48 protein-coding genes, 1 tRNA gene and 3 pseudogenes (1 of these 52 running past the window's edge) are annotated in these 57671 nt (G+C 68.8%); 26 read left to right on the top strand and 26 right to left on the bottom strand.

The features are described from left to right. Positions 1-213: 213 nt before the first annotated feature. Positions 214-474: pseudogene (locus tag A5700_RS27325) on the bottom strand (arginine--tRNA ligase); the annotation flags it as partial. 115 nt (positions 475-589) lie between these two features. Between A5700_RS27325 and A5700_RS00975 the strand changes: the two are divergent. Beyond that, a tRNA-Arg gene (locus A5700_RS00975) sits at positions 590-662 on the top strand. Between the two features lie 62 nt (positions 663-724). Here the strand turns inward: A5700_RS00975 and A5700_RS00980 are convergent. The 4 genes from A5700_RS00980 to A5700_RS25825 form a co-directional block, all read right to left on the bottom strand. Continuing rightward, positions 725-1234 carry a site-specific integrase gene (locus A5700_RS00980; protein WP_231973759.1) on the bottom strand — a complete coding sequence of 170 codons (510 nt, stop codon included), beginning with the start codon at positions 1232-1234 and terminating at the stop codon, positions 725-727. Between the two features lie 374 nt (positions 1235-1608). Further along, positions 1609-2154, bottom strand: a complete 546-nt coding sequence (locus A5700_RS00985; RefSeq protein WP_068068845.1) for a hypothetical protein — start codon at positions 2152-2154, stop codon at positions 1609-1611. Between the two features lie 18 nt (positions 2155-2172). Next, complete coding sequence (locus tag A5700_RS24845) at positions 2173-2901, bottom strand: hypothetical protein (protein ID WP_082960427.1); 729 nt, start codon at positions 2899-2901, stop codon at positions 2173-2175. Continuing rightward, on the bottom strand, positions 2901-3515 hold the full coding sequence (locus A5700_RS25825; RefSeq protein ID WP_156671012.1) for a Pycsar system effector family protein: 615 nt from the start codon (positions 3513-3515) through the stop codon (positions 2901-2903). The genes A5700_RS24845 and A5700_RS25825 overlap by 1 nt, the downstream gene beginning before the upstream one ends. A gap of 867 nt (positions 3516-4382) precedes the next feature. On the opposite strand from A5700_RS25825, the gene A5700_RS25830 reads away from it, so the two are divergent. After that, positions 4383-4649 carry a hypothetical protein gene (locus A5700_RS25830; RefSeq protein ID WP_156671013.1) on the top strand — a complete coding sequence of 89 codons (267 nt, stop codon included), beginning with the start codon at positions 4383-4385 and terminating at the stop codon, positions 4647-4649. Between the two features lie 161 nt (positions 4650-4810). Here the strand turns inward: A5700_RS25830 and A5700_RS00990 are convergent, their stop codons facing one another. Continuing rightward, positions 4811-6577, bottom strand: coding sequence for a GNAT family N-acetyltransferase (locus A5700_RS00990; RefSeq protein WP_068068848.1), 1767 nt, complete (start codon positions 6575-6577; stop codon positions 4811-4813). Positions 6578-6657: 80 nt separating this feature from the next. On the opposite strand from A5700_RS00990, the gene A5700_RS00995 reads away from it, so the two are divergent. The 5 genes from A5700_RS00995 (at position 6658) to A5700_RS01015 (ending at position 10419) form a co-directional block, all read left to right on the top strand. Further along, positions 6658-7437 (top strand): alpha/beta fold hydrolase, encoded by a 780-nt coding sequence (locus A5700_RS00995; RefSeq protein ID WP_068068851.1) that lies wholly within the window; start codon positions 6658-6660, stop codon positions 7435-7437. A gap of 302 nt (positions 7438-7739) precedes the next feature. Continuing rightward, a complete protein-coding gene (locus A5700_RS01000; protein ID WP_068068853.1) occupies positions 7740-8495 on the top strand; it encodes a S9 family peptidase in 756 nt (251 codons plus the stop codon). Then, a complete protein-coding gene (locus A5700_RS01005; RefSeq protein WP_068068856.1) occupies positions 8492-9172 on the top strand; it encodes a Type 1 glutamine amidotransferase-like domain-containing protein in 681 nt (226 codons plus the stop codon). The genes A5700_RS01000 and A5700_RS01005 overlap by 4 nt, the downstream gene beginning before the upstream one ends. 42 nt (positions 9173-9214) lie before the next feature. Further along, positions 9215-9904: a glycoside hydrolase gene (locus tag A5700_RS01010; RefSeq protein ID WP_068068857.1), complete on the top strand. Its 690-nt coding sequence runs from the start codon at positions 9215-9217 to the stop codon at positions 9902-9904. A 206-nt stretch (positions 9905-10110) separates the two neighbouring features. Then, entirely contained in the window at positions 10111-10419 is a 309-nt protein-coding gene (locus A5700_RS01015; RefSeq protein WP_068068860.1) for a DUF732 domain-containing protein, read from the top strand. Positions 10420-10438: 19 nt separating this feature from the next. On the opposite strand, the gene A5700_RS01020 is transcribed toward A5700_RS01015, so the two are convergent. Together A5700_RS01020 and A5700_RS01025 are read right to left on the bottom strand one after the other, a co-directional pair. Then, positions 10439-10897: a hypothetical protein gene (locus tag A5700_RS01020; RefSeq protein WP_156671016.1), complete on the bottom strand. Its 459-nt coding sequence runs from the start codon at positions 10895-10897 to the stop codon at positions 10439-10441. Between the two features lie 112 nt (positions 10898-11009). Next, positions 11010-11567: an NUDIX hydrolase gene (locus tag A5700_RS01025; RefSeq protein WP_068068863.1), complete on the bottom strand. Its 558-nt coding sequence runs from the start codon at positions 11565-11567 to the stop codon at positions 11010-11012. Positions 11568-11591: 24 nt separating this feature from the next. On the opposite strand from A5700_RS01025, the gene A5700_RS01030 reads away from it, so the two are divergent. Continuing rightward, positions 11592-11963 carry a nuclear transport factor 2 family protein gene (locus A5700_RS01030; RefSeq protein WP_068068865.1) on the top strand — a complete coding sequence of 124 codons (372 nt, stop codon included), beginning with the start codon at positions 11592-11594 and terminating at the stop codon, positions 11961-11963. Between the two features lie 6 nt (positions 11964-11969). Here the strand turns inward: A5700_RS01030 and A5700_RS01040 are convergent. The 4 genes and pseudogenes from A5700_RS01040 to A5700_RS01055 all read right to left on the bottom strand — a co-directional run bounded on the left by A5700_RS01040 (position 11970) and on the right by A5700_RS01055 (position 17347). Continuing rightward, positions 11970-12955, bottom strand: a pseudogene (locus A5700_RS01040) (sensor domain-containing protein). After that, positions 12952-13737 (bottom strand): hypothetical protein, encoded by a 786-nt coding sequence (locus A5700_RS26450; RefSeq protein ID WP_068204359.1) that lies wholly within the window; start codon positions 13735-13737, stop codon positions 12952-12954. The pseudogene A5700_RS01040 and the gene A5700_RS26450 overlap by 4 nt, the downstream one beginning before the upstream one ends. A 2-nt stretch (positions 13738-13739) precedes the next feature. Then, positions 13740-16217, bottom strand: coding sequence for a hypothetical protein (locus A5700_RS25840; protein ID WP_068204362.1), 2478 nt, complete (start codon positions 16215-16217; stop codon positions 13740-13742). A 134-nt stretch (positions 16218-16351) separates the two neighbouring features. Then, on the bottom strand, positions 16352-17347 hold the full coding sequence (locus A5700_RS01055; RefSeq protein ID WP_068068880.1) for a hypothetical protein: 996 nt from the start codon (positions 17345-17347) through the stop codon (positions 16352-16354). Positions 17348-17531: 184 nt separating this feature from the next. Between A5700_RS01055 and A5700_RS01060 the strand changes: the two genes are divergently transcribed. Continuing rightward, entirely contained in the window at positions 17532-19271 is a 1740-nt protein-coding gene (locus tag A5700_RS01060; protein WP_068068986.1) for an NAD-binding protein, read from the top strand. A gap of 963 nt (positions 19272-20234) precedes the next feature. On the opposite strand, the pseudogene A5700_RS27330 reads toward A5700_RS01060, so the two are convergent. Together A5700_RS27330 and A5700_RS01070 are read right to left on the bottom strand one after the other, a co-directional pair. Further along, positions 20235-21095: pseudogene (locus tag A5700_RS27330) on the bottom strand (tetratricopeptide repeat protein); the annotation flags it as partial. A 55-nt stretch (positions 21096-21150) separates the two neighbouring features. Beyond that, entirely contained in the window at positions 21151-22029 is an 879-nt protein-coding gene (locus A5700_RS01070) for an LLM class flavin-dependent oxidoreductase (RefSeq protein WP_068068883.1), read from the bottom strand. A gap of 69 nt (positions 22030-22098) precedes the next feature. On the opposite strand from A5700_RS01070, the gene A5700_RS01075 reads away from it, so the two are divergent. Both A5700_RS01075 and A5700_RS01080 read left to right on the top strand, forming a co-directional pair. After that, positions 22099-22512: a VOC family protein gene (locus A5700_RS01075; RefSeq protein WP_068068886.1), complete on the top strand. Its 414-nt coding sequence runs from the start codon at positions 22099-22101 to the stop codon at positions 22510-22512. Positions 22513-22583: 71 nt separating this feature from the next. Further along, on the top strand, positions 22584-22982 hold the full coding sequence (locus A5700_RS01080) for a VOC family protein (RefSeq protein ID WP_068068889.1): 399 nt from the start codon (positions 22584-22586) through the stop codon (positions 22980-22982). Here the strand turns inward: A5700_RS01080 and A5700_RS01085 are convergent. The 4 genes from A5700_RS01085 to A5700_RS01100 all read right to left on the bottom strand — a co-directional run bounded on the left by A5700_RS01085 (position 22979) and on the right by A5700_RS01100 (position 26953). Further along, complete coding sequence (locus A5700_RS01085) at positions 22979-23464, bottom strand: RrF2 family transcriptional regulator (protein ID WP_068204365.1); 486 nt, start codon at positions 23462-23464, stop codon at positions 22979-22981. The genes A5700_RS01080 and A5700_RS01085 overlap by 4 nt on opposite strands. A 45-nt stretch (positions 23465-23509) precedes the next feature. Beyond that, positions 23510-25351 (bottom strand): adenylyl-sulfate kinase, encoded by a 1842-nt coding sequence (gene cysC, locus A5700_RS01090; protein ID WP_068068896.1) that lies wholly within the window; start codon positions 25349-25351, stop codon positions 23510-23512. Further along, positions 25351-26280, bottom strand: coding sequence for a sulfate adenylyltransferase subunit CysD (gene cysD, locus A5700_RS01095; RefSeq protein WP_068068899.1), 930 nt, complete (start codon positions 26278-26280; stop codon positions 25351-25353). Before cysD ends, cysC begins: the two co-directional genes overlap by 1 nt. Before the next feature lie 181 nt (positions 26281-26461). Beyond that, entirely contained in the window at positions 26462-26953 is a 492-nt protein-coding gene (locus tag A5700_RS01100; RefSeq protein WP_068068901.1) for a carbonic anhydrase, read from the bottom strand. 196 nt (positions 26954-27149) lie between these two features. Here A5700_RS01100 and A5700_RS01105 point away from each other — a divergent pair, with 196 nt between their 5' ends. The 4 genes from A5700_RS01105 to A5700_RS01120 are packed head-to-tail and all read left to right on the top strand — an operon-like array spanning position 27150 to position 32551. Then, complete coding sequence (locus A5700_RS01105; RefSeq protein WP_068068904.1) at positions 27150-28127, top strand: ABC transporter permease; 978 nt, start codon at positions 27150-27152, stop codon at positions 28125-28127. Then, the gene (locus A5700_RS01110) at positions 28124-29056 is read left to right on the top strand and encodes an ABC transporter permease (RefSeq protein ID WP_068068906.1); all 933 of its coding nucleotides are present in this window, start codon (positions 28124-28126) and stop codon (positions 29054-29056) included. The genes A5700_RS01105 and A5700_RS01110 overlap by 4 nt, the downstream gene beginning before the upstream one ends. Further along, positions 29053-30891 carry an ABC transporter ATP-binding protein gene (locus A5700_RS01115; protein ID WP_068068909.1) on the top strand — a complete coding sequence of 613 codons (1839 nt, stop codon included), beginning with the start codon at positions 29053-29055 and terminating at the stop codon, positions 30889-30891. The genes A5700_RS01110 and A5700_RS01115 overlap by 4 nt, the downstream gene beginning before the upstream one ends. Before the next feature lie 25 nt (positions 30892-30916). Further along, entirely contained in the window at positions 30917-32551 is a 1635-nt protein-coding gene (locus tag A5700_RS01120; protein ID WP_068068989.1) for an ABC transporter family substrate-binding protein, read from the top strand. Here A5700_RS01120 and A5700_RS01125 read toward each other — a convergent pair. The 3 genes from A5700_RS01125 to A5700_RS01135 all read right to left on the bottom strand — a co-directional run bounded on the left by A5700_RS01125 (position 32538) and on the right by A5700_RS01135 (position 37648). Then, complete coding sequence (locus A5700_RS01125) at positions 32538-33782, bottom strand: alpha/beta hydrolase (protein WP_068068911.1); 1245 nt, start codon at positions 33780-33782, stop codon at positions 32538-32540. The genes A5700_RS01120 and A5700_RS01125 overlap by 14 nt on opposite strands. 90 nt (positions 33783-33872) lie before the next feature. Beyond that, a complete protein-coding gene (locus A5700_RS01130) occupies positions 33873-36500 on the bottom strand; it encodes an ATP-binding protein (protein WP_068068914.1) in 2628 nt (875 codons plus the stop codon). After that, positions 36497-37648, bottom strand: coding sequence for an exonuclease SbcCD subunit D (locus A5700_RS01135; RefSeq protein ID WP_068068917.1), 1152 nt, complete (start codon positions 37646-37648; stop codon positions 36497-36499). The genes A5700_RS01130 and A5700_RS01135 overlap by 4 nt, the downstream gene beginning before the upstream one ends. A gap of 520 nt (positions 37649-38168) precedes the next feature. Between A5700_RS01135 and A5700_RS24855 the strand changes: the two genes are divergently transcribed. Both A5700_RS24855 and A5700_RS01145 read left to right on the top strand, forming a co-directional pair. Further along, a complete protein-coding gene (locus tag A5700_RS24855) occupies positions 38169-39662 on the top strand; it encodes a hypothetical protein (protein WP_369828198.1) in 1494 nt (497 codons plus the stop codon). A 1203-nt stretch (positions 39663-40865) separates the two neighbouring features. Beyond that, positions 40866-41372: a histidine phosphatase family protein gene (locus tag A5700_RS01145; RefSeq protein ID WP_068068923.1), complete on the top strand. Its 507-nt coding sequence runs from the start codon at positions 40866-40868 to the stop codon at positions 41370-41372. Position 41373: 1 nt separating this feature from the next. Here the strand turns inward: A5700_RS01145 and A5700_RS01150 are convergent, their stop codons facing one another. Both A5700_RS01150 and A5700_RS01155 read right to left on the bottom strand, forming a co-directional pair. Further along, a complete protein-coding gene (locus A5700_RS01150; RefSeq protein WP_369828199.1) occupies positions 41374-41946 on the bottom strand; it encodes a DUF3558 domain-containing protein in 573 nt (190 codons plus the stop codon). Beyond that, entirely contained in the window at positions 41943-42500 is a 558-nt protein-coding gene (locus A5700_RS01155) for a DUF3558 domain-containing protein (RefSeq protein ID WP_068068993.1), read from the bottom strand. The genes A5700_RS01150 and A5700_RS01155 overlap by 4 nt, the downstream gene beginning before the upstream one ends. A gap of 180 nt (positions 42501-42680) precedes the next feature. Here A5700_RS01155 and A5700_RS01160 point away from each other — a divergent pair, with 180 nt between their 5' ends. The 5 genes from A5700_RS01160 (at position 42681) to A5700_RS01180 (ending at position 50422) form a co-directional block, all read left to right on the top strand. Then, positions 42681-44435, top strand: a complete 1755-nt coding sequence (locus A5700_RS01160; RefSeq protein ID WP_068068925.1) for an ABC transporter ATP-binding protein — start codon at positions 42681-42683, stop codon at positions 44433-44435. After that, the gene (locus tag A5700_RS01165) at positions 44432-46288 is read left to right on the top strand and encodes an ABC transporter ATP-binding protein (RefSeq protein WP_068068928.1); all 1857 of its coding nucleotides are present in this window, start codon (positions 44432-44434) and stop codon (positions 46286-46288) included. Before A5700_RS01160 ends, A5700_RS01165 begins: the two co-directional genes overlap by 4 nt. Before the next feature lie 113 nt (positions 46289-46401). After that, positions 46402-47100: a hypothetical protein gene (locus tag A5700_RS01170; RefSeq protein WP_068068931.1), complete on the top strand. Its 699-nt coding sequence runs from the start codon at positions 46402-46404 to the stop codon at positions 47098-47100. 185 nt (positions 47101-47285) lie between these two features. Continuing rightward, a complete protein-coding gene (locus tag A5700_RS01175; RefSeq protein ID WP_068068936.1) occupies positions 47286-48401 on the top strand; it encodes a BTAD domain-containing putative transcriptional regulator in 1116 nt (371 codons plus the stop codon). 176 nt (positions 48402-48577) lie between these two features. Beyond that, positions 48578-50422: a serine/threonine-protein kinase PknH/PknJ gene (locus A5700_RS01180; protein WP_068068939.1), complete on the top strand. Its 1845-nt coding sequence runs from the start codon at positions 48578-48580 to the stop codon at positions 50420-50422. A gap of 4 nt (positions 50423-50426) precedes the next feature. Here the strand turns inward: A5700_RS01180 and A5700_RS01185 are convergent, their stop codons facing one another. Next, entirely contained in the window at positions 50427-51011 is a 585-nt protein-coding gene (locus A5700_RS01185; RefSeq protein ID WP_068068942.1) for a hypothetical protein, read from the bottom strand. A 243-nt stretch (positions 51012-51254) separates the two neighbouring features. Next, positions 51255-52382, bottom strand: a complete 1128-nt coding sequence (locus A5700_RS01190) for an adenylate cyclase regulatory domain-containing protein (protein WP_068068999.1) — start codon at positions 52380-52382, stop codon at positions 51255-51257. An 87-nt stretch (positions 52383-52469) separates the two neighbouring features. On the opposite strand from A5700_RS01190, the gene A5700_RS01195 reads away from it, so the two are divergent. Then, positions 52470-52970 carry a DNA-deoxyinosine glycosylase gene (locus tag A5700_RS01195; protein ID WP_068068945.1) on the top strand — a complete coding sequence of 167 codons (501 nt, stop codon included), beginning with the start codon at positions 52470-52472 and terminating at the stop codon, positions 52968-52970. A 115-nt stretch (positions 52971-53085) separates the two neighbouring features. Here the strand turns inward: A5700_RS01195 and A5700_RS01200 are convergent, their stop codons facing one another. Next, on the bottom strand, positions 53086-54471 hold the full coding sequence (locus tag A5700_RS01200; RefSeq protein WP_082966208.1) for an amidase: 1386 nt from the start codon (positions 54469-54471) through the stop codon (positions 53086-53088). 111 nt (positions 54472-54582) lie between these two features. Between A5700_RS01200 and A5700_RS01205 the strand changes: the two genes are divergently transcribed. The 3 genes from A5700_RS01205 to A5700_RS01215 form a co-directional block, all read left to right on the top strand. Beyond that, entirely contained in the window at positions 54583-55011 is a 429-nt protein-coding gene (locus A5700_RS01205) for an HIT family protein (RefSeq protein ID WP_068068948.1), read from the top strand. A 10-nt stretch (positions 55012-55021) separates the two neighbouring features. Continuing rightward, the gene (locus A5700_RS01210; RefSeq protein ID WP_068068951.1) at positions 55022-55468 is read left to right on the top strand and encodes a nitroreductase family deazaflavin-dependent oxidoreductase; all 447 of its coding nucleotides are present in this window, start codon (positions 55022-55024) and stop codon (positions 55466-55468) included. A gap of 84 nt (positions 55469-55552) precedes the next feature. Continuing rightward, positions 55553-57671 carry the 5' portion of a diguanylate cyclase domain-containing protein gene (locus A5700_RS01215; RefSeq protein WP_082960431.1) on the top strand. 1859 nt of this gene lie beyond the right edge of the window, so the window shows 2119 of its 3978 coding nt (coding positions 1-2119); it begins with the start codon at positions 55553-55555; its stop codon lies off the right edge, out of view.

Genomic DNA, 57671 nt, shown 5'->3' on the forward strand with positions numbered 1-57671 from the left:
CGCGAGCTGGCCGGCTGGCTCGCCGAAGCGGTGGCGCAGGCCGACGGCGTCGCCGCCGCCGAGGTCGCCGGGCCCGGCTTCATCAACCTGCGCCTCGAGGCGTCGGCGCAGGCCGCGGTGGTCGACAACGTCATCGACGCCGGCGACGGATACGGTCACTCCGCGGCGCTGGCGGGGCACAAGATCAACCTCGAGTTCGTGTCGGCCAACCCCACCGGGCCCGGCGACCTCGGCGGCGGCGACGCCGTCGGCCTGCGCCACCGCTTCGGCGAGCCAGCCGGCCAGCTCGCGCGGGTTGGCGCCGACCTTCTTGCCCACCTGCAGCGCCAGGTTGCTGGCGTAATCGCCGTGCTCGGGGTTGCGCGGGCGCTCCACGGTCACCGCCGGCGGCAGCGCGGAAGCGTCCAGCCCACGCTCGGCGAGCACCGCGGCGGCGGTGTTCCTGAGCAGCTCGGCGAGGTCGGCGGGGGTCACGAGCGTCCATCCTATTGGCTGAGGTGCCGCCGCCCCGAATCCATTGCGGTGACCGGCCCGCCCGCCGGATGCGTTAGTCTGTCTAGGCCCACAGGCGCATCGGGTTCTCGCATGCGCCCCCGTAGCTCAGGGGATAGAGCGTCTGCCTCCGGAGCAGAAGGCCGCAGGTTCGAATCCTGCCGGGGGCACAAGGTGACCAGCACTTTCGCCGGCTCACACGGTGCGCGAAGGCCCGGAACCGGCCTCGGTGTCACGAGGATGTCACAACTGCGCCCAAACTCTGCCCGGCCGCCTTCAGCGCGTCGTCCTGGCTGTGCGTGTACAGACGCGCAGTGGTCGCCGGGTCGCAGTGCCCGAGCCATTCGGCGATGACCGCGATCGGCACGCCCCGCAGATGCATCGCGGTGCCGCAGGAGTGCCGGGCGTCGTGCAGACGGATCGGCCGCACACCCGCCGTCTTGGCCAACTTGCGCCACATCCGGGTCAGCGCGTCCGGCGTGTACGGCTCCCCCGCCTCGTTGACCGCCACGTAGCCGCTGTCGGTGTGATCGACGCCAAGCGCGAGGCGTTCCTGCGCGTAGCGGGCCGACGCGCGCTTGAGGACACCGACCAGGCCGTCGTCGATCGGCAGCGTCCGCCGTGACGCGAGGGTCTTGGGGTCTCCCTCGACAACGTTGCCCGCGCCGGCCTGCACCCGGTTGCGAGCCACGGTGAGCGTGCCGGCGGGTGGCGACGCCGGTGGTGGAGTCCCGCAAGCCATCTAGCGCCCGTCCATCCGCGGTCGGCAGACGCCGTCGCCAGCCCAGCCTCATCAGGTCACGACACACGAGCGCACGCGTGGACGCTGCACGTGCCGGGCAGACGCGGTGATCGACATCGTCAGCGCGTAACGCGCGCCGCGGCGCCCGCGTCGTCGCCGCAGGTCAAGGCCGCAGCCCCCACCCCGAAAAAATGAGGCCCCCGGCCAGCCGACTCCACACCGGGGTAGTCGACATTTTTTTGCGACGCGGATTTTTCGCGCGGACGCTCAACGAGTGCGCGGATTCTCGGTGCCGCATGGGGTGCTCAGGCATGTGAATGCGACTCGTATGCGACAGAACCGGTGCTGCGAGGGATGCACGCCGCCCCCGGGGCCTATGCGAAATCCTTCATCGCCAACGACTCCGGTGCCATCGGTTTGGAAACGAAGGTGCGACCGCCGCTCGACACGGTGACAACTATCCGGTGCGGCTTGTCTTCGATGCTGTCGGCGCCCACCTTCAAATTGCGCGCCCCCTCGTAGCGGGTGAAGAAGATCTGCTCCGCACCCGCCGGAATGTCGCATGGCACTTCAGGCGATCCGATCTGTTCACCCAGGGTGTTGAACGATACGCCGGTCGGGTCCGCACGGATCGCCCAGGCCGCGACGTGAAATTGCGCGCGCCCTGCGTTGACCACCTTCACACCGACAATTAGCGGACCGGGTGAAAACTGCTTTGCCGCAATCTCCAACGACTGCCGGGCGTTGGTCAGGGTGGCGTCGTGCGTGACCCTCATCGTGCCGCCAGCCATAACCATGCCGACGATTGGGGTCAGCTTCGGCCGCGCGCCTTGCATGAGAAATGGGTAGATCTGCCAGGTGAGCGAGGCGACGCCGACACCGAAGCCGAACAGACCGAGAACAAACGCTGCGACGGTCAAACCGTGCCCACCGATAGCCTAAGTGCAATTCTCGTCATACCAGTTTTGCATGTGTGTCATGACGGTGTCCGCAGTGTAGCAACCGTTCGTCCAATCCTGTTTCAGGAAAAGTTGGTTTTCTTCGTTTAGATTGCCCGCGAATCCATTCCCGATGTACATAGGAGGTGCGTATCGCTGATTGCCCTTCGCTGCCAATTTCGCCGCATAATTGACCACATCGCCCATATAGACGACGTCGTTGATGCCACTTCCTTCATAACCAGCCTTAATCATCAAGGCTCGACCCCATTCGGCGCCAATACCCGCCTTGATTTCGACCTTGTCATAACCGGCCTTACGCAACTTGCAGTTCAAAACTTTCATTAAGCTGTTTATTCTACACATGCCGGTGAAAACGTCATCTATGTCTGATTTCCAGGGAGTGTTAATTACTGCCCAAACTCCGTCGCCGACTATGTTGATTTCCTTCGTCTTCGTAACAGAATTAAGCACGGCAACGACCTCAGATATGTATGCCCGATACAATTTCGCAAGTGCAGGACGCTGATAGTATGTGGGCAGCGAGGATGAGTCGCGGAGATCGACAAACACTGCAGAGCAATTGGCATAGAACCCGTTGGTGAATGTCAGCCTCGACCGATCAGGCAACTGGTCAACTTCTTCGTAGTTACCTCTGGGAGTCGCAAGTATCTCGTCGATTCTGCGTAGGCTGCTGTAGAAATTGTATTCTTTGTAGTTACTTTCCATTATTTCGCCCACCCTAATAATGCCGCGAGAAACGCCAATAATACTAGGACGCCAATCAAAGCGATGATGCCCCACTTTGTGCATTCAAATTTGCGATGCGCGACGATCGAGTTGGCGTGCACCTGATTTGCGATGTGGCGCACTAATTCGTGCGGATCAGACGTCAGTGCTTTCAGTACTTCGTGGTACGACGGCGCATCATCCGCAAATCGGCGAGCTATATGGGAGTAGTAGAGCAAGTTGCTGAAGTCCTCTGGTTGTCCCCTAATCTTGCGTCGCGGTATGAGCGCCGCTGCGGCAAAGCCGCCCGCTGCGAAGATGAACACGCTGCAGGACACGGCAAGCACTACGAGGTAGCAAGGAAGGCGGTGCTGGCCCTCCATCTGGTCCTTGATCAAGTTGTAGAGGACACCGCCCGCTACGCCCGCGGCCGTCAGCACGACGCCGGCTTTTGCTTCGCTATGCCTAATCCAGTCGTTAACTAGTGTCAGCGCTTTCCAAGCCTGTTCGGGATCGGGATCAGTCTCAGGCTCCGGGGTGGCCGCGGCCTCCAACTCCTGTCTTAACCACTGGAGCAGGCGGCGGCGAACGCGGCCCCGCACGGGTTGTGTCACCGCTCCTGCTTTCCTCGCACTGTCCTCACTTCAGCCTTACATCCGCGTCAGTATCGAAACCATGCGACACGCCGGGGGCCAGCGTTGCCCGCCGGGTGGCTGCCGTGATGCATAAGCACAGCCATCACCTTGGCCTCACTGATCACACCGGGGATCGAAGGTCACTGTGAGGACGAAGGCTCAGATAACCTGGCAACCTGCGATTTGGGGTGTTCAGTGTCACCACGGTGTCACAACTCGATCGAAACTACCCCGGCGAACGGGTGCGGAAGGCTGCGGTAAGGCATGAACTGTTGTCGCAGGTCAGCCACGATGTCTGTCGTCGGCGCGTGTGGCGTGACGGAAGGCAGCGGGGGCACAAGGTCAAAACTGCCTCTCACCAGCCACTATATGCTCCAGAGACCGCCCTGATGGCAGCACCAACAATCTCTCAACGATCCGCCGTCTTCGCTGGTAGGTCGGATTCATTAGCTGGCCATGCTGCTCAACTCAAGGCTTGCCTAGCGGGTCTGGAGGCGAGTCATCGGAGTTTGATCCGTTGATGCCGCCAGCGGAGGTTCCGTCATCCGGGTCACAACGACATCGTGTTTGGTCCCATATCCGAATCTGCGCCTGGGCCGACGTAGGCGCTTCAGCGAGAACCGAACCGTAAAGGCCGAAATGATGGCCCGTCGCCGCAATAGATAACAGATATATTGCGACCGTCGCCCGGTCTTGACTGCCGAAAAGTCGTTGGTGTTTTTGACCAATGACGCAAAGGCAGGCGGAATGCGCATCGGCCTGCATACGATGAGCACCGAAATCTTGCCTTCAGCGGATGAATGGGCGCCGATCGGAATGCGGCCTTGAACACGACGTGGAGTGGTCATGACAATCAGGAATACGGTCGGATGCCTGCTGACGGCAGCGATCGCCGTCGCTCTCGCATGGGGACCTGCCGGCACGGCGAACGGCACTCCCGGCGATGGGCCGCTCTATCAGAATTGTGTGAACACGCAGATGAAGCCTGTCGGCGGCACGATCGTCGACGTGATGCAAGATTGCTGCAGGCAATATTCGGGCAAATTGGATCCCGCCACTGAGAACTGTGTGTTCCCAGACGGGACTTCGGCTTACGCCCACCCCAATCGCTGACCGGCAACCTCGTCGACAAGTAGCCCCGCGTCTACGGAGCGTGGGTTCGCGACGCCGTCAGGTGGTGCGCGGCTCCGGCGAGGCCCTTGTGGCGCAGTCGCTTTCGAAGGCGTGAGCGTCAGTTCTTTGCCGACCTCGTCGAGCGCACCGAGGACCCGGACTCAGATGGTGCATTTCAACCCGACGTGGGCGGCGTGGTATCCGAGCCGGGAATAGAACGCCCGGGCTCGTTCGCGAGCTCCGTCCGTGGTCACCTGCGCCAGCCGCGCCCCGTGTGCTCGGCCGTAGTTGTGTGCCCACTCGACGAGTGCGGTACCGAGACCCTGTCCGCGTTCGGCTTTGGCGACCCGCAGCCCCTCGATCTGCAGCCGGGTGGCGCCGCCGCGGGAAAGGCCGGGAATGATGGTCAGTTGAACGGTCGCGACGACCACGTCGGAACTGTTCAGGACGACTCCGAGGTAGTTGGATCGGTTGCGAACGACGATGTCGTAGGCCGCCTCGTAGCGTTCGAGTTCGGCGCCTTCGCGATCGTGACCGAACTCATCATCGGAGAGCAGCTCGGCGATCACCCCCACGTGTTGGCGCGTCGCACGTTGCACACGAAACGTGCGGCCTGCCACCCGCAGCAGTCCTCGAACCGAGGACTGCGCCTGTGCCTGTAGGCGCGCCACCAACAGGTCCAGCCACGCCCCCACGTTGGTTCGTGCCTCCGCGGTATCGGGGTAACGGCATCGCAGATGTAGCCCGGACTCGTCCTGAATGAACCAGAGCATGACGTCGTCGGTGTGGATGCTTGCACTCACATACTGGGCGTCGAGTCCCACCGAGTCGATGCGTACGGGAAGCCTGCGTTGGTCCAGCCAGGAAATCGCAAACATGCCGGTTGCGACGGGCATTCCACCCCACGGAGCCAGGACGTCCGCCAGTGGCCAGGAGCCCAGCTGCACAGCTTCTTTGACGGCCGCGGCAGCGGCGTGCGGCTCGGCGCACTCTGACTCCAGGACCGAATTGGTGATGAACCAGCCCACCGAGTCGTGCCATCTGTCCTCAAATCGGCTGTGCACGGGGAAGACCGCGCGCAGTGGCGCCCCGGCCAACTCGCGGGTCACCGCAGTCATGGCGACCACCGCGAGCGCCAACGTCGAGACACCGTCATTGCGTGCCTGCGCGGCGAACGCGGCGCCGTCATCGACATCGAACACGTCACGCACTTCGACGCGTTCCGGATGCGGCCCGGACTCACCCAGCGGCAGCGGAAACCGTGGCATCACCCCGCCGCTGTCGCTGATGATTTGCGCCCACCGCGCGCGCACGCGGTCCGGTGCAACGGGGCGGTCCAACAGTGCTTGCGTGTGCACGACGAATGCCGGCGGTGGCTGCAGGGGCGGCGTACGTCCGATCCGCGCGTCGGCGAGCATCGACAACAGGTCCCGGGCGATCACCAGCATCGACCACATGTCCACGTGGGCGTGATCGGCAGCGATCACCACCGTCGACCCGGCGGCCGTCTCCAACACACACAACCGATGCGAAGGCCGCTGATACGGCGAGCATGTCGCATTGAGAACTATTCGCAGTGCGTCGTTGACCGCCTGGCCCGCAGCGATCTCATGCTCTACCCACTCGCCGGGGCGAACATCGATCTCATGCAGCTGCGGATCGCCGTCCGCCCCGGGTGTGAATGCCGTCCGCAACGTGCCGTGGCGGTCGATCACACCCAGCCACGCTTCGGCCAACGATTGGCGGCTGACCCCCGCGGGCAACCGAATGGACAAAGCCATCCAGGAGCCGGGTCGCGCGCCCGCACCGACGTGTATGCGCTGGTCAAAGGACACCGGCAGCTGACGACCGAGGTCAGACACCGACACGTCGTACCCCCAGAGTCGTCCGAAGGGTAGCCGCAGGTGCGCCACGTTGGTCAGCCGCATGGCGGTACCCTAACGCCCCAGATAGCCTGAATGCTCGGTCAGCGCGGGGCGAGCCGTCGGGTCATGAAAAGAGTTGCGTGATGTCCACTTTCGTGGTTCCCGGAGCAGAGCTTGCCGTGGAACTGAGCGACGAGGGTGGTCATCCGGTAGTTCAACTGCACGGGCTCACCTCCAGCCGGTCTCGTGACCGGGTCCTCAATCTCGATCTCGGCAGGGGGCTCAGCGGGACCCGATTGCTGCGGTATGACGCACGGGGGCATGGCAAGTCGACTGGACGCAAGGTCCCGCAGGATTACCGGTGGGAACGCCTCGCCGAGGATCTCTTGCAACTGCTCGACGAATGGTTTCCCGGCGAACAAGTGCACGGCGTCGGCCCGTCCATGGGAACCGGCACGCTGCTGCACGCCGCCGCCCGAGAGCCGGACCGTTTCGCCGGCCTCACGCTGATGGTGCCGGCCACCGCGTGGGAAACCCGGCCCGCGCAGGCGGCGAATTACCTGGCTGCGGCCCAATTAATCGAAACCGAGGGAGTCGGGGCATTCATCGCGGCGGCGCGTGGAGTGACGCCGCCGCCGACCATGGTTGACGCGCCCGAAACAGTTCCCGATGTGGCCGACGCGCTGCTGCCGTCACTGTTTCGAGGCGCGGCTCTCAGCGACCTGCCCGCTCGCGAAGCGGTCGCACGAATCGATGTGCCGACGACGATTCTGGCCTGGGTCGACGACCCGGCGCACCCGATGTCGACGGCGGAATCGCTTGCCGCACTGATGCCGCGGTCAACGCTCACCGTGGCGCACGTTCCGGCCGATGTGGAAACCTGGCCCCAGATCCTGAGCCAAGACGTCGCCCGCAGAGGCTGACTTGTACGCGGACGCCACGCCAGCTCGAATACGGCTGCGAGTGAGCGCACTGCGCCGCCACCACGTCGGCCCAACGCGGCGCGACGCCTTCCCGGTGGTCATATCCACATCGTTTGTTGCACAACGGATTTAATTCGGCCGAGCTGAGGCGGCCGACGACGATCCGGCACGCACACCCGCGTTGTGGCGAAGGCGTGCGGGTAGATGGCTCGATTCGGCAGCCATTGTTCCCGGCGGGCGCACGAACGCTCGTGCAGGTGTCGACCGCACGACCGTCGGCCCGGGCAGGTTAGATCGTCAGCATGGGCGAACGTGTGACGTTCCAAGGTTCGACTGGCGCGACGCTGGCAGGCGTCGTCGAGGTGCCGGACGTCGAGGTGCGGGGCTGGGGGGTGTTCGCGCACGGCTTCACCCTCGGCAAGGATTCGCCGGCCGCGGCGCGGATCTGCAAGCAGCTGGCCGCCGACGGCGTCGGGATGCTGCGCTTCGACGCCCTTGGGCTCGGTGATTCCGAAGGGGACTGGGGCGACGGCTCGTTCACCGTCAAGGCCGACGACATCACCAAGGCGTGCGAGTTCATGACCAGCCGCGGCTCCCCCGCCGACATCCTGGTCGGGCACTCGTGGGGTGGCGCGGCGGTGCTCGCCGCGGCGGGCCGTTCGCCGGGCGTTCGGTCGGTGGTGACCGTCGCCGCGCCGGTGGACCCCAGTCATGTCGAGAAGCATTACGACGCGGTCGTCGACCGCTGCCTGACGGAGGGCAGCGCCGAGTGGATGGTCGGTGGGCGCACGCTGACCCTCAAGCGGGCGTTCGTCGAAGACGTCCGCGTGGCGCAGCTGCACGACAAGATCCGGGGCTTGCGGTTGCCGCTGCTGATCCTGCACTCGCCCACCGACAACACGGTGGGCATCGAGAACGCGAGTGAGATCTTCCGGTTGGCTCGCCACCCCCGCAGCTTCGTCTCGTTGGAGGGATCGGATCATTTCCTCACCGCTCGCGGCCAAGCCCACCGGGCGGGGCGGATCATCGGCGCCTGGGCCGACGCCTACCTCGGATGACCGTCCCGCCGGGCGGCGCGGCCCCGCGGCAACCGCTCTACCTGCTGGCCGACAGCCAGCTGCTGTTCTGGGCGCAGCGCGATCGGCCGCTCCTCGAGGCGGCGGTCGCCGGCCTGCCGCACGACGCGCCGGTGAGCGCGGCCTACATCGGCGCGTCGAATGGCGATCGCCGCGAGTTCTACGAGATCTTCGAGGCCGCCGTCGACGCCATCGGCGTCACGGACCGCCGGATGATCGACTCGTCGTTCGGCGCGGTGGACCGCGCCTTCCTGGGACGCGCACGGTTGATCGTTCTCGCCGGCGGTGACGTGCGGGCCGGCTGGGACACGTTCGTCGAAACCGGCATGCGCGACGTCCTCCTCGACCGGCACGCCGCCGGGGCGGTCCTGGTCGGGGTCTCGGCCGGCGCCGTCCAGCTCGGGCTCTGCGCCCCGGAACCGGACGGACTCGAACTGCTCCGGCTCGTGCCGATGGTGGTCGACGCCCACGACGAACGAGACGACTGGGCGCGGCTCACGCGCGCGATCCAGGCGTTCGGCGGGACGGGCCTCGGCATCCCCTCCGGTGGCGGCGTCGTCGTGCGCCCCGATGGTGTGGTCGCCGCCCTGCGCCGGCCCGCCCACCAGTTCCGTCGCCAGGGCACGCGCGTCGTGCGCACGCTGCTCCCGGCCGAGTGAAAACGGGCCCGACACGTCTCACCCGACGTTAAGCTCCTGCTCATGGGCACAAAGCTGTTGGCCAACGGGCGGGGACGCTGGCTGGCGGTGGCGGCCTCGCTCGTGTTGTCGGCCGGCATGGTCTACGCCCAGGGCGCAAAGCCGCGCCACATCGAACCACCGGCGGCGGCCCCGTCCAGCGCGACGTCGGTTCCAGCGGCGGCGCCCGCGCCGCCCAACGCGCCGCGGACCGCCACGCCCGAAGAGGCGCAGGCCCTTGCGGCCCTGGCCGGGGCCCCGCCCGCGGGCGGCCAGCAGTTCCAGTTCCCGTTGCCCCACGGCGTCGCGCCCGAGGAGCGGCTGCAGGTCAAGACCATCTGGGCGGCCCGGGCCATCGGCGTGCTCTTCCCGCAGATCACCACCATCTACGGCTACCGGGAGGACCCGTTGCCGTGGCACCCGAAGGGCTTGGCGATCGACGTGATGATCCCGAATCCGCACAGCCCCGAAGGCATCGAGCTGGGCAACCAGATTGCCGGATACGCGCTGGCCAACGCCAAGCGGTGGGGCATCAACCACGTGATCTGGCGCCAGAAGATCTATCCGGGTGTCGGCGCGGGCAACTGGACGGCGGATCTGGGCTCGGAGACCGCCAACCACTACGACCACGTCCACATCGCGACCGACGGCGGCGGTTACCCGACGGGCCACGAGACCTACTACATCGCTTCGATGACACCGTCCCCGGAGTGACTCGCGCAACGCGTTGCGGCGCAACGGCATCGGGCGTGCAGCGGTTGATGCGCCACCGCCGGCCCGCGCCCTGACGCACATTGCTGTGCGCCGACATCGCCGACCGCGTTTCAGTTTGCCAGCCTTTGCACAATCGCCGCGCGCACTCATAGTGCGGGCTGCATAATGATGCCGTTAACCCCTCACCGAACGAAAGAGACAACGAGATGTCCATTTGCCGACTTCCCTTATTAGCGATTCCGGCCGTGGTTGCTGCCGCGCTGACCGTGGGTAGCGGAGTCGCCGCCGCCGACGACGACGGTTACCTGGCCCAACTGAAGAAGATCGGCGTGACGTGGCAGTCGGGCGGCGAAAGCTCGCTGATCTCGCTCGGCCACGCCATCTGCTCGGACCGCGCCGCGGGCAAGACCCCGGACGAGCTGGCCAACGACGTCAAGTCCGGCCTGAACAGCTCCTTCTCCTACGGGGACGCGACCGCGATCGTCAGCGCCGCGGAATCGAATTACTGCCCGTAATCGTCCGGGCTCACCCGGCTCACGCCGCGGCGATCGCGGCCACCGGCATCTCCACGCTGCCCTTGCAGGGGCCGTCGGCGATGTCGGTGTGCCACGTCCCGCGCAACGACCCGTCGGCCTGCGGCGTGTAGAACGCCCACGACCTCGCGGGCGCCCACGCCTTCGGGACGCCCGCACCCATGTAGCAATCCCACTGGAAATCGAAGTGTTCGACCCACCTGGCGCCGTCCCAGACGTAGCGCGAGGGCTGGGGCAGCGTCGGGTTCTTCGGGACGGGACCGTTGGTCGCGGTCGCCACGCAGCGACCTGACGCACAGCTGGTGACGAACAGGTAGTCGGCGCGAAAGGTCGGTTCGGCCTGGGCGGCGGCCACGCTGGTGCCCGACTTGTCGGCCGCGTAGCGCACCAACGAGTACGTCCCGTTCCAGGCGGGTGCGGCCGCCCGGGCCGGCCACCCCAAAGCTATGAGGGAGACAATCGCGGTGCTCAGCGCCGCGACGGCACGTTGACCCGCCCGCCGGTCCACCGGTTCATGGTGACGGGTCGACGACGCGGCCAGGTATCGGCGCGGACACGATCGCGCCGCCGGTTCACGGCCGACGCAGCAAGAACAGCGCGTAGGCGGCGAGGGATTGCGCGTCGACCAGCTCCCCCGAGCGGATCATCCGTTCGACCTCCTCGCGCGTGAACCATGCGCTGCGCATGTCTTGCTCCTCGTGTTCGCGGTTCGCCTCCCCCTCGGCGATCCCGGTGGCCAGGAACACCCAGCCACGCTGGCTGGTCATTCCCGGAGCGACGTCGAGCAGCCCGAGCGCCTCGAACGACGTTGCCGACAATCCCGTTTCCTCGCGCAGCTCGCGCGCGGCCAGCTCCGCCGGCTCCGCGTCGGCGAGATCGGGCGCGGTCCCCTGGGGGAACTCCCAGCGCCGCGCGCCCAGCGGGTAGCGGTACTGCTCGACCAGCCGAAATCGCCGCCCGTCGAAAGGCAGAACCAGCGCGTAGGTCGGCTTGTCGATCACGCCGTAGATACCCGGACTGCCGTCGGGGCGGCGGATGTCGTCCTCCCGCAGCACCATCCACGGGTTCCGGTAGACCTCGCGGCTGGCGAGGCGTTCGATGAAAGTCACGCAGCCAGTATCGCCGCCCATGCGGCCGGTGTAGCGTCGCAAGCCATGCCGTCCCAGGAAGCCATTGCGCAGACCGTTCATCGCTACCTCGACCTCGTCGCCACGGGGACCGCCGACGAGATCGTCGCCCTGTACGCCGCCGACGCCACCGTCGAGGACCCGATCGGCTCGGACCTGCGGCGCGGCCCGGAGTCGATCCGCGAGTTCTACGCCGGATTCCAGGACATGAAGAAAGAGACCGAACTCGCCGAAATCCGGGCTGTGGGAAGCGAAGTCGCATTCTTCTGGCACCTCACGCTCGACGCGGGCGGCACCCGGACCCGCATCTCCCCTATCTCGATCATGGCGTTCGACGAGGACGCCAAGATCACGTCGATGCGGGCGTTCTGGACACCCGCCGACGTCAAGGTGCTCTAGCGCCGCTCAGCTCGGGATGCGGCCCAGGATGCCGGACACGATGGCGGCCGCGTCATCGCCGAGATTGCGGCCGATGACGTCGACGTCGACCACGACGTTCGCCTTGGCCGCCACGGCCCGCAGCGCGGCCGTGTCCTGGCTGCCGACGTCGGTGGACCGGCCGTTTTGCAGCACCGCGCTCAACGGGGTGCGTATCGACGTCACGGGGCCCGCTTCGACGGGGGCCCCGACGGTGTACACGCCGGAGACGCCGCCGTGCGCGTAGGTCAGCGGCTTGCCTGCGCAACCGCGGATGTGGTTGACGGTGCTGGCCACGAACTCTTTGCGGCGGCGGCATTGTCGAACGTCGCCACGAACTCGGACACCCCATGCGGAAAGCCGTTGGTGTGCTGACTGAGGTCCACCCCGTAGATCGCGCGGTACCCGCTATCGCGATAGGAGGCGGTCAAGCCGTTAAACACGGCGTCGGTGCATTCGGGTGGGGCGAAGCTGTCGCCCGGTTGTAGGTCGTGGGTCTGCGTCCAGGTTCTGATCGGGTACATGTCGGGCGCCTTGATGAGGTCGGCGACGTCCTCGGGGGTGAGCACCAGCGACTGCAGACCGGCGGCCGTCACCGACGGCTCGGGCGGCGCTGCGCTCGGCGCCGGCGCGGCAGCCGCGGTGCCGCCGGGGGCCGGCCGCGCGGGTTGGCCACCGTGCCGGTCGCCGAGGGTGGTCCACAGCACGACCGCCACGACCGCCAGGATGGTGAACACGTACGACAGCGTCAGCCCGACCAGTGCGCGGTTGCGGCCGGGCTCGTCGCGTCGGCGGATGTCGCGCAGTGCGAAATGGCCCAGCACCGCGCCGACCGGCGCCAGCAGGAACGCGAACACCACCGACAGGGTGGCCAGGGTGTTGACCTCGGGCGCCGGTGGCGGCGGCGCAGCGGGTGGGGGCGCGTGCGGGTCGAAGGGATTTGGCCAGCCGGGGCCGGGCCAGTTGGCCGTCATGAGAACGGGTCGAAGTCGTGGTCGTCGCGCGGTGTCGCCGCCGGCGGCGGTGCGGGGCCGGCGGCCGGTTGCGCGAAGGCCGTCGGAGGCGGAAACCCTGGTATTGCAAGCGGTTTCGGTTTGGTGGCGCCGCCGAAGTAGGCGTTCGACGGGGGCAGTGCCAGCAGGACCGCGGCCGCGACGGCGAGGATGACCGTCACGACGGCGCCCACCTGGAGCAGCTGGGCGAACCACGCGACGGAGCGTGCCGGGTCGAACGCGAGGACGGCCGCCGCCGCTCCGACGGCGACGCCGCAGACGACCCAGCTGGCGACCCGCGCCCAGCGGCGGCCGCGCTCGTCGAGCACGCCCAGCGACACCACCGCCGCGGCGACGACCACCAGCGCGGACGCCCCGCCGACCAGCAGCGGCCCGGGCGGCCCGCCCGGCTGCGCGCGGAAACTCGGGATCGACGCCAGCACCGCGATGGCCGCGCTGATCAGCAGCGCCGCGATGCCGCCGAGGGCGTAGCTGCCGCCGAACACGGTGGCGGGCGACGCGGCCGCGCGGGTGGGCGGCGCCGCCGCGGGGAAGGCCGGCGGCGGGTGACGCGAGACTTGAGATTGCACCGGCGGTGCGGGCCGCGGTGGCGGCGGCGGGAACCCGGGTCGCGGTGGCGGGAAGCCGGGCCGCGGTTGGGGCGGCGGGGGTAACGGACGCGACGGCGGGCCGAACGCTGTCGGCGGCGCGGCCGGCTCGGGGCTGAACGGGTCGAACGACGGATCGTGCGGCGGCTGGGCCATGCTCAGCGTCCCCCGACGAACCCGGCACGGCGCCGGCGCCACCACAGCCAGCCACCCACACCGACCCAGGCGGCCAACGGCACCGTGATCACGGCGTACATCAGCGGGCTGAGCGACGTGCCGAACAGCGACTTGGGCAGCGGCGCATACAGACTCGGGGCGCCCTTCCAGACGTCGGCCATCGGCCGCTCACTGGTCAGGCCGCCGAGCCACACCTGCTGTTCGTTGTTCTCGAAGCGCGGACCGAACACCGACTCGCTCGCCGTCGTCGGGAGCGTCGGGTGGTCCTTGGCGAAGTCCTTGGGCGTCATGTTGACCATCGGGATGTTCGTGAAATCGACGCCGCCGATCGTCAACTTCCACGTGGTGCGGTCACCGGTCTGCCAGGTGTAGGTGGCGTCGCCCTCGTAGAACGACTTGCGATAGCGCGCGTAGAGCTCTTGCGGGCTCCACGGTTCCTTCGAGGTCCAGGAGTCGATGTTGCCCGAATCGATGATCTTGGAATAGGCCGTGGCCTTGGTGGCGCTGCGCTGCCGATACCATTCGGCCGCGATCCGGCTCGCGTAGACGCGCCGCAGGTCGGCGTACTCGGGCGCGTGGTTCACGGCGTCGACGATCTTCGGCAGGATCGTGGTCCGATACAGGTCGTCGTTTTGCCGCGTGATCGCCTGGTCCTGGCCCGGGCATCCGATGCCCGGCTTGAGGTCGGTGCCCTCGATCTCGAGCTTGACGTCCAACGGCGCGTCGAGGATGTACATCGAATCACCGTCAGCGGCCACGCTCGCCGGTAACGGCACGATCCACTTGCGTTGCGGCGAAAAGCATTTCGCCCCCTGCAGCGCGTCGAGGAAGCGCCGGCCGTCCGGGACGGCCGGGTCGACCAGCTTGGCCGTCGCCTGCTTCATCGTGTAGTCGGCCTCCAACAGGATGCGCCCGGCGTCGGTCCGGCCGAACTGAGCGTCGATGATGCGATCGGGTTCGTTGGGGTTCAGGTTCACGGTGAACGACGACGGCGGCAGCGCCAGCCAGACGAAGAACGAGTCGGAGGCCATGTAGGAGTTCGCGCGGCCCCCGAACGACGGCGCGGTGCCCGGGTCGGTGTTGGCGGCGAACGCGTACCGCACGCCGCTGCCGTTGTACGCGGTGTCGGAGATGTAGCGCAGCTGCAGCGTGGAGAAGTCGACGCCGCCGAGGACGCTCGGCAGTGCGCCGGTCACTCCGTTGGCGACGCCCGCGCCCACCCCGTTCACCACCCCGCCGACGACGCCGCCCACGACGCCGCCGGTGATGCCGGCGACCACGTTGGGCACGCCGCTGGCGGCGGCCGCGAGCAGCTTGCCGAAGGTGAGGGCCCAGGTGTTGGCCGCGGCGACGGGACCGTTCACGATTGCCGCGGGTATCGGGCCGAGGTTCGGTATGCCGGGCCTGGCAGGGGCCTGGGGGGCGGGCACCTGGTGGGGAACCTGCTGCTCACGCGGCACGGGCTGCTGCCGCGGCACCGGCTGCTGCTGCGGCGCGGGTTGTTGGGGAGCCGGCTGCTGCTGCGGCGCGGGTTGTTGGGGAGCCGGCTGCTGTTGGGGCGCCGGCTGCTGCTGTGGCGCGGGCTGCTGCTGGGGGGCGGGCTGCTGCTGCGGGTTGATCTGGCTTTGCAGCAGTTGGTTGACCCACTCGTCCTCGATGGCCTCCTCGGGCGAGTCGGCCGACTGCTCGGTGGTTTCGCTGCCCCCGCCGTCCACGGGCTTCTGCCCGCCGCTTGCCAGCACGCCGGTCCCCGGCGGTTGCGCTTGCGGCGCGACGTTCAAGAACCGCTTCTCGATCGCCGGAGGCTCCTTCAAACCCAGCTCGTTACCGATCTCCGTCGCCGCCTTATCGATTCCCTTCAACGTCTTGGGCAAGGGGCGGCTGTCGAAGAGGATCCCCGGGTGCAGGTGGTTGTCCTGGCAGTACTTGAGAAAGTCCTTGAGCTGGTCCCGTCCCACGGAACCCGTCTTGAAATCCCACAGCCAGTTCCTGCCCTGCGCCCACAACTCGGGTTCGTTCAGGGCGTCCGGGCGCCGGTTGACGTCGCTGTTCGGCAGCCTTTGATTGAACCGCCAGTCGCCATTGTCGTTGTTGAAATACGACTGCCCCTTGGCGACTTGCTCGAATGTGGTGCCGATGTGATTGCTGTTGTAGAGGCTGACGTATTGCTTCCGATACTTCTCCCAGGTCAATGGCTTTGCCACGTTCGGGGCCCGTTGTTCCTGATAGATCTTCCAATTCTGGAAGAGATTCTCTTTGGTGCCCCACGGCGCGAGGTTCTGCAAATCCATGTTGAGCAACGCGGCGGCGCTGGGTTCGGGGACGCTGAGGAGGCCGTTGGCCGACGGATAGTTGTAGGCAACCGGCGGGCCGTGCATCGGGTCGTCCACCGAATAACCGGGCAGGGGTTGTGGATCGGCGATCGCGGGCGCCGCGGGCACCAGGAGCGCGATGAGCACCAGGACCAATACGGCTGCGGTGCAACGCCGTCCGGTCCGCCCCAGCCATCGCATGGCCCACCCCCAAATTCCGCCTGCGCCGCGCGCCCGGGAAACCTAACTCAACCTAGTCACGGCGACTCTGTCCGTGCAATTCATTGCTGCCCGGCAGCTGCGGTCCACCGGCCATAGAAGTCGCGCGCTTTGCCCGGGTCGCTCAGTTCGAGGGTGTAGACCAGCACGTCGAATGGTCCCGTGAAGTCGGAATTGTCGTTCTTCTGGATGTGGAAATCGGCGGTTACCGGCGCGCCGTCGCTGCGGTTGAACGGAAACCGGCGGTAGACCCAACGGCATGGCGTGCCGCGGCGCAGCGTCTCGCCCAGGTAGTAGGAGGCGCCGTCGACGAAGTCGGCGTTGGCCCGGTCGTAGAAGTCCGCGACGGTGGGGGTCCGCTCAGCCACCAGCGCGGCGAGTCGATCGATGCTTTCCGGGCTGTGGTCCCACTCCCCGGGGTAACGGTCCGCCCACTCTGCGAAGTGTTCGCGTTGCGCGGTCAGCCAGTCGTCGAGCTGCGCCGACGCAGGCGGCGAGGAGATGACGCCGTCGGCGAGCGTGTGTTGCTTGGACGGCGCCCAGCCAGGATGGGCGGCGGCGTGAGCCTGCACCGCGTCCCGCCACCGCTGCCAGGTGGCCGTCCACACCGCGCCGTCGGCGCCCTCGACCGCGTCGAGCACCAGGTGCACCGGGGACAGCGGCGGCAGGCCGGTGGCCGGGTCGGGACGCACGATCGGCAGGCCGACCGCGTCCGGTTCCTCCTGCCCCGAGACGTGCCACTGGTGGAGGGCGAGGTCGCGAGGCGAATCCTGTTCGGCCGAACCGTCAATGGGCAACGGCTCGGTGGTCCAGTCCCAGGCGCCCCCCGCGACCCGCATGAGCGTCTCGCCGAGGTAGGCCGCCACCCCCGCGGTGAAGGGGTCGTCACCGAGCGGGTACCGCCCGCGGTAGCGCTGCCGCACGAAGTCCTCGAGCGGCTGCAGCGACGCCTGTGAGTAGTCGAGGTCGACCACGCCGCGCAGGTTGGCGTCCGCCATCGTCCCGATGAGGACGTTGACCCAGTCCAGCCACCACTCGAGCGACTCACTCTCCGCCATGGTCTCCCCTCTCCGGCAGCCGGGCGACGTCGGCCGCGTTCTCAGCCTTCCCAACTTACGGCGCCGCCCGCCGGTGAGCCACGCTCGACAGGATTGCCGGCCCGTGGCCCTGGCTTCGGCGGGCGCGGTGCCCGATAGTCATTACCAACAGCTGTGCGCCCACGTCATCACGAGGTTCCCGACCATGCCCGACGACTCACCACGGCGTAACGGCCGGCGCCACATCGTCGTCAGTGGCGACGACGCGCTCGCGACCACGATCGCCGACGAACTCAACCGCGCGGGCGCCTCCATCGTCAAGCTCGCCGGCGACGAGCTTGCCGAGGCCGACCTGGCGCGCGCCAGTGCCGTCGTCTGCGCCGGCGACGACGACGCCAAGAACCTCGAGATCGCGCTTCTGGCGCGGAAATCCAGCCCCGACGTCAGCGTGGTCGCCCGCCTTGGCAACGACGTGCTGCGCGGCGCCGTCGCCGCCGACAACGGACCCGGTGCCATCCTCGACGTCGCCGACCTCGCCGCGCCCTCGGTCGTCGAGGCGTGCCTGGCCACCAACACCCACCCGGTCGAGGCCGCCGGCGTCGACTTCATTGTGGCGGGGACCGAGGCGCCGCGCGATGCCACCCTGCGCGAGATCTACGGGGACCTGGCCCCCGTGGCCGTCATCCACGGCGCACGTTCGGCGGCGCCGGGCGAGCTGGTGCCCTGCCCGGGTCGCGATCACCGGGTGCGGGCCGGGGACTGGGTCGCCATGATCGGCACCGCGGACGAATTGTCCGCCCGCGGCATCGGAGTATCGCCGGCCACCGCCACGCGGTCGCGCCGGTCGTGGCTGCGCCGCGCGGCGGACGCCGTGCGGGCCGTCCGCGACGACGTCAACCCGCTGTTGTTCCCCGCGGTCGTCGCCGCGCTGGTGTTGGTGCTGGGGTCGACGGTCGTCATGCACTACGCGTACCAGCGGCCGAGGCTGTCCTGGGTGGACGCCCTGTACTTCACGGCCGAGACCATCACCACGGTGGGCTACGGGGAGTTCAGCTTCGCCCAGCAGGCGCCCTGGCTCCGAATGTTCGCCGTCACAATGATGTTCGCGGGCGTCACCATCACCGCGCTGCTGGTCGCCTTCGTGGCGGACCTGTTGTTGTCGCGCCGGTTCGTGCAGTCGGCCGGCGCCCGGCGGGCCCGGCACCTTCGCGACCACATCATCGTCGTCGGCCTCGGATCGTTCGGCAGCCGCGTCGTCAGCGACCTCACCGCCGTGGGCTACGACGTGGCGGTCATCGAACGCGACGAGAACAACCGGTATCTGTCGACCGCGGCGAAGCTCGACGTGCCGGTGGTCTTCGGCGACGCGACGCTGCGTCAGACCTTGGAGTCGGCCCGCGCCGACCGGGCCCGCGCCGTCGCGGTGCTGACGCAGGACGACATGGTCAACATCGAGACCGGCATCGTGCTGCGCGAGATGCTGGGCTTGCGCGCCAAACCCGGCCGGCCCGACATCCCCCTGGTGCTGCGCATCTACGACCGCACGCTGGGCGACGCGGTGGCCAAGCGGTTCGGCTTCGCGAACGTGCGCTCGACCGTGGACCTGGCCGCCCCGTGGTTCATCGGCGCCGCGATGGGTTTGCAGGTGCTGGGCACGTTCTCGATGATCGGCCAACGCTCGTTCATGGTGGGCGCGATGCACGTCGCGGCCGGCAGCGAGCTCGACGGGCTGCGGATGTTCGAGCTGTCCACCCAGACCCGGGTCATCGCGATCACCCGCCACGACGCGCCCATCGAGTTGCACCCGCGCCGCGATGCCTGGCTGCGCGCCGGCGACACCGTCTACCTCGTGGGCCCCTACCGCGAGCTGCTGGTGACCCTGCGCAAGGGCCAGCCGCCGCAACAGCCGACCGCCGGCGCGCAGGCCAAAGCGGCGGCCAGCTGAGCGGCGCGGTCAGCCGACCCAGTCGATGTAACGGATCCGCAGGTAGTTCGGGTCGCCGCGCCGCAGCATCAACCGCAGCAGGTAGTAGGGACTGGTGAAGCCGCTGTGGTCGTCCAGCTGCAGCGCAAAATTGCAGATCTCCGGGTCGCCCTCGTCGCGGAAGTCGCGGTACACCCACCGCGAGGGGTATCCCCGGCGCAATAGCTCCCCGAGGTAATACGTTGCGCCGTGGACGAATTCGGCGTTGGCCGGATCGTTCAGGGCGCCCACGGTGGGGGTGACGCGGCTGACCAGCGCGGCCAGCCGGTCGACGGTGTCGCCGGAGAAGTCCCAGTCGCCGCCGTGCAGCGCCGACCACCGCGCGAAGCCTTCGCGTTGCTGGTCCAGCCATTCATCGAGCGCCGCTGCGGGGGTCGACGGTGAGACGCCGTCGACGAGCGTGTGCTGTTTGACGGGGACCCATCCCGGGCGGGCGGCGGCACGCTCGGCGACCACACGGCGCCAATGTTGATACACGCCCGCCAGCACCTCGCCGTCGCCGCTGCCGGCGGCGTCGAGCAGCAGGTGCACCGGCGACAGCCGGGGCAGACCCGTCCCGGGATCCGCAGCCACGATCGGCAGCCCGACGGCGTCGGGCTCGTCGTCGGGCATCAGCCGCCACCGGTGCCGGGCCACGCGGCGCAGCAGTTGCGGATCGCGCGGCAGGGCGGTGCCAGAGTCCGGGTGTGCGTCGGTGGTCCACTCCCAGGCACCCCCGCCCACCCGCATGAGGGTCTCCCCGAGGTACGCCGCCAGCCCGGCGAGCAGGGACTCCTGGCGCAGCAGCCGACCGGGCGAGGCGTAACGGTCCCGCAGCAGGCCCTCCACGGCCCGCAGGGATGCCTCCGAGTAGTCCAGCGGCACCGCCGCGCGCAATTGCGTGTCGGCGGCGGCGTCGATGAGCACGTTGATCCAGTCCAGCCACCAGTTCAGTGACTCCTCCGCGCTGCTCTCGTCTCCGGCGTCGCCGCGGCGCGCCCGCAGCCCGGACAGCTGCTCGCGGGCCGCCGCCGTCACCGGATGCTCCTCGCCGAGGACCCGAATCTCCTCCTGCAGCAACGCTTGCCACGCGGCGACCCCGTCGGTGACGCCGGCCCGCTCGGGCGCCCACAGCGTCAACATGTGGCGCGCGATCACGGTGTGGAAGTGGCCGTTGCCCAACGTCTCGCGCAGCGTCTCGAGCAGCGGCTCGAGCTCGGCCACCGCTGCAGGGATATCACCGGCCCGGCCGCGCCAGACCGTCAGCATCAACTGTGTGCCCAAAGTGTCGGCGTGGTCGGCGCCCAAAGCCCGCCCGCGGGCGGCGGCCACCTGCTCGGCCTCGGCCCTCGCCCCTACGAAATCGCCGATCTCCCAGCGCTTCTCGGCGACCTTGTTGCGCGTCGCCAGGGTGCTGGGGTGGTCGGCGCCCAACGCGCGCTGCTCGTCGGCGTACAGCTCCAACCACTCGGCCAGCGACCACAGCGACGGTTGATGGCGACCCGCCAACAGGTGGCGCGCGGTCAGGGTGCTGACATGGTCGGCGCCGAGCACCTGCACGAGGTCCGGTATCAGCAGCTCGAGGTCGGCATGCGCGTCCGCGATCTTGCCCGCCTGCAGCTGCAGGCTCGCCAACGACACCTTGAGCTCCAACACGTTGGGATCGCGCTCGCCCAGCGCCGCCCGGCACAGCGTGACCAGCTCGTTGGCGTGCATCGCCGCGCCGACGAAGTCGCCCATGTTCGCGCAGTCGGCCATGAGCCGGGTGAGCTCGGCCAGCGGGGCGGGCAGTTCGGGCGGCGTCACGCGCTAATCCAAACGCCCGGGCCCAGGACCCGCAATTCACCCCGGCGGGCGCGTCCTACAGCCGCGCCGCGACCTCCGCCGCGCGGCGCAGCTGGTCGACGTCGGAGCTGGTCGGGATCAGCTGCACCTCGTCGGCGCCGATGCCTTCGAACCGGCGCAGCACGGCCAGCAACTCGTCCTCGCTGCCGGCCCAGCCTGTGCCGGGGGCCATGGCATCGACGTAGTCGGCCGGGATCCAGTTCATGTACCGCCGCAGATGGCGGTGGATCTGGGCGCGGGACACGTCGGGCGGCCCGAACGCGAACCAGAACGACGTGATCAGCCGGGGTGCGGGCTTGCCGGCCTGCGCCCAGGCCGCCCGCGCCACCTCGAACAGCTGGTCCTGCTTGGCGACGTCGAGGTCCAGGGTCGTTCCGGCGAGCCCGTCCGCCCAGCCGGCGGCGTCGCGGATGGTCTTGGGACCTATGCTCCCCACGAGCAGCGGCGGGCCGCCGGGTTGCACCGGCGACGGCCCGACCGGCAGCACCGAGTCGGCCGTCTTCTCGCCGGCCCAGACACGTTTCATCGCCGCCACGCGCTCGGCCATGCCGCGCCTGGTCTGTGTCGCCAGGTCGGCGCCGACGGCGCGGTAGTCTTCGTGCCGGCCGCCGACGCCGACGCCGACGGTCAGCCGGCCGCCGCTGAGCAGGTCTCCGGTGGCCAGCGCCTTGGCCAGCAGCACCGGGTCGTGCAGCTGCGGCACGACCACCGTGGTCACCAACCGCACCCGCGCGGTCCAGGCCGCCAGGGCGCCGAGCAGCGTCATGCTATCCGGGTTGTCGAACGCGATGCGCTCCCCCCAACACAGCGACGAGAACGGGCCGTCGTCGACCGTGTTCGCCCACTGGTGAAGGACCGCCGCGTTCAGGTCCGGTTCCATCACCGGCATGGTCATCCCTATCTGCACGACGGCGATTCTGACACGCCCTCTACTTCTAAGACGTCCCGATGGCAGCATGGGTGGGTGGGTTTCACCAGCACCTCCATCGCGCACATCCGGTTGACCGTGACCGACATCGAACGGTCCAGGCGGTTCTACGAAAGCGTGTTCGGTTGGCCCGTGCTGCTGGAGGTTCCCGAGAACGCCAGCGAGGCGACTCGCGATCAGTTGAGTTTTTTGTACGGCGGCGTCGTCTACGACCTGGGCGGGACGCTCGTCGGGTTGCGCCCGGTGGCCACCGACCGCTTCGACGAGGACCGCGCCGGCATGGATCACCTCGCCTTCCGGGTGGCCAGCAAGACCGAACTGGACTGCGCGGCAGACTATCTCGACGAGCTCGGGGTGGCCCACGGGCCCGTCAAGGACATCGGTCCGTCCTACATCCTGGAGTTCCGAGACCCCGACAACATCGCCCTAGAGCTGACGGCCCCCAAGTAGCGGCCGCGCGGTTCGGGGCCGGCGCAACCGCGTTGTCGCGCCGCGCCGCGAGTGGTTGACTGGCGAGGACTATGAGCATCAGCTTCAACCACACCATCGTCGCCTCCCGCGACAAGCGGGAGGCCGCCGAATTCCTGGCCGAGCTGTTCGGCTTGCCGACCCCAAAGGCCTTCGGCCACTTCCTAGTTGTCGAATTGGAGCACGGCGCCAACCTCGACTACGCGGACGTTCCCCAGGGGGCGGAGATCACGCGTCAGCACTACGCGTTCCTGGTCTCCGAGCAGGACTTCGACGCGATCTACGGCAGGATCTCCGCGCGCGGGCTGCAGCACTGGGCCGATCCTCGCCAGCAGCGGCCGGGCCAGATCAACCACGACCACGGCGGCCGCGGCGTCTACTTCCTGGACCCCTCCGGTCACGCCATGGAGATCCTGACGCGCCCGTACGGGTCGGACGGCTCAGCCGGTTAGTCGGCGGCGCGCGCCCCGCCGTGCCGCTGGCTTTCCTGGCTGCGGTAGTCGTTGGCCAGGCGCGCGACGTGGTCGGGCAGGGCGCCGGTGGCGACGTCGGCCAGGGTGGTCTCCTCCAGCACCGAACGCATGCTGGCCCGCAGGGCCCGCCAGACGTCGGTGAGCGCGGCGGTCGGCCCCGAATAGGGCAGGTCCCCGAGCCCGATGTCGCGGACGCTGGCCAGTGGCCCGTCGATGCAACGCAGCACGTCGGCGATGCTGATGGAGTTGCCCGACCGCGCCAGTTCGTAGCCGCCCTCGCGGCCGCGGTGGCTGCGGACCAGCCGGTCGGTGCGCAGGTTGGTGAGGATGTCGACGAGGAACTGCGGCGGGATGCCCTGCGCCTGCGCCAAGTCGTCGGTTTTCACCAATGTGCCGTCGGGGACCGTGGCGAGCTGGATCATGGCCCGCACGGCGTACTCGGCCTTGGCTGACATGCGCACTCTCGGATTGTGCCACTCGACGCGGCCGACCTCTTCGGATGCGCTTCAGGTGCGCGACTCCAGCAGGTCGATCACCTGCTGCGCCTGCTCGGCCACGGTTCGATCCGGCGTGAGCCGCAATTCGGGGTGCACCGGCGCCTGGTACGGGCTGTCGATCCCGGTGAAGTGTGCGATCTCCCCCGCGCGGGCCTTGGCGTACAAGCCCTTCGGATCCCGCTTCTCGCATTCCTCGATCGGGGTGTCGCAGAACACCTCCACGAAGTCGAAGCCGGCGGCGGCGTGCACGTTGCGAGCCAGCTCGCGCTGTTCGGCCAGAGGGCTGATCGCAGGGACAAGCACGACGTTGCCGGCGTCCGCGAGCAACGCCGCCACGTGGGCGAGCCGCCGCAGGTTCTCGGCCCGGTCGGCCATCGAAAAGCCGAGGTCGGCGTTCAGCCCGTGCCGCAGGTTGTCGCCGTCGAGTACATAGGCCGGGGTGCCGGATTCGAGCAGCTTCTGCTCGACCAGCATGGCCACCGACGACTTGCCGGAGCCGGACAGGCCGGTGAACCACACCGTCGTGCCGCGGGGGCGGGCGGCCGCCACCGCGGAGGACTCGTGGCGCACGGTGTTCGGGCTGGAGGTCTGCGCCGAAACGTCGCGCAGCACCATGCCGGCGGCGACGGTGCCGTTGGTGTGCGGGTCGATGAGGATGAAGGATCCGGTGCTCGGGTTGCGGCTGTATTCGTCGAGCAGCAGCGGCACCTGGGTGCGCAACGAGATCCGGCCAAGTTCGTTGAGCTGCAAGGCGGTTGCGGACTTGTCCCGGTGCAGGGTGTTGACGTCCAGCCGGTAGTCGAGCGCGGTCACCCGCGCCTGCGTGGTGCGGGTGGTGTGCTTGATGACGTAGTCGCGGCCCGGCTGAAGCACCGCGTTGTCGGCCATCCAGCACACGGTCGCGTCGAACTCTTGGGCCACCCGGGGCTGGTTGTGGGTGCGCGCTATCAGGTCCCCACGGGAGATGTCGATCTCGTCGGCCAGGCTGATCGAGACGGCCATCGGCGGAAACGCCTCTGGCACAGGGCTATTGGGGCCGTCTATCGCGGTGATGCGGGTCGTCTTGCCGACCGGCAGGACCACCACCTCGTCGCCGGGGCGCATCACCCCGCTCGCCACGGTGCCGGCGTAACTGCGGTGGTCCTGATGCTCTCTGGTGTGCGGCCGGATGACGTACTGCACCGGGAATCGGACGTCGACCAGGTTGCGGTCACCGGCGATGTAGACCTCTTCCAGGTGTGACAGCAGCGCCGGGCCCTCGTACCAGGGCGTCTGGTCGGACTTGGTGACCACGTTGTCGCCGTGCAGGGCGGAGATGGGGATGGTGGCGACGTCGTGCACGTCCAGACGGGCGGCGAACGCGTGGAATTCGTCGCGGATCGCCTCGAATTTGTCTTGGTCCCAACCGATCAGGTCCATCTTGTTGACCGCGAGCACGATGTGCCGGATGCCCAGTAGCGACGCCAGGAACGCGTGCCGGCGCGACTGTTCCAGCAGGCCGTGGCGCGCGTCGACGAGCACGATCACCAGCGCAGCGGTCGACGCCCCGGTCACCATGTTGCGGGTGTACTGGATGTGGCCCGGGGTGTCGGCGATGATGAATTTGCGCTTGGGCGTGGCGAAGTAGCGGTAGGCGACGTCGATCGTGATGCCCTGCTCGCGCTCGGCCCGCAGCCCGTCGGTCACCAGAGCCAGGTCGGTGTAATCGTGGCCGCGGTCCTTGGACGTCTGCTCCACCGCCGCCCACTGATCCTCCATGACGGCCTTGGAGTCGTAGAGCAGCCGGCCGATCAAAGTCGACTTGCCGTCGTCGACGGAACCGGCCGTCGCGAGCCTCAGAAGTGTCGTCATCAGAAGTATCCTTGCCGTTTGCGGTCTTCCATTCCGGCCTCGGAGATCCGGTCGTCGGCGCGGGTCGCGCCGCGTTCGGTGAGCCGGGACACCGCGGTCTCGGCGATCACCTCGGCCACCGTGGCGGCCTCGGATTCCACGCACCCGGTGCAGGTGACGTCGCCGACGGTGCGGAATCGCACGGTGGCGTCGAACACCGGCTCGTCGGCGGCGGGCTGCATGTGCCGGTGCACCGCCAACAGCATCCCGTCCCGGCGGAACACTGGCCGGCGGTGCGCGTAGTAGATCGACGGCAGGCCGATGTTCTCGGCGCCGATGTAGGACCAGATGTCGAACTCGGTCCAGTTGGACAGCGGGAACACCCGGATGTGCTCGCCTTTGTGGTGGCGGCCGTTGTAGAGATTCCACAGCTCGGGCCGTTGCGCCTTGGGGTCCCACTGGCCGAACTCGTCGCGGAAGCTGAACACCCGCTCCTTGGCCCGCGCCTTCTCCTCGTCGCGGCGAGCACCGCCGAACGCGGCGTCGAACTTGTTCTCGCGGATGGCGCGCAGCAGCGTCACGGTTTGGATGGGATTGCGCCCCTGCTTCGGCTCGACCACGCGGCCGGCGTCGATGTCGTCTTGCACCGAGGCCACCACCAGACGCACGCCGTGCTCGGCGACCAGCTGGTCGCGCGTCTCGATGACCTCGTCGAAGTTGTGGCCGGTGTCGACGTGCATCACCGGGAACGGCAGCCGTCCGGGGCGGAAGGCGCGCAGCGCCAGGTGCAGCATGACGATCGAGTCCTTGCCGCCCGAGAACAGCAACACCGGCCGCTCGAATTCCGCCGCGACCTCGCGGATGATGTGGATCGCCTCGGCCTCCAGCGAGCGCAGATGGCTCAGCTCGTACTGGCCTGCGGCGGGGCCGGCCGTGATGTCGGTGCTCATGGCGGGGTCGTCGCTTTCCTCGGCTGTGCATGGCGCTGCCGGTTAAACCTGGCAGAACTGACCATATTTACCTAGCTTTGCCGTCTATAGCAGCAGGTTGCGAGGGCGCTGTCAACTGGCGGGTCAACTGCGCGCAGGCCGGGGCGAGGGGCGCGGCCGCTGCGCGCGGGGACAAGGCGGGTTAGGCGGTGACCTCGTCGAGCTTTCCGGAAGCGACGTCGAAGATGAAGCCGCGGGCCGATGAGTGCTGGGTGACGAAGGGGCTGGCTTCGATGCGGCGCAGCGACTGCCGGACGTCCTCGGCCAGGTCGGGGAAGGCCTCGGCCGACCACGGCGGCTTGAGCCCGATCTCATCCTGGATGGACCGCTTGAAGTCGTCGTCGGTGAAGGTGAGCATGCCGCAGTCGCTGTGGTGGATGAGGATGATCTCCCGGGTGCCCAGCAGCCGCTGGCTGATGGCCAGCGATCGGATGACGTCGTCGGTGACCACCCCGCCCGCGTTGCGGATGACGTGCGCCTCCCCCTCGTTCAGCCCGAGGACGCGGTAGACGTCGAGCCGGGCGTCCATGCAGGCGACGACGGCGACGTGCTTGGCCGGCGGCAGCGGCAACGGGCCCGTGAAGCCGCTCGCGTATTCGGCGTTGTGGCCCAACAATTCGTCGGTAACCGTCATCACGGGCCTCCTTCGCGGTGCGCGGCGCGGGCTTGGCGCAGGCGCGGCGCCGCGGTGATGCTAGCAACGCGCCGCCGACACCTCACCGGAGAAAATCACCGGGATCGAAAGGGCAACCGGCACGCGCGGGCGCCGCGGACCCGGCGCGCCGCCGCCCGGCTCGCTAACCTGTCCCAATGCGGTACGGGCGCTCGGCATGATTCGTTTCCTGGCGCGCCGACTCCTCAATTACGTGGTGCTGCTGGCGCTGGCGTCCTTCTTGACGTTCTGCCTGACCTCGGTGGCGTTCAAGCCGCTGGACAGCCTGCTGCAGCGCAGCCCGCGGCCACCGCAAGCGGTGATCGACGCGAAGGCGCACGCCCTCGGCCTGGACGCGCCCGTCCCGCTGCGCTACGCGCACTGGGCGTCGCACGCCGCCCGGGGGGACTTCGGGAAGACCATCACCGGCCAACCCGTCGGGTCCACGCTGTGGCGGCGCGTCGGGGTGACCCTGCGCCTGCTGGTGATCGGGTCGGTGGCGGGCACGGTGCTGGGCGTCGTCGCCGGCGCGTGGGGCGCCATCCGGCAATACCGCCTCAGCGATCGCGTGGTGACGCTGGCGGCGCTGCTGGTCTTGAGCACCCCGACGTTCGTCATCGCCAGCCTGTTGATCCTGGGGGCGCTGCGCGTCAATTGGGCGTTGGGCGTGCACGTCTTCGACTACACCGGCGAGACGTCGCCCGGGGTGACCGGCGGACCGGCCGCGCAGCTGGCGGACCGGTTGCGCCACCTGATTTTGCCGACGTTGACGCTGACGCTGGCGCTGGCCGCGGGCTACAGCCGCTACCAGCGCAACGCGATGCTCGACGTGTTGGGCCAGGACTTCATCCGCACCGCCCGAGCCAAGGGGCTCACCCGGCGCCGCGCGCTGGTCAAGCACGGCCTGCGGACGGCGTTGATCCCGCTGGCCACCCTGTTCGCCTACGGCGTGGCCGGACTGGTCAGTGGGGCGGTCTTCGTGGAGAAGATCTTCGGCTGGCACGGCATGGGCGAATGGTTGGTGCAGGGCATCGCGACCCAGGACACCAACATCATCGCGGCGATCACGTTGTTCTCCGGCGCAGTGGTGCTGCTGGCCGGCCTGCTCTCCGACGTCTTCTACGCCGCCCTGGATCCGCGGGTCCGGGTGTCATGACCTCGCGCGCCGACGCCGCCCACGGGCTGTCCGTCTCGAACGGCGGCGATCTCGCGCCGGCCTTCCGGTCGCGCCGCGCGCTGGTGCTGCGCAGGTTCGCCCGCAACCGGTTGGCGGTGGCGTCGCTGACACTGTTGGTGCTGCTGTTCGTGGGCTGTTATGCGTTGCCCGCCGTGCTGCCGTACTCCTACGACGACCTCGACTTCGACGCGCTGCTGCACCCGCCGGACGCGCGGCACTGGCTGGGCACCAATGCGCTGGGCCAGGACCTGCTGGCGCAGATCCTGCGTGGCATGCAGAAATCGATGTTGATCGGCGTCTGCGTGGCGGTGATCTCCACCGGCATCGCGGCGACCGTGGGGGCGGTCTCGGGTTACTTCGGTGGCTGGCGCGACCGGGTGCTGATGTGGGTGGTGGACCTGCTGCTGGTGGTGCCCAGCTTCATCCTGATCGCCATCGTCACGCCACGCACCAAGAGCTCGGCGAGCATCCTGACGCTGGTGCTGCTGCTCGCCGGGTTCGGCTGGATGGTCAGCTCCCGCATGGTGCGTGGGCTCACCATGAGCCTGCGTGAGCGCGAATTCATCCAGGCCGCACGGTATATGGGCGTGTCCAGCCGCCGCATCATCGTCGGGCATGTGCTGCCCAACGTGGCCTCCATCCTCATCATCGACGCGGCCCTCAACGTCGCCTCGGCCATCTTGGCCGAGACCGGTTTGAGCTTTCTGGGATTCGGCATTCAACCGCCCGACGTGTCGCTGGGCACGTTGATCGCCAACGGCACCCAGTCCGCCACGACGTTCCCGTGGGTGTTCCTGTTTCCCGCCGGGGTGCTGGTGCTGATCCTGGTGTGCGCCAACCTCACCGGTGACGGCCTGCGCGACGCCCTCGACCCCGGCAGCGCGACGCTGCGCGGCGGAGTCCGATGAGCCCCCTGCTGGAGGTGGCCGACCTGGCCGTCACCTTCCCGTCCGACGGGGCGCCGGTCACGGCGGTGCGCGGCGTGAGTTACACCGTCGAGCCGGGCCAGGTCGTCGCGATGGTCGGTGAATCCGGTTCGGGCAAGTCCGTTTCCGCGATGGCCGTGATGGGCCTGCTGCCCGAGCACGCGCGCGTGCGCGGCTCGGTCCGGTTGCACGGCACCGAGCTGCTGGGCCTGGGCGACGACGCGATGTCGCGGTTGCGCGGCAAGACGGTCGGCATGGTGTTCCAAGACCCGATGTCGGCGCTGACGCCCGTGTACACCGTCGGTGACCAGATCGCCGAGGCGATCGAGGTCCATCAGCCGCGGGTGGGTAGGCAGGTCGCGCGCCACCGGGCGGTCGAGCTGCTCGAGCTGGTGGGCATCGCGCAGCCGGAACGTCGCGCCCGCGCGTTTCCCCACGAACTGTCCGGCGGGGAGCGGCAGCGGGTGGTGATCGCGATAGCCATCGCCAACGATCCCGACCTGTTGATCTGTGACGAGCCCACCACAGCGCTCGACGTGACCGTGCAGGCCCAAATCCTCGAAGTGCTCAAGAAGGCGCGGGACGTCACCGGCGCCGGGGTGCTCATCATCACCCACGACCTGGGCGTGGTCGCCGAGTTCGCCGACCGGGCCCTGGTGATGTACGCCGGGCGCGTCGTCGAGGCGGCCGCCGTCCGCGATCTCTACCGCGATCGCCGAATGCCGTACACGGTCGGCCTGTTGGGTTCCGTGCCGCGGCTCGACGCCGCGCAGGGCACTCGGCTGGTGCCGATCCCCGGGGCCCCGCCGTCGCTGGCGAACCTCGATGCGGGCTGCCCGTTCGCGCCCCGCTGCCCGCTGGTGATCGACGCATGCCGCGCCGAGGAGCCGCCGTTGCTCGCGGTGGGCGCCGACCACGGGGCGGCGTGCATCCGCACCGACGAGGTCGACGGGCGCAGCGCGGCGGACATCTACGGCGTCAGCACCGACGCCGACCGCACGCCGCCCGGTGACTCGCCCGTCGTCGTCCGGGTCCGCGACCTGGTCAAGACCTACCGGCTGACCAAGGGCGTGGTGCTGCGACGCGCCGTCGGTGAGGTCCGCGCGGTCGACGGCGTCAGCTTCGAGCTGCGGCAGGGACGCACGCTGGGCATCGTTGGCGAATCCGGGTCGGGCAAATCCACCACCCTGCACGAGATCCTGGAATTGGTTGCGCCGCAAGCGGGTTCGATCGAGGTGCTGGGCACCGACGTCGCCGCGCTGAGCGCCGCGGCCCGGCGCGGCCTGCGCCACGACATCCAGGTGGTGTTCCAGGACCCGGTCGCGTCGCTGGACCCGCGGCTACCGGTGTTCGACCTGCTCGCCGAACCGTTGCGCGCCAACGGGTTCGACAAGGGGCGCACCAACGCGCGGGTCGCGGAGTTGCTCGACATCGTCGGCCTGCGGCGCGCCGACGCGACCCGCTACCCCGCCGAATTCTCCGGCGGCCAGAAACAGCGCATCGGCATCGCCCGGGCCCTGGCCCTGCAACCGAAGATCCTGGCCCTCGACGAACCGGTGTCCGCGCTCGACGTCTCGATCCAGGCGGGCATCATCAACCTGCTGCTCGACCTGCAGGAGCGGTTCGACCTGTCGTACCTGTTCGTCTCCCATGACCTTTCGGTGGTCAAACACCTGGCGCACGACGTTGTCGTCATGCACGCCGGGACCATCGTCGAGCAGGGCGACAGCGAGCAGGTTTTCGGCGACCCGCGGCACGAGTACACCCGGCGGCTGCTCGGCGCGGTCCCCCAACCCGATCCGGGCCGACGTGTCTAGCCGCCTCGCGGCCGCCGCGCTGACGATGGCGTTGGCGGTCTCCGCGTGCTCGCCGGCGATCAACCTCGCCCCGCAGGCGGGGCGCAGCGCCGAGATCGGGACGACCAGCGACATCAACCCGCGCGATCCGGCCACCCTGCGAGACGGCGGCGACCTGCGCCTCGCGTTCACCGAATTCCCGCCCAACTTCAACGTGTTGCACATCGACGGCAACTCGGCGGAGGTCAACGGCATGATGAAAGCCTCCATGCCGCGGGCGTTCGTCATCGGCCCGGACGGCTCGACCACGGTGGACACCGACTACTTCACCAGCGTCGAACTCACCCGCACCGACCCGCAGGTGGTCACCTACACCATCAATCCCAAGGCCACCTGGTCCGACGGCACCCCGATCACCTGGCGGGACATCGCGGCGCAGATTCACGCGTTGAGCGGGGCCGACAAGCACTTCGAAATTGCCGGGCCGAGCGGCGCCGACCGCGTCGCGTCGGTGACGCGCGGCGTCGATGACCGGCAGGCGATCATGACGTTCGCCAAACCCTACGCGGAATGGCGGGGGATGTTCGCCGGCAACAACATGCTGCTGCCCGCCAGCGTGACGGCCACCCCCGACGTCTTCAACACCGCGCAGCTGGAGGCGCCCGGGCCGTCGGCGGGCCCGTTCATGGTGGCCTCGTTGGACCGCACGACGCAGCGAATCGTATTGCGGCGCAACCCGAAATGGTGGGGCGCCCGGCCGCGCCTGGATTCGATCACCTATCTGGTGCTCGACGACGCGGCCCGGCTGCCCGCGTTGCAGAACAACACGATCGACGCCACCGGGGTCGGTTCGGTGGACCAGCTGACCATCGCCGAGCGCACCAAGGGCATCTCGATCCGGCGCGCGCCCGCGCCCAGCTGGTCGCACTTCACGTTCAACGGCGCGCCGGGCTCGATCCTGGCCGACCCGGCGCTGCGCGTCGCCGTCTCCAAGGGCATCGACCGGCGGACCATCGCCAAGGTCGTCCAATACGGCCTCACCAATGACCCGGTGGCGCTGGGCAACCACATCTACGTCGACGGCCAACAGGGCTACCGCGACAACAGCGCCGTGGTCCCCTACGACCCCGCCGGGGCCGAACGCGAGCTGGACTCGTTGGGCTGGAAGCGGGTGGGCCAATTCCGCGAAAAGGGCGGCCGCCAGCTGGTGATCCGGGACCTGTTCTTCGACGCCCAGAGCAGCCGCCAATTCGCGCAGATCGCGCAGCACAGCCTCGCGCAGGTCGGCGTCAAGCTCGAACTCGTAGCCCGTTCCGGCAACGGCTTTTTCACCAACTACGTCAACGTCGGCGACTTCGACATCGCCCAATTCGGTTGGCAGGGCGACGCCTTCCCCTTGTCGGCGCTCACCCAGATCTACAAGTCCGACGGCGAAAGCAATTTCGGCAAGATCGGCAGCCCCCAGATCGACGACGGGATCGAACGGACGCTGGAAGAACTCGACCCGGTGAAGGCGCGGGCGTTGGCCAACGACCTCGACAGGCTGATCTGGGCGGAGGGTTTCAGCCTGCCGCTCACCCAGTCACCGGGCGACGTCGCGGTGCGCAGCACGCTGGCGAACTTCGGCGCGGCCGGGTTGGCGGACCTCAACTACTCCGCTATCGGGTTCACGCGGGATTGAACCGCCGGCGCACGAACGCCGGGATCGGCAGGGCGGCCTCGATGATGGCGGCCAGTTCGACCGCCTTCCACAGCAGCCGTACCTCGGGGCGCGCCGGCAGCGCGTCCAGCGCCGACGCCCGCGCGACGAGACCGTCGGCCTGGCCGCGCCACACCGCGTGCGCGACGGCGAGGGCGGCCGGCTCGCGGAAGTCAATGGCGCTGTGCGCCATGGTGGGCAGGTGCACGAGCGCCGCCGCGGGTATGAGGTGCGCGACGCGCTGCGCCACCGCGGGCGGGGTGATGAGGTCGCGGCCGCCCGAGACGACGGCGGTGGGCCAACCGAACTTCGGCATCTCGGCCACCAGGTCGTAGGGCTCGTCCTCGAACGTGGCCGTCTGGGTCCGCGACACCCGTTCGGCGACGGCGGGATCCAGCGGTAGGCCGTCGGGCTGGGCCGCGTAGTCCAACTCGCGGAACGCGATCCGGCTCACCAGATCCTCTTCGTAACGAAACGGCAGATGGCTCAGGGTGGTGAATCGGGAAATGAGCCACCACAACAGCTTTCGGCCGTCGAGGAGCAGGTCGACCTGCCGCTCGAGCAGCGCGGCGCCGCCGTAGCCATACATCGTCGCGACGACGTGCGTCGCGCCCGGGCCCATCACCCCGGCGTCGACGAGCTTGCGCATCTTGGGCGCCAGCGCGGCGGTTTCGGGGCTGTCGCCCCGCAGCAACAGCCGCCGGATCGCGCGCCGCACGATGACGATGTCGTGCCGGGACAGCAGCGGCGAATCGAGGACCATGGCCCGTACCCGGCCGGGATGACGCACGCCGACGCCGGCCGCGATGTAGGTGCCGTACGACGCCCCGTAAATGACCGCCGACTTTACGTGCGCGTCGTCGAGGACGGCGGCGATGTCGTCGACGACCTGATTCACGGTGAAGGCCTCGGGCGGCAGGTCGGCGCCCGCGTCGTCGTGGCGGGACAGCCCGACGCCGCGGTGCTCGACCATGATGACGTCCAGGCCCGCGGCCGCCGCGCGGCGCCGCAGTCCCCGGTACATCTGCACCGAGGCCACGCCGGGGCCGCCCGGGATGATGACCAGCGGATGGGCGGACTTACGGCCCGCCCGCACGTAGTAGAGGTCGAACTCCTCGGCGCCGTCCGGCGAGATCGGCCGGCGGATGGGCCGCACCCCGGGTAACGCGGCGAGCTTCTGTTGGGTGCGGCGCCGCTTCGCATCCATCGTCATCGGAGTCGGCCCGCCATGACCATATTCTGCAGACGCCGCCCGCCGCGACCAATCCGCCGTCCTCGTCGGCGCGTTCGCGCTGTTCAGCCGCTAGGCGGACAGGTCGATGCGGTGCGCGCCCTTGACCCCGTCGTATCGGTCGGGACTGCACGTCAGGACGATGACCTGCCCGTGCGTGCCGACGGTGTCGAACAGCTCGCCCATTCTGGCCAGCCGGTCGGGGTCGGTGAAGCCGAGCGCGTCGTCGACGACCACCGGCACGGCATCCTCCTTGGCGACCAACGCCGCGCCCGCCAGCCGGGCCAGGATGCCGAGTTGCTCCTTGGCCCCGCCGGACAGGGATTCGTACGGCACCGTGACACCGTCGAGCGTGCGGCTGCGGATGCACAGGTCGCTGTCGACGTCGACCTCGAAGGTGGGCCCGAACACCGGGCGGCCGAGCCGCTGCAGTTCCGCACGATAGGGCTCGACGTAGCGCTGCCGGGTGGTGTCGCGGTGCCGCGTCATGACCGTCCGCAGCAGCTGCGCGGCGCGCGCCCGGCCGCCGACGCGGATGTGCTCGCTGGCGGCCTGCTCCCGCTCCGCCTCCGCGACGTCCAGCTTGCCCTGACGCCCCTCGCTGCCGAACACCGAGAGCTCGATGTTGACGTCCTGCAACGCGCGGATCGTGTCCTCGTAGCGCTCGCGCAGCGCGGTGTCGTGCTTCGTGGCCTCGGTCAATTCGCTGGCCACCGCGTCCGGCGCCGCGGCCGCCAACTCGTCGGCGAGGTCGGCGGCCCGCCGCTGCGCCGCGAGCGCCGCGTCCTGCGCCGCGCTCGCCGACACCGTCAGGTCCTGGTCGCCGATCGAGGCCCGCGCCGCGGCGAGCCGAGCGGTCGCCGCGTCGAGCTCACCGATTTGGCCGTCGCGCCGATTCCGCAAAACCGTTGCTGTGGTGCTTATTTCGGCGAGGCGCGCCGTCGCTGCCGCGGCCCGCTGCCGGTGCAGCGCGCAGTCAGCGAACGCCGCCTGCCAAGTTGTTTCCAGCGCTTCGAGTTCGGCGCGGGCGACGCTCAGGTCGGTCACCACCGGGTCGTCGGGCTGGGCGGCCGGTTGGCCCGCACGCAGTTGCGTGACTCGGGACCGCAGCTCGTCGACCCGTTCGTCCCCGCAAAGCCCCGCCAGGGTGGCGGTCAGCTGGTCGCGCCTGCTTTGCAGGTCACGCCGGCGCAGGTCGGCCGCCCGCGCGGCCGCGAGATCGGCGACCTCGGCCGCGGCCAGGGCGGTGACCAGATCCTGTTGCGCGGCGGCGTGTTTGGCGTGCACGTCCAGCGTGGTGGCGCCCGGGGTGACCCGCACGGTCAAGATGCCGGGAACCTGCACGGTGGTGGGGCCGGCGGCGGTGCCCGACCAGGACTGGCCGGCCGACAGCGCGACCCGTTGGTCGCCGACGGCGAGCTCGATGTCCGCGGCCGCGGTGAACTCCACCGCGGCGCACATCGATGCCAGCTGGTCGCCGGTGCGCTCGACCGCGGCCGCCGCGTCCTCGATGCGGCGCAGCGACTCGCCGGTGATCGCGATGGCGCTGAGCTCTTCGCGGATCCGCTCGCGGTCCCGCTCGACGTCGTCGATCTTGGCCAATCGCGCGCCAAGCCGGTCGGCCTCCTCGCGCTGCGCGAGTCGCTCGACGGCGCCGCGGGCGGCCTGCACGCGGTAGTGCAGATCGTCGAGCGCCGCGGCGGCTTGCTGCACGGCGGCTTCGGCGGCCTCCGCCTCGACCCGAGCTACCGATTCTGCGTCGGCGGCGTCCTGCGCCTCGGCCGTCACGCCGGCGATACCTGTTGTCCGCGTGTCGATCTCGGCGAGCAGCTCGGTGCGGGCGCGGTGGGCGGCGACCGCCGCGGTGCAGGACGCCACCGCGGCGGCGGCCACCAGGTCGGCCTCCCGCGCCTTCGCGGTCAGTTCGGCGACGGCGTCGGCGGCGGCCCGTGCGGCCTGTAGGCGCGGCGCGGCGGCGACGCGCTCGGCGGACAACTCGGACACCTGTTCGGTCAGGCAGGCGTGGCGGGCGACGCGGTCGTCGACCTCGGCGACGGCCGCCGCGCATTCGGCTACCGCCTTCTCCGCGTCGGTCAGCCGCGCGATCGCGGCGGCCCACTCCCCCGTGGGGCGCCCGGTGGGGGTGAAGTAGCGGCCGTACTCGGCGTCGATCCGCTCGATCAGCAGCGGCTCGGCGCCGGAAAGCGCGCCGGTGTCACCGGCGGCGATGTCGAGCGCCCGCGACAACGCGTCACACCCGGATAGATCCACCGCCGCGGTGGACGCGGACTGCAACACCCGCTGGGCGTGCCAGAGGTCGCTGTCGACCGTCTCGGCCAGCATCGCCCGGACCCGCTCGTGCGCCTCGTCACCGGTCAATTGCTCGCGGTGCGGCCGCAGCAACGTCAGCTCCGTCTCACACTTCTTGTGAAACCGCTTGCGATAGACGAATCGGTAAGGCCCACAACTGAGTTCGGCCTTGACTTCCGAGCCGACGTCGCTGTGGGTGGGCTTGACCTGCTTGACTTCCTTCTTCGTCGAGCGATCCCTGGACTCCAACAGCAGGTCGAGGGCCTCGATCATCGACGACTTGCCGATCTCGTTGGCGCCGGAGACCACCACGACGCCGTGGTCGGGAAACTCGAGCTCCCGATGCTCGATACCGCGATAGTTGGTTAGCGTCAACCGGTGCAGCTTCATGCGGCCCCGCGATCGGCGAGTCGGAGCAGCAGCGCCAGCGCGGCCTGCGCGTCACCGGCGGCCTCCGTATCCGTTTCCCTTGCCGTGGCGACCAATTCGTCGACGGCGGCGGCGGCGAATCCGCCGATGCCCAGGTCGCTGAATTCGCCGTCGGCGGGAATCACCGCCAGGTCGGTGTGGCGGTCCCACATCCCGAGCCGCGCGAACAACCGCGCGTACTTGTCCAGACACCCATCGAGTGCCGCGCGGTCGGTCACCGTCAGGGACCCGGTCAGCGCCAGCCGCACCACGGTGCGGTCCTTGTGGGTCATCAGGTCGAGGTTGATGTCCAGGTCGGCGATATCGCGGCTGTTGTCGACCTGCCGGTGCATGGTGACGAATCGCCAGCGCCCGACGTGCCGCGCCTGCACCGAGACCGCGCGGTGCGGGTCGTCCTCGTCGATGTCGACCACGAGGACGTGGCCGGGGTCGGCTTCGACGTCGTCGTAGTTGGTGACCTCCGGCGACCCGGAGTACCACACCCGGCCGCTGCTGCCGACTCGAGTGCGAGAGTGCTTGTCGCCCAACGCCGCATAGTGCACCGCGCCGCGGACCAGCGCGTCTTCCAGGTTCGCCAGGCGGATCAGCGACGGCTTGTCGCGGTCGGGGTCCAGCTCGTCGACCCCACCGTGCGCGACGAGCACCCGGGTGGCCGGGGCCGGGGGCAGCCCGTCGAGGACGTCGGCGACGAGGTCCGACGTCGGCGCCTTGGAACGCCATGGCGCAGCGACGATCTCCACCCCCGGGCGTACCTGATGCACACCGGGCCGGTCGAGGACCACGACGTTGTCGGGGCACTCGCCGGTGAACAGCGCGCCGGTGTACACCGACGAGGCGTCCAACGGGTCGTGGTTGCCCGGCAGCAAATAAACGGGAATTCCGATGGCGCGCATGGCTTCCAGCGACTGGCCGATGACCGCCGGTGGCAGCTGATTGTGTTCGAAGACGTCCCCGGCGACCACCACGAATTCGGCGCCCACTTCGGCCGCCAGCTGTCCCAGCCCGGCCACCGCGTCGCGGCGGGCCGCGGAATAGCGCGGCTGCGCGTCACCGGCCAGGAAGTGCCGGGTCATGCCCAGCTGCCAGTCGGCGGTGTGCAGGAATCGCATCCGGAAACCCCTTTCGAACTGCGTGACTACCAGGGCACCGCGAGCTTAAGGCTGTGCACTGACAAGACGCGGGACCTCGGTCGGCAGGTCTTTGTCCGGTATGTAGAGGTACGGGCGGTCGACCGTCTTGCGGATTGTGCGTCAATTTGTCGAGGCCGTGGTGGATTGCCGCTACGCAGTAGGTCCACGGTCCGTTGGCGGACGTGAGGAAATCTTGTTTGTCGCCGATATCCGCCACGAGCGAAGTGCGGTTGGAATCGCCGAGACCTAGGCTGAGGCGCCACGCGAGACATCGACACCATCGACGGCGACTCCGGCTGGTGACCGGAGCTTGGCGCATCCGCGGCGGCCCGCCAAGCACCACCCTGATTGACGCACTCCTCGACGAGCGGTCCCAAGCGCGTCGTGCCGCCATGTCACGCGAAACGGACGTGCACGACCGCACCACCGCGGTAGCTTCGTAGGTGCTTTTACAGCGTGTGGCGAGGTCACGGGCGGTGCGATGCTAGATATTGCGGACTTGATCGCGAAGGCGGGGGGCAATCCCTGGGCGATCAATAGGAGCCTGCAGGCGGGCAGCCCACTGCAGATCAACAATCTCGCGCAGGCCTTTCACGATGCTGGGCGGTGCACCACGGCGGCCAGCGAGGAATTCGCCCAGGCCAAGAAGCGGTTTGACGCGGCCTGGAACCATCAGGACGGTGACCACCCAATTAACGACTCAGCCGAAGTGCAGCGGGTGGCCAAAGCCCTTGGCACACAGTCGTTGCAGCTGCCGATGATCGGTTCCCATTTGGAAGACATTGCCGCTGCTCTGGCCGAAGCACAGAAGCGCGGGAAAACGGAGATCGAAACGCTGAATCATCAATTGCGGCTGCTCGACAAAGTCGTCGTCGCGGCGCAGACCGATCTGGCGAGAGGCGGTCTCACGGAGAACGAACAGCATGCGCTGCAGACGCTAATTGAGGACGCGAAGGCCGACGAGCTGGACGACGTTCGCGATGCGCTGGTCCAGATGCGCCTTATCCGCGGCGTCTACACAAGTGAGCTCCATGCGGGGCAGGCCAGCCTGGTCAAGGACGGATACGACCCCGCGGCGATCTGGGCTGACGACGCGCATTTTGGCCCCGGTGATCCGCCCCTGGATACGCCCCCTGGAACCGGACCACGGATTGATGGGCCAGCGACACCACCCCTACTTGAGGGCCAGAACACTAAAGACCAAGACGACTTGGATTTGTCGATTCCCGGCACCGGCATCGCGCTCGGCGGCGACGGCGCCCATGGTTCCCCGAATATCCTGGTCCCGCCTGACGGTGAGGCGCCCGGCGTCAACGGTCCCAATCCGCTACCGCATCCGCCGGGCACTCGTCCGTTGCCCACCGGAACCGCTGTCGGCCCCAACGGTGAGAAATATGGGTTCTACGGCTTCGTCCCGTTGAAGGGGCCCGACGGACAGCCGAACACTCATTTCTCTGTTCCAGACACCGTTGTGGTCGACCTCGCGCACCCCGACAAGGTGCTGTACACGCTGCATGGCATTTCGCAAGCCAGTGGAGTTTTCGACCCGAACACCGGGAAAATGATCATCATGGGCAACACTGCAGACGGGCAGCGCGGCCTGTGGGAATCCGCTCCCGTCAAGCAGAACGGCAGCTGGGGAAACACTCTCCAGTCCAAGGGGACTTTCAACGGTGAACTTAACGGCAATCGAGAGAGCCAAATTACGGCGCTTCCCGGAAATAAAGGCTTTATGGTCGTCGGTGGAGCCGCCAATAAGCCGATCGTCGGCGCCGTGGCCAGCACTCCCGAAGGCCTGCTAAATGCACCGACACAAACGCTGGTCGGACAGATGCCCGACACCCAGATTCCGTATGGACCTACAATTACCGACATACGGCAAGAAGGGGGCAAGAACGTCGTCACAATGCGCGTCAGCACGTATGGGCTGGGTGTCGGCGTTTACGATCCGAAGACCTACACAACGACTTTTACCGTAACTCCAGGAAGCTGAGAGGGTCCAAGCCGATGAGAACACTACGTCGAGTGCTTACTGCCGCAGCGGCGACCCTCATCGTAGCCACGTCGGCCTGCACACAGTCGCATGCCGACCCGGCATTCCCGGATCCCTCCGGCTACCCGCGCGTCAACGTGTACGACTACGGAATCGCGTTAGCTAACCCCCAGCGTGATCCCACCACAGCCATCTATTTCCTTACACCCGACGGGATTCCGTGCAACTTCCACACCGGAAGCATCGAGTGCATAGGCAACGTCCCCGGCGTACCGGACAACGACAAGAATCCATTTACTTCGGTGTCGACAGATACGGGCATACGAGCAGCAACATCGACTCCGTACACCAACGGCTCTATCCAAGGACATCCCCTTAAGGCGTTACCCCCACTGCAAGCCTTGGCCGCCGGTGGCACCTTCTGTGGAGTCGACGGCTCGGGCGCCACCGCGTGCAAAGACTCGAATGGCCGAGGATTTGTGATCTCGCAACAAGGCACCCGCTGGCTTCCACACGTCTGACGGAGTCCCGCGATCAATAATTGTTATCGCCTGCGGCCGTGGTTGATGGCAACAGCGCAATAAAGCAGAACCATGCCGATGCGCTCGGTGGGACGTAGTCCATATTGATGAACCAGTTCGAGTGTCCGTAGTGGGTGATCGACCCGTCGCGATAGCAGAGGTGTCATCGCGCTGAATTCTGCGAATTGGACTATGGAGTTGATCTTGACGATGTGCCAGCCGGTGTTCGCCACCGTGAGCTTGTTGGTGGCCGACGAGTAGCTGAAGTCGGACGTCTCGTCACTGTTGGTGTCGAAGAGGCTCGCTGGGAATTGTTGAACAACAGCGGTAGTCCTCGTAGTGGTGCTCGCGCGGCGCAACAAGCTGGGAATCCGTTCCTCCGTTGACGAACCGCAACGAGACACTGCCGGGTGTTAGGAGCGCGTCAACGTAGAACCTCGGGTTACTGGCCGCGTTGGCACGACAGATCAACACGTTTGATGCGTTGGAACCGAACCAGTTCTGTGCGGGCACGCCGGAGAAGACGCATGAAACCCCGCACCAACACCCACCACCACCCCGAAAAACTCTTCCACACCGACAACGACGATGACGGGACAACGACGACAACGGCAAGCCAGACCTAAGACGACGACGCGGCGTAGCGCGTCGGGCGCCGCACTGGCTAACGTGATTCCCCGTGATGCGCCAGCGAACCCTGCTCCTGATGCGGCACGCAAAGTCGGACTATCCGGCGGGCGTCGCCGACCACGACCGGCCGCTGGCGCCGCGCGGCATCCGGGAGGCCGGCCTGGCCGGTGAGTGGCTGCGCGCGAACGCGCCGGGCGTCGACGCCGTGCTGTGTTCCACCGCGACGCGTGCGCGGGAAACTCTGGCGCACACCGGCGTTGAAGCGCCCGTCCGCTACGTCGAACGGCTCTACGGCGCCACTCCAGGGATGGTGATCGACGAAATCAACACGGTGAGCGACGACGTCGGCACCCTCTTGGTCGTCGGGCACGAGCCCACGATGTCCGCCCTGGCGCTCGGCCTCGCGGGCGCGCCGGTGGACGGCGCCAGCATCGATGCGGCCGAACGCATTTCGATCAAATACCCGACGTCGGCCATCGCGATCTTCGCCGTGTCCTGCGCGTGGAAGGACGTGGAGCTCGGCCGGGCCACGCTGACCGGATTCGAAGTCCCGCGCTGATCTAGGAGTTCGTCGCGAGCGTCAACTCCATCAGCTTGAGGGCCTGGCCGCACGCGTCGATGCCGGGCGCCTGCGGATTGACCCACCAGCCGACCACGCCCGCCGCGTCGCTGGCCACGCCGCAAGCGCCGTTGGGGTCGTCGGGACGCATCACAATCGAATCGATGCCCACGATCGTGCGCGTCTCGATCTTGTACTTGAGGAACTCCGCGACCTTGCGCTCGTTGCTCAGGCTGCCGCCTTCGAACCAGAACCGCGAGATGTCGATCAGCCCGGCCGGGTTCGCCGCCTGCCAACGGCAGATCGCACCGACGAACGTGCTTTGAATGTCGAGCGGATCCGCCCCCACCGTCTTGGCCAGGATGTCGCTCGTGAGCACCTCACACTCCTTGAGCAGGTTCGGATACTGCTGCTGGGAGTTGTTGTTGCGCGGCGCGTTGCCCCCCGCCTTCACGGCGTTGCCGCCCACCGACTTGGAGCAACCCGTCAAGACGAGCACTGCGGCGATCAGCACCGCCAGGGCGGCGCGGACGACACCGCCAGGACGGGGTTCGCGGCGCATCGAGGGCATCATTTCGAATTCGCAATCGATTGGCGCGCGAGTTCCTTCGCGATGTCGCACGGCGGCGGAAAGGGCTTCTGGCTGAAACTGATCGACCACTCGATGAAGTCGTCCTGGAACTGGATGCCCACTTCGCACAGCGAGTCACCGAGATTGGGCTCGTTTCCGACGGCGATAAAACCGCCGTGGCCGTTGATGTTGATGTCGTCCACGCTCGCCCGCGACAGCTCCTCGGTCTTGCGTTCCCGCCCGATGGGGCTCCCGCGGTACCAGGAGAAGGAGAAGTGCGGCCCGAGGATGCCACCGCCGGCCAGCCACTGGCAGCCCACGGAGTTGCGGGCCGTGTTGATCAGGCCGGTCACCTTGGTCAGCTCCGCCACCGTCTGGTCGCTGATGCCGCCGCATTGGGGAAACATCGGACCGTGGTGGCCCTGCGCGTTGGGAGCCGACGATGTCGCCGTGGACCCCGGTTTGTTGCCGCCCGAGTCGGAGCACGCGGCGACTGAAGGGATCAGGATCGCCAAGGCTGACGCCGCCAGAGCCAACACCCTTGCGCTACGCCGCACAACCACTCCGCCTTTGCTCAGCCCGCTGCTGGTCCACACGATGCACTGTAGCGGCAGCCCAGCGGGTCAACCAGCGACGCGCCTGAGCAGGCAATTCGACCGCCGACGCGGCGTCTGGCCGCGGCCGAGCCGCCGCGGCGGTTGCGGCCCGGCGGCCCGGCGGTGTGCGACAGTTACCCCATGCTCCTGGCACTGCTGCGCCAGTACATCCGGCCGTACCGCCGGCTGGTTGCGGTGCTGATGGTGATCCAGCTGATCAGCACCCTCGCCGCGCTGTACCTGCCGACGGTCAATGCCGCCATCATCGACGAGGGCGTCGCCAAGGGCGACACCGCGACGATCGTCCGGCTCGGAGTGGTGATGCTGGCGGTGACCGGTCTGCAGGCGCTGTGTTCCGTGGCGGCCGTCTACGTCGGGTCGCGGGCCGGGATGGGATTTGGCCGCGACCTGCGCGCGGCGGTGTTCAATCACGTCACCACGTTCTCCGAACACGAGACGGCGCGCTTCGGCGCGCCGACACTGCTGACGCGCAACACCAATGACGTCCGGCAGATCCAATACCTGGTGCAGATCTCGAGCACCGTCTTGGTCGCGGCCCCGTTGACCTGCCTGGGCGGGATCGCCATGGCGATGCGGCAAGAGGCCGCGCTGACGTGGCTCTTGCTTATCAGCGTGCCGGTCATGTTCGTGACCAATTACTGGGTGATGACGCACATGCTGCCGCTGTTCCGCCGGATGCAGGGCCTGATCGACGGCATCAACCGCGTCCTGCGCGACCAACTGGCGGGCGTGCGCGTGGTCCGGGCGTTCGCCCGCGAGGGCTTCGAGCGCGACCGCTTCGCCCGCGCCAACCACGCGCTGTCGGACACCGCGCTGACCGCCGGCAACTGGCAGGCGCTCATGTTGCCGGTCACGACGTTGACCATCAACCTCTCCAGCGTCGCGCTGATCTGGTTCGGCGGCCTGCGCATCGACCGCGGCAGCATGCAGGTCGGGTCGCTCACCGCCTTCTTGGCGTACTTCACGCAGATCCTCATGTCGGTGCTGATGGCCACCATGACACTGGTGGTGCTGCCCCGCGCGTCCGTGTGCGCCGAACGGATCACCGAGGTGCTCGCCACCCGACCCGCCGTCGCCGACCCGCAGACCCCGACGGTCACGCCGGACGCCATCACCGGGTCCGTGCGCCTCGCCGGTGTCACGTTCACCTATCCGGGCGCCGATCGGCCGGTGCTGCACGACATTTCGTTCACGGTCGAACCGGGCACCTGTACCGCGGTCGTCGGCAGCACGGGGTCGGGCAAGTCGACGCTAGTCGCGTTGATCTGCCGGCTCTACGACGCGACCGCCGGCGCGGTCTTCGTCGACGGTGTCGACGTCCGCGAGTACCCCACCGAACGCCTCTGGGCCGCCATCGGGCTGGTGCCGCAACGCGGTTACCTGTTCACCGGGACGGTCGCGGACAACCTGCGCTACGGCGCTCCCCCCGGCCGCGAAGTCACCGACGACGACATGTGGGACGCGCTGCGCGTCGCCGACGCCGACGGATTCGTCCGCGCCCACGACGACGGGCTGCGCATGCGGGTCGCCCAGGGCGGTATCAACTTCTCCGGCGGGCAACGGCAGCGCCTGGCGATCGCCCGCGCGGTGATTCGCCGCCCCGCGATCTACCTGTTCGACGACGCCTTCGCCGCGCTCGACGTGCACACCGAGGCCCGGGTGCGCGCGGCGCTGCGCACCGCCACCGGCGGGGCCACCTCTATCGTTGTCACACAACGCGTTTCGGTGGCCGCCACGGCCGACCAAGTGGTTGTCGTCGACAACGGCACCGTCGTTGGGCGCGGCACGCACGAGGCGTTGCTGACCGGGTGCGCCACCTACGCCGAGTTCGCCGACTCGCAGTCGATCAGCGCCGGGGTGGGGAGTGGCCCGTGAGCGGCGCGACGGACTTCTGGGCCTGCGCCGCGCGACTGGTGAAACGGCTTGCGCCGCAACGCCGGTTGAGCGTGGCGGTGATCGTGTTGGGCCTCACCGGCACGGCCATCGGTGTCGTCGTTCCCCGAATCCTGGGCCACGCCACCGATCTGCTGTTCGACGGCGTCATCGGGCGGCGGCTGCCCGCCGGGATCACCAAGGCGCAGGCCGTTGCCGCCGCGCGCGCCCGGGGCGAAAACACCTTCGCCGACCTGGTGTCGGCGATGAACGTGGTGCCCGGCCACGGCGTGGACTTCGGGGCGGTGGGCCGCACGCTGGCGGTCGCCGCGGCGTTGTATGCCGTTTCGGCGCTGCTGATCTGGGCGCAGGCGCGGCTGCTCAACGTCACTGTGCAGCGCACCATGGTCGCGTTGCGCTCCGACGTCGAGGACAAGATCCACCGGCTGCCGCTGTCGTATTTCGACGGCCGCCAGCGCGGCGAGTTGCTCAGCCGCGTCACCAACGACATCGACAACGTCCAGTCGTCGCTGTCGATGACGCTCAGCCAGCTGCTCACGTCGCTGCTCACCGTGGTCGCGGTGCTGGCGATGATGTTGTCGATCTCCCCGCTGCTGCTGCTGATCACCCTGCTGACGGTGCCGCTGTCGCTGCTCGCCACCCGCGCGATCGTGCGACGGTCGGCGCGGCTCTTCGCCGCCCAATGGGCCAGCGTCGGCCGCCTTAACGCCCACATCGAGGAGACGTACAGCGGTTTCACACTGGTCAAGACGTTCGGACACCAGGGCGCGGCGCGCGCTCAGTTCCGTGCCCTCAACGACGACGTTTATCGCGCGAGTTTCGGGGCCCAGTTCTTCTCCGGGTTGGTCGCGCCCGCCACCACGTTCGTCGGCAACCTCGGCTACGCGGCGGTCGCCGTCGTGGGCGGCCTGCAGGTGGCCACCGGTCACATCACGCTCGGCAACATCCAGGCCTTCATCCAATACGTGCGGCAATTCAACGGCCCCGTGGGGCAGATCGCGGGGATGTACAACGCCCTGCAGTCCGGAATCGCCAGCGCTGGAAGGGTTTTCGAGCTGCTCGACGAACCCGAGGAGACCCCGGGCCCCGAGGCGGCCCTGGGCGCGGCGGCGCGGCCACGCGGGCGCGTCGAATTCCAGCACGTCAGCTTCGCCTACCGGGCGGGTACGCCGGTGATCGAGGACCTGTCGCTGGTGGCCGAGCCCGGCAGCACCGTCGCCATCGTGGGGCCGACCGGCGCCGGCAAGACCACGCTGGTGAACCTGTTGATGCGGTTCTACGAGGTGGACTCCGGCCGGATCCTGCTCGACGGCATCGACATCGCCACGGTCAGCAAGCAGGCGCTGCGGGCACGGATCGGGATGGTGCTGCAGGACGCCTGGCTCTTCGACGGCACGATCGAGGAGAACATCGCCTACGGGCGCCCCGGCGCCGGCCCCGACGAGGTGATCGCGGCCGCCCGGGCGGCCTACGTCGACCGGTTCGTGCACACGCTGCCCGCCGGGTATCAGACCCGCATCACCGGCGACGGTGCCAACATCAGCACCGGCGAGCGGCAGCTCATCACCATCGCCCGGGCCTTCCTGGCCCGGCCGCAACTGCTGATCCTCGACGAGGCGACCAGTTCAGTCGACACCCGCACCGAAGCCCTCGTCCAGCGAGCGACCCGCGAACTGCGCCGTGACCGCACGAGTTTCATCATCGCGCATCGACTTTCGACAATCCGCGACGCCGACCGCATCCTGGTGGTGCAGGGCGGCCGGATCGTCGAACAGGGCAGCCACACCGAACTGCTGGCCCGGCGCGGCGCCTACTTCGCGATGACCCGGGCCTAACACCCAGCGGCTCCAGAACGGCTCCAAGAATCCGTCAAGGATCCTCGAAGGCGCGCGTCGGAGGCTTTTCTCGCAACACCGAACAAGCCACCGATCCGCAAGAGAGGCCCGTCGTGAAGATCAATACCGTCGCCGGGGCCGCCTCGGCCACCTGGTTCGCCCTGGTCGCCTGCGCCGTCGCCGCGGCGCTGTCTGCCCCCGCCTGCGCGGCGGCCGGCGGCATGTACGGCGACCCGGCCGCCGCCGCCAACTACTGGCGCCAGCAGCAGTACGACGACTGTGTCTTGATGTCGAGCGCCGACGTCGTCGGCGAGCTGACCGGCACCCTGCCGTCGGAGCAGGCCATCATCGAGATGGCCCAGACCACGCCGAGCACCGTGCACCCAGGCTCGATCTACGTCAAGCCCGTCAACACCAGCGACCCGGATTCGGGCATGGGCGCCGACATGCGCGACGTGGCCGCCCTGCTTGCCAAGTATCAGGTCCGCGCCAAGCTCACGGACAAGGACAGCGCCGCCGAAACGGGCATCCCCACCGGGATCCCCGGCCTCGAGCAGGCGCTGGGCGCCGGCCGCAAGGTGATCGCCAGCGTGAACTCCGCGCTCATCTGGCACCTGCCCGTCACGGACCGGGACGAGCAGGGGAACCCGCAGACGGATCACGCGGTGGTGGTCACCGGCGTGGACTCGGTCAACGGCATCGTTCACCTCAACGACAGCGGCGCCGAGGACGGCCGCGACGAGCAGGTCCCGGTCAAGCTCTTCAGCGAGGCGTGGGACGCCGGCGACGACGTGATGGTCGTGACGACCTGACGCCGCACCGGCTGGGGAGTCTCCGGCTTGACTCGGCGCGCCCGCGTTGGCGTGGTGTCACAATCACCATTGGCATTACGTGACCGGCGCCCGGCGCCCCCGACGCGGAGAGGCTGAAACGCGTGCAGTTGCGCCCATCCGGGTCGGACGCCGGGCTCGAACTCGGCCTGCTGGGCCCCCTAGAGATGAGCGTCGGGGGCGCGCTGGTGCCCTTGGGCACCCCCAAGCAGCGCGCGGTGCTGGCCGTGCTGCTGATGAACCGCAACAGTCCCGTAGGTGTCGACCGGTTGACCACGGCGCTGTGGGCGGAAGCGCCGCCGTCGGGCGCCCGGGCCAGCCTGCACTCCTACGTGTCCAACCTGCGCAAGCTGATCAACGGCGCCGGGATCGACCCGCGCAACATCCTGGTTCCGGCGCCGCCCGGCTACCGGCTCAACATCCCCGACGCGGCGTGCGACCTCGGGCGGTTCAACATCGACAAGACCGCCGGCGTGCACGCGGCCGCCGCGGGCCGCTTCGACGCGGCCAGCGGGCACCTCAGGGCCGCGTTGGACCAGTGGCGGGGACCCGTGCTCGAAGACCTGCGGGACTTCGCGTTCGTCGACACCTTCGCCACCTCGCTCGTCGAGGAGAAGCTTCTTGTGCACACGGCGCTAGCCGAGTCCGAGATAGCCTGTGGCCGAGCCCAACTGGTGATCGGTGAGCTCGAGGCGCTCACCGCCGAGCACCCCTACCGCGAGCCGTTGTGGGTGCAGTTGATGACGGCCTACTACGTCAGCGACCGCCAATCCGACGCCTTGGCGGCCTACCGCCGCGTGAAGGCATTGCTCGCCGATGAGCTGGGCATCGACCCGGGCGCCACGCTGCGCGAACTCAACGACCGAATCCTGCGCCAGGACCCGCTGGACGCCAGGAAGAACGCCATGACGACCGCGGCCGTCACGATCACGGTGCTCGAGCAGTACACGCTGGTGGCCGAGCGTAGGGCGGCCGCCTATCTGCAGGATGCGTCCGGACGGCGGTATCCCCTGCACGCGACAACGCGGATCGGGCGGCTCAGCGACAACGACATCGTGCTGGACTCGCCGAAGGTCAGCCGCCACCATGCCGTCGTCGTCGACACCGGCGCCAGCTACATCATCAATGACCTGCGGTCCGCCAACGGCGTGCACGTGCAGCAGCAACGCATCCACGCGACCGCCACCCTGCAGGACGGCGACCAATTGCGAATCTGTGACCACGAATTCACGTTCCGGATCACCGGTCACGAGCAGGGCGGGGGGTCGGCCGCGACTCCGTGACCAGCGTGCGGACCGGCGCGGGGCGGCGGCGCCTGGCAAATGTTCTGGGTTACCGTGCGCTGTGGTGGGCCGCGGCCTACCGTCATGATTGCTCGGTCACTGGTTTGCGATTGCGCGGCCTTCCCGCGAGAGTCATGGGGTTGGCGGGCCCGGGGCAGGGCCGGAAGGATTGACGAATGAGCGACGCTGAGACCTCCCGGGTGGGGTCGACGGTGGGCCCCTACCACCTCAAACGGCTGCTGGGCCGCGGCGGGATGGGCGAGGTCTACGAGGCCGAGCACACCGTCAAGGAGTGGACCGTCGCGGTCAAGCTGCTCTCCGACTCCTTCAGCCGGGACCCGGTGTTTCGCGAGCGGATGAAGCGCGAGGCGCGCACCGCCGGGCGCTTGCAGGAACCGCACGTGGTGCCCATCCACGACTACGGCGAGATCGAAGGCCAGATGTTCGTGGAGATGCGGCTGATCGAGGGCATCGACCTCGACAGCGTCCTCAAACGCTTCGGACCGCTGACGCCGCCGCGGGCGGTGGCCATCGTCACCCAGATCGCTTCGGCCGTCGACGCCGCCCACGCGGCCGGCGTCATGCACCGCGACATCAAACCGCAGAACATCTTGGTCACCCGCGACGACTTCGCCTACCTGGTCGACTTCGGCATCGCCAGCGCCACCACGGACGAGAAGCTGACCCAGCTGGGTACCGCCGTCGGCACCTGGAAATACATGGCGCCCGAACGCTTTTCCAATGCCGAGGTCACCTACCGTGCCGACATCTACGCCCTGGCGTGCGTCCTGTTCGAATGCCTGACCGGGTCGCCGCCGTACCGGGCCGACAGCGCGGCGGTGCTGGTGAGCTCGCACATCATGGAGCCCATCCCGCAGCCCAGCGCCCTGCGCCCAGGCATTCCCAAAGCGTTCGACGCGGTGATCGCGCGCGGGATGGCCAAGAAACCCGAGGACCGCTACGCCAGCGCCGGCGACCTGGCCCTGGCCGCGAACCACGCGCTGAGCAATCCCGACCAGGACCACGCGGCGGACATCCTGCGCCGCAGCCAGGAATCGACGCTGCCCACCGCGGACCCGGTGGCGTTCGCCAAGACCGCGGTGACACCCCCGCCCCATACACCGGTCCCGGGTACACCCCCGCCCCACACGCCGCCGCCCAGCGCGCCCAACACCCCGCCGTACTCGAGCGGACCGCTGCCGTGGGCCCCCGACAGCGGACCGGTTGCCACCGGCGCGCAGCCGCCGTACTACCAGGCCGGCGGCGCCAGCTGGGCGGGGCCGCCGCAGTTCACCGCGGCGCCGCCGTGGAGTCAGCCACCGGCCAAGCAGGCGCGCAACCTGTGGCCCGTCATCGCCGCCGTCGCGGTGGTCTTCGTCCTCGTCGCCGCGGGCGTCGGCGTTTGGCTGATCACGCGGCCCACGCCGGCGCCGCCGCCGCCCCCTCCCCTGTCGGCGGACCGCCTCAGCGGGCTGCTGCTGCCCGCGCCCGACGTCAACACCGTCATGGGCGCGTCGGCCATGCAGCCGGGCAAACTCATTACGACCATGGACAATTCGTCGGTGCGGGTGTCGACGTCGGACTGCCAGGGTGCGCTGTACACGACTCAAGATCCCGTCTACGCCGGCACCGGCTACACGGCCATCAACGGGCTGGTCTCCTCAGAACCGGGCGACAATTACGACCATTGGGTGAATCAGGCCGTGGTGCTGTTCCCGTCGGCCGAGAAGGCCAAGGCCTTCCTGCAGGCGTCGACCGACAAGTGGAAGAGCTGCGCGGGCAAGACGGTGACGGTCACCAACAAGAGCAAGACCTACAGGTGGACCTTCGGCCAGGTGCAGGGGGATCCGCCCAAGGTGACGGTAATGGACACCCAGGAGGGCGCCGACGGCTGGGAGTGCGAACGCGCGATGAGCGTGGCCAACAACGTGATCGTCGACATCAACGCGTGCGGCTACCACATCACCGACCAGGCCGGCCAGATCGTGGACAAGATCGTTGCGAAGATCGATGCGCCGTAACGGCTTACGACTGCAAGTCGGGGCCCTGCGCGCGTAGGTCGTCGACCGCCGACATGGCGCCGCGCAGCTTCTCGAGCCATTCCTCGGCGTGTTCGCCGACCAGCTTGACCGACCACGCCAGCGCGTCCGCCCGGGACCGGGCGACCCCCGCGTCGACCAGCGTGTCGAGCACCTGGCGTTCGGGTTGCTTCAATCGCGTCATGACGGGAACGGCGATGTGCGTGAACAGGATTCGCTCCGCGGCGGCGCCGGAACCGACCACCACACCCCAGGAGACCTTGCGCCCGTAACGGCCCTGCGCTTCGTCGGCGATGCGCATCCGCTCCGAACGGGTCTCCTCCCGGAAGCGGGAGGCGCGCCCGGCCGCACGGGCTTGGCTCTCTTGTTTGTCGGCCTCCGCCGCGTCGGCGAGCTTGCCGACCACCGTGATCTCTTCGCGGTCCACGACGACCGTGGGATCGCCGTCGAACCAGGACTCCGGGAGGCGCCCGGCGAACCAGTCCGCGGCGTCACTGGCGTCGGGTTGCTGCGCTTGCTGCCAGCCTCCGGACCGGCCGTGCCGCCGTCCGTGCTCGTGATGCGTTTTCATGATTACATGATTACACCGTTACAGTCATTGCACTCAAGGGATGGCGATGGCGTTCTCCACCGGCGAACGATCACCACGCCTTCGGCGAATCAACCGTTGATACGGCGAGCTCAGCGGCGTAGCTTTGGATGCGAAGCAGGCCCGGAAGCGACCATTCGAAGCGCCGAACAACAGGGTAGAAATTCGGCCGCGTAGGACACGCGTAAGACGGAGTCAGACGCCCCAGAGTCGCCCGGGCCTGCCCTATGCGCCGCGGCGGATCCGGAACAGTTTGGTTTCGGTCTTGATGCCCTTGAGGCGGCGGGCGCCGGCGAATGACCCCTCGAATTGTCCACTGTCACAGACGATATCCCACACCGAGTCCGCGACCAGCACCGTGCCGGGGCGCGCGACGCCGGTGACGCGGCTGGCTACGTTGACCGGGCTGCCGAACCAATCGCCGGCACGGCTGACCGCCATGCCGGCCGCGGCTCCGGCGCGCAGTCGCGGGAAGTCGTTATCGCCGTCGACAGTGTCGACAAGCTTCACGAGGACGTCGAGAAGCGGCAGCGGCTCGGGGCACACGAGCATCACCGCGTCGCCGATGGTCTTAATGAAGCGCACCGGCGGGACGGTGATGTCCCGGGCCAGGGCGGCCAGCCGATTGGCCAGGTGGCCCAGCTCTTCCGGCGACACCGCCTCCCCGATCCTGGTAAAGCCGACGAGATCCGCGAAGCCGACGGTGACCTGCCGCGCTCCCGGCAACGGCTTGCCGGCCGCGCGCTCGGCCGCGTTGACCGCCTCGGTTTCCATGGTGTGCCGCAGCTGCATGAACAGCATCTGCTCGATCATCGGGCCGAGCAGCGGAGCGATCTCGCCGACCAACGCCTTGGACGCCTTGGCGATCTCCAGCTCGCTCGCGCCCGGGCGCATGATCGCCGCGAGCGCCGTATACCGCATGACTTCGGCGGTGCGCGACAACCCTTCGGCGAGCACCCGAACCACGAGCAGCAACTGGTCGGGGTCGAGCCCCAACTCGACGAAGCGCTGGATGAAGGCGGCCGCCTCCCCGTCGGCGCGCATGTGGACGGCGGCGTCGGGGTCGTCGACCCGGGCCAGACCGATAGCGCGCTGGACCTTTTGCAGCAGCGCCAGATCGACGCCGTGGGTCTCGCTGATCTCGCGGGCGGATACGTACGTGCCGTCATCACCGATGAGGTGGCGGGTGGCCAGCAACAGCGGCGGATTGGTCGATTTGATCTCGTCGGCCGAGACGCCCTGCTCGAGCAGCCACCGCGCGAGCTCGGCCCGTTCCGTGCGTGCGGCGTCGTCGAGCCCCTCGAGCAAGTCTTCGATATCCCGGTCGCCACCGTCCACGTCGTCAACGTACAGCGCGGGCCGCGACGGCACGCGCTGGCGCGCGCCGCTCAGGACAGGCGATGATCCAGGCGATGAGACGGAAGCGATGAGACGGAAGCGATGACCCCACCACTGGCGTTCGGTTTTCCGCCCGTCATCGATCGGGGCGCCTCGATGCTGATCCTGGGTTCTTTCCCCAGCGCGCAATCCCTGGCTACAGGTCAGTACTACGCCAACCCGCGCAACGCCTTCTGGCCCATCACCGGTCGACTCTTCGGCTTCGACCCGGCCTCGCCGTATGCGGCGCGACTGAGCGCACTGCGCGCCCACGGCGTGGCCCTGTGGGATGTACTGCACGCCTGCCGGCGCGCCGGCAGCGCGGACGCGGCGATCAAACGAGAAGGGTTGCAAGCCAACGACTTCGCTGAGCTGTTCGCCAGCTACCCGGCCATCGACCGCGTGTATTTCAACGGCGCCAAGGCCGAGCAGCTCTACCGCAGGCACGCGGTGGTCTCCGAACGGGTCCGTTATACACGGCTGCCGTCCACCAGCCCGGCGCACGCTGTGCGGCCGGGCGCCAAGCTGGCGGCGTGGGGCGCGGCGATCGCGAGCGCGGCGTAGCCGCGCGAAGCGGGTCGCCGCCCACCCGCGAGCCGATCGCGAGCGCGGCGTAGCCGGGCGAAGCGGGTCGCCGCCCACCCGCGAGCCGATCGCGAGCGCGGCGTAGCCGGGCGTCTTAGGACACCGGGGGCCGCCGATGCGCCCACGGCCGGGCATCTTCGATCTGCGCGGCCAGCGACAGCAACGTCGCCTCGTCGTAGGGCCGGCCGACCAGCTGGACCGACAGCGGCAGGCCGCGCCGGTCGAAATCCCACGGCACCACCGCGGCGGGCTGGCCCGTAAGGTTCCAAATCTGTTGGTACGGAACGGCTTGGCCGACCAGCAGCAAGGTAGACACCGCGCCGCGGTGCTGGTAGGCGCCGATGCGTGAGGGCCCCGTCGCGGTGCCCGGCGTGACGACGACGTCGACGTCGTCGAAGATGGCCTGGACTCGTGAGCTCACCGCGGCCTCGGCGGCCCTGATCGCCGCCATCCGGGCGTCGGAGAAGAACGAACCCAGGCGGGCCATGGAGCGGGTGCGCCGTTCCAGGCGCTCGGGGTGGGGCAACGCGTCGGCGTCGTCGTAGATGCCGCGCAGGTAGCGGGGCAGGAAGTTGGCCGGGATCGCGGCCGCCGGATAGTCGGGGTCGGCGGCGACGACGTCGTGGCCGAGGTCGGTCAGCAGCGCGCCGGCCTGCTCGACCGCGGCCAGCTCGGCCCGTCCGACGCGCACCGGTAGCGGCGTCGGGGCTTTGGTGCTCAGGGCAATTCGCAATCGGCCGGGGCGGCGCGCCGCCGCCGCGGCGAACTCCCCTTCCGGGCCCGGCACCGTGGAGGTGGCGTCGAGGAACATGGCGGCGTCGCGCACCGAACGGGCGATCGGGCCGTTGACGCTCAACCCGTACCACGCGTCGTCGCGTGGCTCGAGGGACACCCGGTCGCGTTGCGGTTTCACGCCGAACAGGCCGCACCAGGTCGACGGGATGCGAATCGAGCCACCCCCGTCGGAGCCCAGCGCCAGCGGGGCCAGCCCCGCGGCCACGGCGGACGCGCTGCCCCCGCTGCTGCCACCCGGCGTGCGCCGCGGGTCCCAGGGATTGCGGGTCGCCCCATACGTCAGCGACTCCGTGTACGGCATCATCATCAGCTCGGGCACGTTGGTCTTGCCGAGAATGACGGCGCCCGCCGCGCGCAGCCGGCGGACGACCTCGGCGTCCGAGGTCGCGGCCGGCCCGTGTCCGCCGCTGCCGTACGTCGTCACCTCGCCTTCGACGTCGACGTCGTCCTTGATCGCGACCGGCACGCCCAGCAACGGCAGCCGTTCCCCCGCGTCCAGACGGTCCTGGGCCACCGCGGCCTCGTAGCGGGCCGTGTCGGCCAGCACCACCCGGTAACAGCGCAACTGGCTGTCCAACCGCGCGATCCGCTCCAGGTAGACCTCGAGCAACTCAGGCGCGGTCAGCTCGCCGTCGGCCAGCATGCGCGCCTGTTCCGCCGCCCCGGCAAAGGCGAGATCGTCCACTGCCGCAGCGTATCCCGCCCCCGACGACGGATTGCCGCCGAGGGGACGCCCGCCATGGCCCGGTGCGCCGAGGTGACAGCGGGGCCGGCACCGGCCAGTACCGTGGGCCGCATGTCTTGCGTGTTCTGTGCGATCGTCGCCGGCCAGGCTCCCGCCATCCGGATCTCCGAGGACGACGACTACCTGGCCATCCTCGACATCCGGCCGTTCACCCGCGGCCATACGCTGGTGATCCCCAAGCAGCACAGCGTCGACCTCACCGACACCGCGCCCGAAACGTTGGCCGGGATGGTCACGCTGGGCCAGCGGATCGCGCGGGCCGCGCGTGCGACGGAGCTGGCCGACGCCACCAACATCGCCATCAACGACGGCAGCGCCGCCTTCCAAACGGTGTTCCACATCCACCTGCACGTGCTGCCCCGCCGCAACGGCGACAAGCTGTCGGTGGCCAAGGGGCTGGTGCTGCGCCGCGATCCCGACCGCGACGCTACCGGCCAGATCCTGCGGGACGCCTTGGCCCGCATCGACGCGAACCAGTAATACTGGGGTCATGGCGTTCCCGTCCTGGGTCGAGCGGAGGTTGTTGCCGCGCATACTGCGGGTGCACGACGTTGTCTACCGCAACACCCGCGGCTGGATCGGGCACCGCACGCTGCCGACGCCCAGCCTGCTGCTGCACACCGTCGGCGCCAAGACCGGCAAGCCCCGAACCACCTCGCTGAGCTACGCCCGTGACGGCGACGACTACCTCGTCGTCGCGTCCAAAGGCGGCGACCCGCGCGCGCCCGGCTGGTACCACAACCTACGGAACAACCCGGACGTCGAGATCAACGTCGGGCCGCGGCGCTTCGGCGTCACCGCCCGCCCGGTGCTGCCCGACGACCCGGACTACCCGCGGCTCTGGCAACTCGTCAACGACAACAACGAGGACCGCTACACCGCGTACCAGAAAAGGACGTCGCGGCCCATTCCCGTCGTGGTCCTCGCGCCGCGCTGACGTTTGCCCAGCCCGGGGGTTTATTCTCCTTGGGCGCGCGTGAACTCTTGTTCTCTGCACGACGCGGGATCGGCTGGAGCGGCTATGAAACGCTGGACGGGAAACCCGTTTCTGCGGTTCGGGCTGTCCCGTCGCGTCGGCGGCCTGCTCACCGGCGGCTTCGCTCTCGCGGGAGCTCTGGTGGTGGTTTCGTCGCAGGCCGGGTGGGAAGGCGCCGCCGCCACCCGGCCGGTAGACGAGATCGTGATAGCGCTGTGCCTGCTGGCCGGCGCGGCCTGCTCCGGCTACGCCGCGCGCACGTCGGTGCGGCGGCACCGGTTCGGCTGGCTGGCGATGGTGACGGCCCTGCTGGGCTGGGCGGCCGGCGAGGTGATCTGGGCCGTCTACGACGTGCGCCCGGAGTTGGCGCACGCCACGCACCCGGCGGCCCCCGAAGTGGTGATGCTGGCCTGGCCGTTCGGCGCCATGGGGGCGATGGTGCTGCTGTCGCACGTGTCCCGACGCAGCCCGCGGCGGTTGTGGCTGGACGGGCTCATCGTGGCGACGTCGCTGTTCGTGATCTCCTGGGTGTTCGTCCTGGACCGTCAGCTGCACGCGGACAACGACTCGCTGCTGACGACGCTGCCGGAGATCTTCAACGACGTCGTGCTGTTGACCACCGCGATCCTGATGCTGGCGCGGGGCCGCCCCAGCGACCTGCCCAGTCGGCGGCTGTTGGCCGGTGGGGTCGCCACGATCAGCGTCGCCGACATGGCCGGGGTGTTCCGCACCGGCATCGGCAGCTACCACCTGAGCGACCTGCTCGACGTGGGTCGGGTGGCGGGGTTGGGCCTGATCACGCTGGCCGCGCTGGCCAGCGTCAAGGCGACGCCGCTGCCGGGGTCGCGTAACGAGGAGGTCCTGTCGCGCACCCGGCTGTGGCTGCCGTATCTGCCGCTGGTGATCGCCGCGGCGGTGGGGCTGGGCCACGCGGTCGGACTGATGGCGCACGGGCCCCTGCTCGTCGCGCTGGGCGTCCTCGTCGCCGCGGTGCTGGCCCGGCAGTTCGTCGTCCTCATGGAGAACCAGAGCCTGCTGTCGGAGGTCGCGCGCGAGGCCTTCCGCGACAGCCTGACCGGCCTGGCCAACAGGGCCTATTTTCTGCACCGGCTGGAACAGGCCGTCGCCCGCGGGTGCCACGACGCGGCCCCCATCGCGGTGCTGTGCCTCGACCTCGACAACTTCAAGTCGGTCAACGACCAGATGGGGCATCCCGCCGGTGACGAACTGCTCGTGCGGGTCGCCGCCCGGCTGACGGCGGCCCTGGGCGACGAGAGCGTGACGGCCCGCCTCGGCGGCGACGAATTCGCCGTGCTGCTCGACGGCTCCGTCGAGGACGCCCAGGCGGCGGCGGACCGGGTGCTCGAGGCCTTCGACGCCGCGATCGTCATCGACGGCGTTCCCCTCCAGGCCCGGCCCAGCATCGGTTTCACGGTCGCCACCGGCGACTCGGCGTGCAGCGTCGAACAGCTGCTCCGGCACGCCGACGTCGCGATGTACACCGCCAAACGCGAGGGTGGCCACTGCGTGCGCAGCTTCGTGTCGGATCTGCCCCTGGCGTACTCGGTTCCGCAATCCGGCGACGCACCCGGATCCGCCTTTCGGCCCAGCCCGGCCGCGCTGGCCCTCGAGGCCGCCGCGGGCGCCGGCACCGTCGGCGCGTTCGGCACCGAGACGACGGTGGGCCCGGCGTTGCGGCCCGTCGCCGCCATCGCCACGGCGCGGGCCGACCCGCCGCGCGCGGAGTCGACCGACGGCGCGCCGTGGCCGCCGCTGCTGATCCGAATCCTGTTGGCGCTGTTAGCTGTTGGCGTCGCCGCGTTCACCGTCATCAGCGTCGGCTACCGCAACGCCGGCCACGGTGGCTCGTTCGGCGAAGTGCTCTACACCGCGCTCAACGCGCTCGCCGCGGGGTTGCTCGCGGGTCGGGCATGGCGGGTGCGGGCCGACCGCCTGGCCTGGTCACTGATCGCGGCCGGCATGGCCTTCTCGGCCCTCGGCGACTTCGTGTACGCGCAGTGGGTGCCCGACGGCCAATCCCCCTCGGTCGCCGACCCGTGCTACCTGGCGTTCTACCCGTTCGCCTACGCTGGGATCCTGCTGCTCATGCGGACCCGGCTGTGGCGGGTGCCGGCGTCGGTGCGCCTGGACTCGCTGGTCTGCG

The organism is Mycobacterium sp. E1214, from assembly GCF_001666755.1.
Classification (GTDB): Bacteria; Actinomycetota; Actinomycetes; order Mycobacteriales; family Mycobacteriaceae; genus Mycobacterium.

Bases quoted from the DNA above. Each gene is read 5' to 3' on its own strand.
- A5700_RS01080 (WP_068068889.1), top strand. From the start codon at position 22,584: ATGAGCATCAGCTTCAACCACACCATCGTCGCCTCCCGCGACAAGCGG.
- A5700_RS24845 (WP_082960427.1), bottom strand. From the start codon at position 2,901: ATGGAAAGTAACTACAAAGAATACAATTTCTACAGCAGCCTACGCAGA.
- A5700_RS01160 (WP_068068925.1), top strand. From the start codon at position 42,681: ATGCTCCTGGCACTGCTGCGCCAGTACATCCGGCCGTACCGCCGGCTG.
- cysC (WP_068068896.1), bottom strand. From the start codon at position 25,351: ATGACGACACTTCTGAGGCTCGCGACGGCCGGTTCCGTCGACGACGGC.
- A5700_RS01120 (WP_068068989.1), top strand. From the start codon at position 30,917: ATGGCGTTGGCGGTCTCCGCGTGCTCGCCGGCGATCAACCTCGCCCCG.
- A5700_RS01070 (WP_068068883.1), bottom strand. From the start codon at position 22,029: ATGACCATGCCGGTGATGGAACCGGACCTGAACGCGGCGGTCCTTCAC.
- cysD (WP_068068899.1), bottom strand. From the start codon at position 26,280: ATGAGCACCGACATCACGGCCGGCCCCGCCGCAGGCCAGTACGAGCTG.
- A5700_RS01205 (WP_068068948.1), top strand. From the start codon at position 54,583: ATGTCTTGCGTGTTCTGTGCGATCGTCGCCGGCCAGGCTCCCGCCATC.
- A5700_RS01125 (WP_068068911.1), bottom strand. From the start codon at position 33,782: ATGACGATGGATGCGAAGCGGCGCCGCACCCAACAGAAGCTCGCCGCG.
- A5700_RS01130 (WP_068068914.1), bottom strand. From the start codon at position 36,500: ATGAAGCTGCACCGGTTGACGCTAACCAACTATCGCGGTATCGAGCAT.
- A5700_RS01185 (WP_068068942.1), bottom strand. From the start codon at position 51,011: ATGAAAACGCATCACGAGCACGGACGGCGGCACGGCCGGTCCGGAGGC.
- A5700_RS01030 (WP_068068865.1), top strand. From the start codon at position 11,592: ATGCCGTCCCAGGAAGCCATTGCGCAGACCGTTCATCGCTACCTCGAC.
- A5700_RS01210 (WP_068068951.1), top strand. From the start codon at position 55,022: ATGGCGTTCCCGTCCTGGGTCGAGCGGAGGTTGTTGCCGCGCATACTG.
- A5700_RS00990 (WP_068068848.1), bottom strand. From the start codon at position 6,577: ATGCGGCTGACCAACGTGGCGCACCTGCGGCTACCCTTCGGACGACTC.
- A5700_RS01180 (WP_068068939.1), top strand. From the start codon at position 48,578: ATGAGCGACGCTGAGACCTCCCGGGTGGGGTCGACGGTGGGCCCCTAC.
- A5700_RS01025 (WP_068068863.1), bottom strand. From the start codon at position 11,567: ATGGGCGGCGATACTGGCTGCGTGACTTTCATCGAACGCCTCGCCAGC.
- A5700_RS01000 (WP_068068853.1), top strand. From the start codon at position 7,740: ATGGGCGAACGTGTGACGTTCCAAGGTTCGACTGGCGCGACGCTGGCA.
- A5700_RS01005 (WP_068068856.1), top strand. From the start codon at position 8,492: ATGACCGTCCCGCCGGGCGGCGCGGCCCCGCGGCAACCGCTCTACCTG.
- A5700_RS01015 (WP_068068860.1), top strand. From the start codon at position 10,111: ATGTCCATTTGCCGACTTCCCTTATTAGCGATTCCGGCCGTGGTTGCT.
- A5700_RS00995 (WP_068068851.1), top strand. From the start codon at position 6,658: ATGTCCACTTTCGTGGTTCCCGGAGCAGAGCTTGCCGTGGAACTGAGC.
- A5700_RS25830 (WP_156671013.1), top strand. From the start codon at position 4,383: ATGACAATCAGGAATACGGTCGGATGCCTGCTGACGGCAGCGATCGCC.
- A5700_RS01145 (WP_068068923.1), top strand. From the start codon at position 40,866: ATGCGCCAGCGAACCCTGCTCCTGATGCGGCACGCAAAGTCGGACTAT.
- A5700_RS01105 (WP_068068904.1), top strand. From the start codon at position 27,150: ATGATTCGTTTCCTGGCGCGCCGACTCCTCAATTACGTGGTGCTGCTG.
- A5700_RS26450 (WP_068204359.1), bottom strand. From the start codon at position 13,737: ATGGCCCAGCCGCCGCACGATCCGTCGTTCGACCCGTTCAGCCCCGAG.
- A5700_RS00980 (WP_231973759.1), bottom strand. From the start codon at position 1,234: ATGGCTTGCGGGACTCCACCACCGGCGTCGCCACCCGCCGGCACGCTC.
- A5700_RS01060 (WP_068068986.1), top strand. From the start codon at position 17,532: ATGCCCGACGACTCACCACGGCGTAACGGCCGGCGCCACATCGTCGTC.
- A5700_RS01175 (WP_068068936.1), top strand. From the start codon at position 47,286: ATGAGCGTCGGGGGCGCGCTGGTGCCCTTGGGCACCCCCAAGCAGCGC.
- A5700_RS01100 (WP_068068901.1), bottom strand. From the start codon at position 26,953: ATGACGGTTACCGACGAATTGTTGGGCCACAACGCCGAATACGCGAGC.
- A5700_RS01110 (WP_068068906.1), top strand. From the start codon at position 28,124: ATGACCTCGCGCGCCGACGCCGCCCACGGGCTGTCCGTCTCGAACGGC.
- A5700_RS01150 (WP_369828199.1), bottom strand. From the start codon at position 41,946: ATGATGCCCTCGATGCGCCGCGAACCCCGTCCTGGCGGTGTCGTCCGC.
- A5700_RS01055 (WP_068068880.1), bottom strand. From the start codon at position 17,347: ATGGCGGAGAGTGAGTCGCTCGAGTGGTGGCTGGACTGGGTCAACGTC.
- A5700_RS01195 (WP_068068945.1), top strand. From the start codon at position 52,470: ATGACCCCACCACTGGCGTTCGGTTTTCCGCCCGTCATCGATCGGGGC.
- A5700_RS01135 (WP_068068917.1), bottom strand. From the start codon at position 37,648: ATGCGATTCCTGCACACCGCCGACTGGCAGCTGGGCATGACCCGGCAC.
- A5700_RS01115 (WP_068068909.1), top strand. From the start codon at position 29,053: ATGAGCCCCCTGCTGGAGGTGGCCGACCTGGCCGTCACCTTCCCGTCC.
- A5700_RS01010 (WP_068068857.1), top strand. From the start codon at position 9,215: ATGGGCACAAAGCTGTTGGCCAACGGGCGGGGACGCTGGCTGGCGGTG.